Below are 55,041 nucleotides of genomic sequence, written 5' to 3'. Positions count from 1 at the left end.
CCGGCCGGGCTGTCGCGGTCAAGGCGGGTGGCGTACTCGTCGGCATGGGCGCGGATGCCCAGGGTGCGGAACAGGCGGTCGGTGGCCACCAGCTTCTCGCCGAGCACCTCGGCCAGCTCGCCTCGGGCCAGGCGCCGGAGGATTTCCATCTGGAACAGGCGGTCCTGGGCGTGCACATAGCCCAGGGCGCGGTACAGGTCGGCTTCGTGCTCGGCGCGGATGTGCGGTACACCACGCTCGTCGTAGCGCACGGTGACCGGCGCCTGCAGCTGGTCGAGGCGAAGCTCGCCGTCGCGCAGTGGCTGTTTGCCGTGCAGATACCAGCCCAGGCCGCCGCCAGTGACGGCGACCAGCAGGGCAACGGCAGTCAGGGTGCGTTTCATTGCCAATCCTTGTTGTTATCGTCGCGCTGCATTGTGCGCAGGCGGCCGGCGCACGACATTGACCAAATGCCGCGCGGCTGAAAGTCTATGGTCAATAGCCGCCGAGAACCGCCATGGCCGATAGCGAATTCGTTGCCCTGACCCATTCCTCCACCCTGCGTCGCCTGCTCTACGAGGCGCTGACCGCCCTGGGACTGGACCCCACCGACACCTATCGGCGCGCCTATGCCGGCGCGGCGCTGGCCGCGCCGCTGCTGGAGGCGCGAGAGGACCACGACAGCGCCCCGCGCTTCTGGCAGGCGCTGGAAGGCATCAGCGGCGACGTCGACATCGGTCTGCACCTGGGGGAGGTGATGCAGCCGCGTCCGATGGACGTGGTCGGTTACCTGCTGCTGGCGGCGCGGGATCTGCGCCAGGGTCTGCAGGCCTTCGTGCGCTTCCAGCACATACTGTCCGGTGGTTTCGCCGCCCGTCTGGAGGAGCAGGGCGAGCAGGCGCGGCTGATCATCGACCTCAACTACCGCGGGGTTGGCTCGCTGCGCCAGCAGATGGAATGCCTGGCCGTGCTGCTGGCGAAGATTCTCGCCGCAGCCGCTGGCGAGCTGCCCCTGCTGGGCGTCGATTTTCGCCACCACGCGCCGCGCCGGCTTGCCGAGCACCGGCGCCTGCTGGGTGTCGAGCCGCGTTTCGCCCAGCCGCACGATGCGCTGATCCTGCCGCGCGCGATGCTCGCTCGGCCGTCGCGCAGCGCCAGCCCCAGGCTGTTCGAGGTGCTCAGTGCAGAGGCCGAGAAGCAGTTGGCCGAGCTGGTGGAGAACCAGTTGCTGGCTCGGGTGCGCTACTGGCTGGAGCTGAATCTCGGCTCTGCGCCCTGCACCCTGGAGCACTGTGCATCGGCGTTGGGCAGTAGACGCGGCGCCCTGCAGAAGGCGCTGAGCGAGCAGGGCAGCAGTTTTCGCGCCCTGCACGACGAAGTGCGTCGCTTGCGCGCGCTGCGTCTGCTGGATCAGGGGCTGGGGGTGCGTGAGGTGGCGCGCGCCTGTGGATTCGCCGAGCTGTCGCCGTTCTACCGCGCCTTTCGCCGCTGGCAGGGCGGCACGCCGCGAGGTCTGGCGCCGCGTCACGGTTCGCATGGAGCGTGAAGGGCATGCCGCGCGGGCGCCGTATCCGCTGACAGATCCGCTGCCCGGGTTGCGGCGCTATCCCACTGCAATCGCGGCTCGCGGTTCAGCCGTCGCTCGGCTGGGCCCATTCGCAGAAGCAACCGACCGCCAGGGTATTGCTGGCATCGACCGTGCGGCCTTCGGCCAGCGCTTCGAGTATCGGCTCGATGAAGCTGTTGCTCGAATTGCACACCAGCCCTTCGCTGTAGGGGCCGAAGTAGGCCAGCCGGCCTTGCCGGTCCCAGATCGCGACGGCGGGGCTGGCGGGCAGGTCGGCACTGCCGGGCATCGACTCGATCGGCTGCAGCGCCGCCAGTTCGGGCGGCAGCCTGCCCTTGCCGCCAGGCTTCTGCACGACGTGAAAGGTAACGCCCTGCGGCGCATAGCGCTGCACCAGCTCGGCCAGGTGCTGCTGATTGCCGACATTGCACGGGCAGGCCGGGTCCCAGAAATGCACCAGGCGTATGGCGCCGGGGCCCGCGATTGCCTCCGGCAGGCGCAGCTCGGCGCCGGAGAACACCGCCGCACGCTCGTCAAAGGTGCGCATATAGCGCGTCTCGAACCAGCGATAGGCCAGCAGCATGCCGACCAGCCAGGCCAGGGCGAGCAGCGCGATGAGCAGATTCTTGCGCGAAAGACGGAGCATGGCAGGCGCCGGGCGGAAAAGGGCGTGTAGCTTGCCACGATGCGCCTGGCAGCTGAATATCGCAGCCATCGCTGCCATACCGTCACAATCTGCCCTTTGCCCTATGGAAAGCCCCATGTCAGAGCCCTTTCAGCCCGAGCAACTGCGCCCTCTGCTGCGACCCTTGGCCGCAGCGCGCCTCGATTTGCCGGCGCTGCAGGCCTATCGCAGTTTCTACGGGCTCGATCTGAGCGCGCGCCATGTCGGGCTGGACAACCGCCTCGGCAGCTTCAACGCCGCCGGCTATCAGATTGCCGTACAGCTCTGGGCGCCGGCCGAACCGTGCGGCACTCTGCTGCTGCTGCACGGCTACTACGACCATATGGGGCTGTACCGCCACGTGGTCGACTGGGCGCTGGCCATGAACTTCGCCGTGCTCGCCTGCGATCTGCCGGGCCATGGGCTTTCCAGCGGCGCGCGCGCCAGCATCGGCGACTTCGCCGAGTACCAGCAGGTGCTGGCCGGCTTGTTCGAACAGGCTGCCGAGCTGGGGTTGCCGCAACCCTGGCACCTCTGCGGGCAGAGCACCGGTGGGGCGATTCTGCTGGACTACCTGCTGACCGGCGCCCAGCGTCCCGAGCTGGGCCAGAGCATCCTTCTGGCGCCACTGGTGCGGCCGCGTGCCTGGGCCTGGTCGAAGCTCAGCTACCGCCTGCTCAGTCCCTTCGTGCGCGAGATTCCCCGGCGTTTCAGCGAGAACTCCAGCGACGCCACCTTCATCGATTTCGTCCACAACCTCGACCCGCTACAGCCGCGCAGCCTGCCCACCGCCTGGGTCGGCGCGCTGGCCCAGTGGGTGCCGCGCATCGAGGCGGCGGCGCGCAGCGAGCACAGCCCGCTGATCATTCAGGGAGAGGCGGACATGACGGTGGACTGGCGTTACAACCTCGAGGTGCTGCAGGACAAGTTCCGCCAGCCGGAGATTCTGCGGCTGACGGAGGCCCGGCATCATCTGGCCAACGAGAACGAGGCGCTGCGCCAGCGCTACTTCGACTTTCTGCGCGAGCGACTGGCGTAGGAAGCCTTTGCTCCAGGCTGCGCTGGGCGGCCTAGGACATCCGAGTCGTTCAAATTCCCTGCGGCGCCGGCTCCAGGTCGGCGGTGCTGACGCCTACGGCCAGGCCGGCGCGCAGGGCCTGCAGGGCGGCCTGGTAATAGGCCTTGCCGTCTTCGGACTGGGCAAACTCGACGAACTGCTCCAGTTCCGGGTCGCTCAGGTCGCGGTAGACGTGCAGCAGGGTGTTGTCCAGATCCTGCTCGATCTGCGCCATCAGGCGGGCACGCTGGCCATTGAGCAGGCTCTGCGCCTGGCCGCCGCCGAGCAGGCCGGGGATCATCTGGCTGAGGCTGTCGGCCGCCACGCCGGCCAGCGCCAGGCTGACTTCGGCGCCGGCTTCCTTGGCCGGCAGGGCCTGGGCCAGATGACGAATCAGCAGGCGGCGGGTGGCATCGGCATCGGTGCGCGGCAGGCCGTTGGCATACTTGGCCAGCTGATCGCTGCGGGTGGCCAGCTGCTCGGCGGCGACGACCTTGCGGCCTAGCTCGGACTGGAAGAAGGCCAGCGCCGGCTGCGGGTCGGTCAGCTCCATGCGCAGGCTGTGCTGCGCGCGCTGGTCGATGGCGGCAGCGGCGAAGCGGCGATTGCTGTTGTCCACCAGGGCCTGATACACCGCCGGCGGCAGGGTGCTGCGGTAGCGTTGCTGGGCGGCATCGAGCGCCTGATTGAAGTGCTCGCGCTGTTGCGGCCAGCCGGCGGCCTGGTATAGGCGCAGGTGATCGTCCGCCAGGGCCGGCAGACCCAGGCCAATCAGCAACAGGGCAAACAAAACGCGCATCGGGAACTCCTTGGCAAACTATCCTGGCCGCCCGCAGGGCGCTGCGGCCGGCTATTTTCGGTGGCGGGTCAAGGCTTGTCGAGCCGTGTCGAGCGACGGCACGGGCGCTGATACAATCGCCGCCATGAACGAACTCAGCCTGCAAGACAGCTTTTCCAGCCTTATCGACGACCTCGCCAGCCAGGGCTGGTCGCAGCGGGCGCTATTCGCCCCAGAAATTCTGACCCGCGAACTGGCCGCGGAGTGCCATAAGCGTGCACGCAGTGGCGAGCTCAGCGCAGCCGGCGTCGGCCGCGGCGGCGCCTTGCAGGTTCAGGAAGGCATTCGCGGCGATCATATCCAGTGGCTGGAGCCCGGGCAGAGCGCGGCATGCGACCGCTATCTGGCGCTGCTGGACGAGTTGCGTCAGGCGCTCAACCGTGCGCTGTTCCTCGGCCTGGAGGACTTCGAGGGCCACTTCGCCTGCTACGCGCCGGGTGCCTTCTACCAGCGCCATGTCGATCGCTTCCGCGATGACGACCGGCGTACGGTCTCGGCGGTGTTCTATCTGAACGACAACTGGCTGCCCGAGCAGGGCGGTGCGTTGCGGTTGTATCTGGCCGATGGCCGTGAGCATGACGTGCTGCCCGAGGCCGGCACCCTGGCGCTGTTCATGTCCGGCGACATGCCGCACGAGGTGCTGCCGGCCACGCGCGAACGGCTGTCGCTGACCGGCTGGTTCAGGCGCCGCGGCAGCGGGCCGCTCTGAGTGCGGCGGGCCTGCGCGGTGGCCCGCCGAAGCCTTCAGTGGCCCCAGACCTTGATGGTGCCGTTGATGTCGCGGATATCGCGCAGGGCGACGTTGCCGATGCTGGTATCGCCGATGTACAGATCGCTGGCCACGCGCGCACGGATCACCAGTTTGCCCAGCGGGCCGAGTTGCTGGTTGATCGCGGTCAGATTGGGCAGTTTCAGCTGCAACTGGCTCTGGCCGTTGCTGCCCTTGACCACGTCCACTTCCAGGGTCGGCACCTCCAGACCCAGAATCGGCACGCTGGCGCCCAGCTGGGCCGGGCCGAGAGCGTAACCGTCGCAATCGGTGGGTTTGAGGCAGCCGTTATCGATCTTCACGTTGCGTAGCGACAGGCTGCCGCCGTCGTCCTGCCAGCGCATCTCGTCGATGCGCGCCATCAGATCGAGACGAATGGTGATGCCGGCCTGGCCGCTGATCTGGCTCAGGCTTTCATCCTCCAGCGCCTGCAAGGCGGCCTGGGCCGAGGGGGCGAGCAGCGCCGCAGCACACAGCAGCGGCAGAAATGGCGTACGAAATGGCTTGGGCATGAACGGGAACCTCCCTGGTTGGCATGAAAGTCGCGCAGCGACGCCTTCCTTATCAGCTTCTCCCGTCGGGAGAGGGCGCGAGGCGCCGGATGAGGGAGGGCATGAGCGTTGGCCGCGCAAGTCTGGTGTGGCCATGCCCGGTGCGCCATGGGCCAGGTCCGCTTCCCGCCGAAGGATAGGCCGCGGCGCTCGCATCAGCGCGGCTCCAGGCCGCTTTGCCGGTGGCCGGCACGAGGGCTGACGGCGCTGTTACCGACGGTTACTCTGATGCCGGCAAGGGAGAGAAACGATGCACAAGATACTGGTCAGCCGCTGCCTGCTCGGGCATCGGGTGCGCTATGACGGCGGCGCTCACGGCCCCTTCGATCAGCTGCAACGGTGGCTGGACGAGGGGCGGGTGGTGGCGCTGTGTCCGGAGGTAGCCGGCGGCCTGCCTACGCCGCGTCTGCCAGCGGAGATTCGCGGCGGTCAGGGCGGCGCGGTGCTGGACGGCCTGTTGCCGGTGCTGACGATCGAGGGCGAGGACGTTACGGCTGCGTTCGTCGACGGCGCCGAGCAGGCGCTGGCGCTGGTGCGCCAGCATGGCATCCGCCTGGCCCTGCTCAAGGCGCGCAGCCCGTCGTGCGGCAATCTGGAAAACTACGATGGCAGCTTCAGCGGCGTGCGCGTGGCGGGTGAGGGCGTCACCGCTGCGCTGCTCAAGCGAGCCGGGGTCAAGGTGTTCAACGAGGGGCAGCTGGACGAGGCCGCCGCCGAGTTGGCGCGGCTGGAGCAGGCGTGATGTGGCACGGAGGCGATCCGTGGCACGAAACTATCGCCATCTGTCGAAGGTGCGCGCGGCGCACATGAAAAAAAGGGGAGGCCGAAGCCTTCCCTTTTCGTGTGCGGCGGCGTGCTTAGAACAGGACGCGGCTGCGGATGGTGCCATTGACGCGCTGCAGCTTCTCCAGCGCCAGGTCCGAATACTCGGCGTCGACGTCGATCACCACGTAGCCGACCTTGTCGTTGGTCTGCAGGAACTGGCCGGAGATGTTGATGCCGTTGTCGGCGAACACCTTGTTGATCTCGCTCATCACGCCGGGAACGTTGGCATGGATGTGCAGCAGACGGTGCTTGCCCGGATGCGCCGGCAGGGCCACTTCGGGGAAGTTGACCGAGGACACCGAGGTGCCGTTGTCGCTGTACTTGACCAGCTTCTCGGCCACTTCCAGGCCGATGTTGGCCTGCGCTTCGGCGGTGGAACCACCGATGTGCGGGGTGAGGATCACGCGATCCAGGCCGCGCAGAGGACTTTCGAACTCCTCGTCGTTGGACTTGGGCTCGACCGGGAACACGTCGATGGCGGCGCCGATCAGGTGCTCGTCCTTGATCGCGTTGGCCAGGTGATCCAGCTCGACCACGGTACCGCGCGCGGCGTTGATCAGGATGCCGCCCTTCTTCATGGCGCGGATTTCCTTCTCGCCGATCATCCACTGGGTGGACGGCAGCTCCGGCACGTGCAGCGAGACGATGTCGCACAGGCCCAGCAGTTCGTACAGATCGCCGATCTGCTGCGCGTTGCCCAGCGGCAGCTTGGTCACGGTGTCGTAGAAGTACACCTGCATGCCCAGGGCCTCGGCCAGTACCGAGAGCTGGGTGCCGATGGAGCCGTAACCGATGATGCCCAGCTTCTTGCCGCGGATCTCGAAGGAGTTGGCCGCCGACTTGATCCAGCCGCCGCGATGGCAGGAGGCGTTCTTCTCCGGAATACCGCGCAGCAGCAGGATGGCCTCGGCCAGCACCAGTTCGGCCACCGAACGGGTGTTGGAGTAGGGCGCGTTGAAGACGGCGATGCCGCGCTCGCGGGCGGCGTCCAGGTCGACCTGGTTGGTACCGATGCAGAAGCAGCCGACGGCGACCAGCTTCTTCGCGCAGTCGAAGACTTCGGCGGTCAGCTGGGTGCGCGAGCGAATACCGATGAAGTGGGCATCGGCGATCTTTTCTTTCAGCTCTTCACCCGACAGCGCGCCCTTGAGGTACTCGATGTTGCTGTAGCCGGCGGCCTTCAGAGTGTCCACGGCATTCTGGTGGACGCCTTCGAGAAGAAGGAACTTGATCTTGCTCTTGTCGAGAGAGGTCTTGCTCATCGGAGTACCTGTTGTCCCAGGGATGTTGGCAGGGAAGGGCTGAGAAATTCAGCCAGCGCCCGTAGATCACCGCATGGCTCGATTCACGGGGTGCGTATGCTAGCATGTTCGCCTTTTTCAATGCTCGGTTGCGACCTGAATGGTTCTCAGGGCGACCATGAATCCTTTGAGAGTTCTGTAGATGACCACCCCTGCCCAGATCGAAGAGCTGAAGACCCTGGTTGAACCCGGCAAGGTGCTGACCGATGCCGATTCACTGGAGGCCTACGGCAAGGACTGGACCAAGCATTTCGCCCCGGCGCCTTCGGCCATCGTCTTCCCCAAGAGCATCGAGCAGGTGCAGGCCATCGTGCGCTGGGCCAACACGCATCGCATCGCCCTGGTGCCGTCCGGCGGCCGCACCGGCTTGTCGGCTGCCGCAGTGGCGGCCAACGGTGAGGTGGTGGTGGCGTTCGACTACATGAACCAGATTCTCTCGTTCAACGAGTACGACCGCACCGCGGTGTGCCAGCCGGGCGTGGTGACCAAGCAGCTGCATCTGTTCGCCGAGGACAAGGGCCTGTACTACCCGGTGGACTTCGCCTCTTCGGGTTCCAGCCAGATTGGCGGCAATATCGGCACCAATGCCGGCGGGATCAAAGTGATTCGCTACGGCATGACCCGCAACTGGGTGGCCGGCCTGAAGGTGGTCACCGGCACCGGCGAGCTGCTGGAGCTGAACCGCGACCTGATCAAGAACGCCACCGGCTACGACCTGCGTCAGCTGTTTATCGGCGCCGAAGGTACGCTCGGGTTTGTCGTGGAAGCCACCATGCGTCTGGATCGCGCGCCGAAGAACCTCACCGCGATGGTCCTCGGCACGCCCGATTTCGACTCGATCATGCCGGTGCTGCATGCCTTCCAGGGCAAGCTCGACCTGACCGCCTTCGAGTTCTTCTCCGACAAGGCCCTGGCCAAGGTGCTCGGCCGTGGCGACGTGCCGGCCCCCTTCGAGAGCGAGTGCCCGTTCTACGCCCTGCTGGAATTCGAAGCGACCACCGAGGAGGTGGCCAACCAGGCGCTGGAAACCTTCGAGCACTGCGTCGAGCAGGGTTGGGTGGTCGACGGCGTGATGAGCCAGAGCGAGCAGCAGCTGCAGAATCTGTGGAAGCTGCGCGAGTACATCTCCGAGACCATCAGCCACTGGACGCCGTACAAGAACGACATCTCGGTCACTGTCAGCCAGGTGCCGGCCTTCCTCAAGGACATCGACGCCATCGTCGAGGCCAACTACCCGGACTTCGAGGTGGTGTGGTTCGGCCATATCGGCGACGGCAACCTGCACCTGAACATCTTGAAGCCCGAGAACCTGAGCAAGGACGAGTTCTTCGCCAAGTGCGCGGTGGTCAACAAATGGGTGTTCGAGACCGTGCAGAAGTACAACGGCTCGATCAGCGCCGAGCACGGCGTGGGCATGACCAAGCGCGACTACCTGCACTACAGCCGCAGCGAGGCGGAGATCGCCTGCATGAAGGCGGTCAAGGCGGTGTTCGACCCCAACGGCATCATGAACCCCGGCAAGATCTTCGCATAACCGTAGACGCCCGCTGACAGCGGGCGTTTTCGTATCCGACCTCGCGTCGGTTAAGGTACCTGACCGGCCACAAGCCGGGATGACCATAATACGAACAACACAGGAGTCGGTGATGAGCTATCAGCACCAGTACGTCGACGGAACCACCGTCCACTTTCCCCTTGGCAAGGTCGTTTGCATCGGCCGCAACTATGCCGAGCATGCCGCCGAGCTGAACAACCCGGTGCCCAGCGAACCCTTGCTGTTCATCAAGCCGGGCTCCTGTGTGGTGCCGCTGGACGGCGGTTTCAGCATCCCCGAGGATCGCGGCTCGGTGCATTACGAGGCGGAAATCGCCGTGCTGATCGGCAAGCCGCTGTCATCGAGGCCGGATGCCGAGGAAGTGCGTGACGCCATCAGTGGCTTCGCCCCGGCCCTGGACCTGACCCTGCGCGACGTGCAGGCCAAGCTCAAGGAAAAGGGCTACCCCTGGGAAATCGCCAAGAGCTTCGACGGCGCCTGCGTGCTGGCGCGCTTCGTGCCCGGCGATGCCATCGAGGACCTGGCCGATATCGGCATCCGCCTGAGCATCAATGGCGAAACCCGCCAGGACGGCAACAGCCGCGACATGCTCAACCCCATCGTCGCGATGATCCAGCACATGGCCGGGCACTTCGCCCTGCAGCCGGGCGACGTGATCCTCACTGGCACGCCGGTGGGCGTCGGCGCGCTGAACCGCGGCGACGAGCTGGTGCTGGAGTTGGTCGGTCACAGTAGTTTCACCAGCCGAGTGCTATAACCCCTGACCGCCGCCCGACGGGCGGCGGAACTCTTTTCGACAACGGATGTCGGATTGCCATCAAGCAGCCGAGTCGTCGCCGATGTCCCTTCCCCGTTTCCGCCTGTTACGCCCCCGCTACTGGTTGTCCGGCATCGCCGTGCTGGCGCTGGGCGTCGTGGTGCAGACCCAGCATCTGGACGACCGCGCCCTGCTCTGGTGGCAGGAGGGCAATACCCCTCTGGTCAATCGCCTGGCCAGCGTTTGGCTGCCCGGCTACCGTGCGGTGATTCAGGCCAGGGCTCTGCCGGGTCTGGAGAAGGATGAAACCTCCGGCCTGACCTACAACCCCGTCACCGGCACCCTGTTCGCCGTCACCGGCAAGAACCCGCTGCTGGTGGAGCTGTCGCGTCAGGGAGAGATACTGCGGCGCATCGAGCTGATCGGTTTCGCCGACCCCGAAGGCGTCGAGGTGCTCGGCGACGGACGCCTGGCCATCATCGACGAGCGCCGCCGGCAACTCACCACCATCACCCTGCGCGATCATGACCTGAGCCTGGATGCCGCGGATTTTCCCGGCTTCGACCTTGGCTTTGCCGATGCCGGCAACAAGGGCTTCGAAGCCATCGCCTGGGATGCACGCAGCCGCAGCCTGATGCTGGGCAAGGAACGAGGCCCGATGGGGCTGTTCAGCCTGCCGTTCCCCGGCGAGGACGGCGCTGCCGGGGTGATGCAGCCGTTCAGTTACGGCGACCTGGGCATGCGCGATATCTCTTCGCTGAGCATCGATGCGCGTACCGGTCACGCGCTGGTGCTGTCCGACGAGTCGCGCATGCTGCTGGAGATCGACCGTGCCGGCCAGCCGGTCAGCTTTCTCAGCCTCAGCGCCGGCCGCAACGGCCTCGCCAAGAGCATCAAGCAGGCCGAGGGCGTCACCATGGACGAGGAAGGCAACATCTATATCGTGGCCGAGCCCAACCTGTTCTACGTATTCAGCAAGGAGCCGGCAGACGCCGGTTGATGGGCAATTAAGCTTGGCTTAAGCGGCGATTCAGTCTGGCTTCAGCTTGCCGCCCTAATCTGACCCCGTCATTTACGAACAACGAGGTCAACGCCATGAAACGTACCGCTTTCGCTCTGATGGTTCTGCCACTGCTCAGCACCGCTGCCTTCGCCACCGGCTATACCGGCCCGGGTGCCACGCCGCAGGTCACCACCGTGGCCGCCGCACTGGAGGCCGCCGACGATACTCATGTTGTGCTGGAAGGGCAGATCGTCAAGCGCCTGCAGGATGAACTGTATGAATTCAAGGATGGCACCGGCACCATCCAGGTCGAGATCGACGACGAAGACTGGCCGGGCCAGAGCGTTTCCGAGAACGCCAAGGTGCGCCTGACCGGTGAGGTCGACAAGGACTTCAACAGTCGCGAGATCGACGTCGATCGGGTCGAACTGATCAACTGATCGAAGTGTCCGTATGCCCGCCGCGCCTCGAGCGTGGCGGGCTTTTCCGTGTCAGTTAGAGAATCTTTGCCATGCGTCGCCTGCTTACCATCAACCCCTGGCTGTATCTGTTGTGCTTCGTGCTGCTGGTCGGTGCCGTTCTCGGCCAGCAATACCGGCTGTTCGAGCGGGTCTGGTTTTCCGTGCAGGAGTGGCAGCATGGCGAGCAGTGGCGCGAGCATTCGCTGTGGCTGGGCGACTATCGGGTGGCGATCGAAGCCAAGCCGATCAGCGGCATCAGCGATGTCTCGGCGCTGACCTTCGATCCGGACCGGCGCACCCTGTTCAGCGTCACCAACAAGCCGGCCAAGGTCATCGAGCTGAGCCTGGAGGGCGATCTCAAGCGCACCATCGACCTGCAGGGTTTCGGCGACCCCGAGGCCATCGAATACGTGGCGCCTGGCACCTATGTGATTGCCGATGAGCGCGAGCAGCGCCTGGTCAAGGTGCGCATCGACGACGCCACCCGCGTGCTCGACGCGGCCGACTTCCAGCAGCTCTCCCTGGGTATCGGGCGCAACGGCAACAAGGGCTTCGAGGGACTGGCCTACGACGCCGCCAACCAGCGCCTGCTGGTGGCCAAGGAGCGCGACCCGGTGCGTATCTTCGAGGTGCTGGGTTTCCCCCATATCGATGACAGCCGTCCGCTTGCGCTGCAGGTCAACACCGACCCCAAGCGCGATGCGCGGCTGTTCGTGCGCGATCTGTCGAGCCTGGACTTCGATGCCGCCACCGGCCATCTGCTGGCGCTGTCCGACGAGTCGCGGCTGGTGATCGAGCTGAACGCCGAGGGCAAGCCGATCAGCACCCTGTCGCTGCTGCGCGGCCAGCATGGCCTCAAGCGCGGCGTACCGCAGGCCGAGGGCGTGGCGACGGACGATGAAGGCACCCTCTACCTGATCAGCGAGCCGAACCTGTTCTATGTGTTTCGCAAGGCGCAGTAGACGCGCCTGCTAGTGCGAGTGGCTCTTGCCGACATGGGTATGGCCATCGTCCGGTAACGGCTGCACGCCGCCGCTGGCATTGAGCTGGCGCAGAATCGCGCAGGCCTGCGCCTCCTGCGTGCCGTTGCAGCGGTCGCGCAGTTCCAGCAGCTGGTCGCGCAGCGCCTGCAGGCTGTTGATCCGCGCCTGCACATGCTCGATGTGCTCGTCCACCAGGCTGTTGATGTCGGCGCAGCTTTCCCTGGGCAGATCGCGCAGGGCCAGCAGGCGCTGAATCTCCTCCAGGGTCATGTCCAGGGTGCGGCAGTTGCGGATGAACACCAGCCGTTCCAGATGCTCCGGGCCGTACAGGCGATAGTTGCCCTCGCTGCGCGCGGGCGCCGGTAGCAGGCCCTCGCGCTCGTAGTAACGGACGGTCTCCACCTGGCAGCCGGCCTTTTTCGCCAGTTCACCGATTTTCATGCGATGTCCTCCCCAGTGCTTGACCCTATAGTGACTACAGGGTGTGTACTCGGCAACAGTGATCTGAAGGAGGATTCCCATGAGCCGTTGCTGCGACCATTCGCACGAACCCGTTGCCGGGGGCGGGCAGCCTGTCGGGCATGAGCACCACGCTGCTCCCCAGCTGCAGTCTGACGAAGCGCTGGGCGGTACGTTCACCACGCGCATCCGCATCGAACAGATGGACTGTCCGACCGAGGAGCGCCTACTCCGCGATGCCCTGGGCAAGGTGCCGGGTGTCGCCGCCCTGCATTTCAATCTGCTGCAGCGCGTGCTTACCGTCGGCCATGACGAAGGCGCGCTGACGCGCGTGCTGCCGGCGATCCGTGCGCTGGGGTTCACCCCGCAGGTGCAAGGGCAGGCTGGGGCGCCAGCGCCCGCCGCGCCGCCTGCGCACAAGCCCTGGTGGCCGCTGGCGCTGGCCGGCGTGCTGGCCACGGCCTCGGAGCTGGTGCATTTCATGGCGCTCGGTCCCGACTGGCTGGTGGCGCTGCTGGCCGTGATGGCCATCGCCATCTGCGGGCCGAGCACCTACAGAAAAGGCTGGGTCGCTCTGAAGAATCGCAACCTCAACATCAATGCGCTGATGAGCATCGCCGTGACCGGCGCGGTGCTGATCGGCCAGTGGCCGGAAGCGGCGATGGTGATGGTGCTGTTCACCCTGGCCGAGCTGATCGAGGCGCGTTCGCTGCAGCGGGCGCGCAACGCCATTGCCAGCCTGATGGACCTGGCGCCGCCGCGCGCCACGCGGCGCCAGGCCGATGGCAGCTGGCAGGAGGTGGACGTGCAGGCGGTGGCGGTCGGCGATGTGCTGCGGGTGCGGCCGGGCGAGCGCATCGGCCTGGATGGCGAGGTGATCGCCGGTGCCTCGACGGTCAACCAGGCGCCGATCACCGGCGAGAGCCTGCCGCTGGACAAGGGCGTCGGCGATACGCTGTTCGCCGGCACCATCAACCAGGCGGGGTCGCTGGAGTACCGGGTGACGGCGGCGGCGCGCGACACCACGCTGGCGCGCATCATCCATGCGGTGGAAGAGGCGCAGGGCTCGCGCGCACCGACCCAGCGCTTCGTCGACCGCTTCTCACGCATCTATACCCCCACGGTGTTCGCCTTCGCCCTGGCGGTCGCCGTGCTGCCGCCGCTGCTGGCGGGCGGCGCCTGGCTCGACTGGATCTACCGCGCGCTGGTGTTGCTGGTGGTGGCCTGCCCCTGCGCGCTGGTGATTTCCACGCCGGTGACCATCGTCAGCGGCCTGGCCGCGGCGGCGCGCAAGGGCATCCTGATCAAGGGCGGTGTGTACCTGGAAAGCGGTCGACACCTGGCGCTGCTGGCGCTGGACAAGACCGGCACCCTGACCCATGGCAAACCGGTGCAGACCGACTGCCTGAGCCTGGGCAACGGCGATGAGCAGCAGCTCGCGCTGTGGGCTGCCAGCCTGGCGGCGCGTTCCGATCACCCGGTTTCCCAGGCGCTGGCCCGTGCCCTGGAGGGCCAGGCGCTGGCCAACGTGGAGGCGTTCGAGGCGTTGCCGGGGCGTGGCACCCGCGGCCGTATCGACGGGCGCCTGCTGCACCTGGGCAATCACCGCCTGGTCGAGGACCTCGGGCTGTGCTCGCCGGCACTGGAGCAGCGCCTGGAGGCGTTGGAGCGGCAGGGCAAGAGCGTGGTGCTGCTGTGCGACGAGCAGCGTGCGCTGATGCTCTTCGCCGTGGCCGACACGCTACGCCAGAGCAGCCGCGAGGCGGTGCAGCAGTTGCACGCGCTGGGCGTGCGCACCTGCATGCTCAGCGGCGACAACGCCCACACCGTGGCGGCCATCGCCGAACAGGTCGGCATCGACGAGGCGCGCGGCGACCTGCTGCCGGCGGACAAGCTGGCCTGGGTCGAGACGCGTCAGGCACAGGGGCGGGTGGTCGGCATGGTCGGCGATGGCATCAACGACGCACCGGCGCTGGCCAAGGCGCAGATCGGCTTCGCCATGGGCGCTGCCGGCACCGACACGGCCATCGAGACGGCGGATGTCGCACTGATGGATGACGACCTGCGCAAGATTCCCGCCTTCGTCCGCCTGTCCCGCCAGACCCACGCCATTCTCGTGCAGAACATCGTGCTGGCGCTGGGCATCAAGGCGATCTTCCTGGCCCTGACCCTGGCCGGCGAGGCGACCATGTGGATGGCCGTGTTCGCCGACATGGGCGTCAGCCTGCTGGTGGTGTTCAACGGCCTGCGCCTGCTGCGCAAGTGAAGGAGCCGATCATGCGAATGGAACTGCAGGAAGCCATCGACCAGGCATTTGCCCAGGCGCTGCTCGAGTTGCAGGCTCGGCGCGCCAGCGACGCGCTGGTCTGGCTGGAGCGGGCGCATATCCTCAGCCAGCGGCGGCCTCTGCTGCATGCCCGTTCGCATTGGCTGATGCTGCGCGCGGGCTGGCAGTTGGGTGATAGGCGCGAGGTGCTGGGGCAGATGCCGCGCATGGTCGCGGCGCTGCTGTTCTCACGCGTCTGGGTGCCCAGCGGCAATACCGGGCGGGCGCGGGTCAGCGCCTTGCGGCCGATGCCGATCAGCGAGGAGCTGCGCCGCCTGCTGGAGTAGGGTGTCGCGGGGCCGCACAGCTTGCGCTATCTCTGGTGCGCACAGCGCACCCTACGAAGCGGTTCAACTACGTAGCCCGGAGGCAATCCGGGAATGGCGGTGCGGCTATCCCCGGATTGCATCCGGGCTACGATTGACGCGAGCGTTGGCGTTTCAGCGCTTGAGCGTTTTCACGCCTTCGGCGGTGCCGAGCAGCAGCAGGTCGGCCGGGCGGGCGGCGAACAGGCCGTTGGTGACCACGCCGACGATGGCGTTGATGTCCGCCTCCAGTTTCACCGGGTCGGTGATCGACAGGTTGTGCACGTCGAGGATGACGTTGCCGTTGTCGGTCAGCACGCCCTCGCGGTACACCGGGTCGCCGCCCAGCTTCACCAGCTCGCGCGCCACGTGGCTGCGGGCCATGGGGATCACTTCCACCGGCAGCGGGAAGGCGCCGAGCACCGGCACCAGCTTGCTGGCGTCGGCGATGCAGATGAAGGTCTTGGCCACGGCGGCGACGATCTTCTCGCGGGTCAGCGCGGCGCCGCCGCCCTTGATCAGGTGCAGGCGCTCGTCGCTCTCATCGGCGCCATCGACATAGAACTCCAGCTCGCTGACGCTGTTGAGGTCGTAGACCGGGATGCCGTGGCCCTTGAGGCGTGCGGCGGTGGCTTCGGAGCTGGCCACGGCGCCGTCGAAGTCCATCTTGTGCCTGGCCAGCGCGTCGATGAAGAAGTTGGCGGTGGAGCCAGTGCCGACGCCGACGATGCTCTTGCTGTCGAGGCGCGGGAGAATGTGGTCGACGGCGGCCTGGGCCACCGCCTGCTTGAGCTGATCCTGGGTCATGGAGTTCTGCCGGACGGGAAAAGCGCAATTATAGCCATCCACCCCCGCTTCCCGCAGCGCCTGTCATCCGCCCCATAGCGCGGCTGCGGCCAGCAGCAGGCCGGCGCCATCCAGCGCCGCTGCCGGCGGCTCGCCGGCCCAGGCTGGCGCGGGCGTGAGCAGGCTGGCCTGCGTCGGGGCGGGCAGGCCGAGACGCTGGCGAATGGTGGCCTCGTTCAGTTCGGAGCCATCGTCGAAGCGAATCCTTTCGACCACGAAGGCCTTGTCCAGCAGGTAGTTGACGATGACGATGCGTTGCTCGGTGTCCAGCTCGATGGACAGCGAGCCGCCCTGCACGCCATACAGGCGCACCTGGTCGGCGGTCACCGGGCCGCGGATCTGCAGGGTGTCGATGTTGCCGGGGGTAGTGTCGTAGTCGTAGATGCGGTGGTTGCTGAAATCCCAGCTGTAGTCGACCTGGTAGTAGTCGTTGCCGGGCCCGCCGTAGAGCTGGTTCCACTGATTGTCGCCGAAGAACATCGGCTTGACCGTGCCGCCGTTGAGCACGTCGCTGTGCCGGCTGCCGATCATCATGTCGTTGCCGCCGCGGCCGAGCATGTAGGTCGGCTGGTCACCCGCCACCAGCCTGTCGGCCCATTCCTTGCCGGTCAGGCGGATGCGCTCGCCGGTGTAGCTGGGCGGATCGTCCGCGGTGCGGCCGGGCGGGGCCAGCGGGTCGATGTGGAAGCTGCGCAGAATATCCTTGTCGGTGACCTGCACGGCGCCGAAGCGAAAGCGTTCGATGCGAAACGCGGGGTCGAGGAAGAAGTTGCGTATGGTCACCACTGCCGGCGTGCTGTACAGACCGATCAGCAGGTCGTCCTGATAGCGCTCGAACGGGCCGAACTCTTCGAGGCTCTCGTTGATGATCAGGGTGTCGATGTTGCCGGGCGTGGGGTCGAAGTCGAGGATCACGTCCCGACCGTCTGCGTTGATGTCGTAGGTGTAGTAGTCGTCGCCGAGCCCGCCATACAGGCGGTTCACGCCACTGCCGCCGAGCAGCGAGTCGCTGCCGGGGCCGTCGATCAGCACGTCGTTGCCATTGCCACCGACCAGGCGGCTCGGTTCGGGGTGGGCGACCAGCAGGTCGTCGGCTGGGGTGCCTTGCACGAGCAGGCGGGAAATACCAATGGGCATGGGGAAATCCTCTGGTTGACGGTGCACTGCTCGGGTCATGAAAGCAGACTGGCGAAGCGGCCGGAGATTCCGCTCCGCTGGTCGGGTGCCCGGGTGGTCGCGCATGGGGTAGACTCGGCAGCTCCCCTCCAAGCCCTAACGCCTGCGAAATCGCCATGCTCGAACAGTACGTGAAGAAGATCCTCACCTCGCGCGTCTACGACGTCGCGGTGGAAACCCCGCTGCAACCCGCCCGCCAGCTCAGTGAGCGGCTGGGCAGCCAGATTCTGCTCAAGCGCGAGGATCTGCAGCCGGTGTACTCGTTCAAGATTCGCGGCGCCTACAACAAGCTGGCGCAGCTCTCGGCCGAAGAACTGGCGCGCGGCGTGGTCACCGCCTCGGCCGGCAACCACGCCCAGGGTCTGGCTCTGGCGGCCAAGCACCTGGGGGTGAAGGCGACCATCGTCATGCCGCGCACCACGCCGGAGCTGAAGGTGCAGGGCGTGCGTTCGCGTGGCGGCAAGGTGGTGCTGCACGGCGATGCCTTCCCCGAGGCGCTGGCGCATTCGCTGAAACTGGTGGAGGAGAAGGGCTACACCTACATTCACCCCTACGACGATCCGCTGGTGATCGCCGGGCAGGGCACCGTGGCCATGGAGGTGCTGCGCCAGCACCAGGGTCATATCGACGCCATCTTCGTGCCGGTCGGCGGTGGCGGCCTGATCGCCGGCATCGCCGCCTACGTCAAATACCTGCGCCCGGAAATCAAGGTGATCGGCGTTGAGCCGGACGACTCCAACTGCCTGCAGGCCGCCATGGCTGCGGGTGAACGCGTGGTGCTGCCGAGCGTCGGGCTGTTCGCCGACGGCGTGGCGGTGGCGCAGATCGGCCAGCACACCTTCGATATCTGCAAGCAGCATGTCGACGAGGTGATCACCGTCAGCACTGATGAAATCTGCGCGGCGATCAAGGACATCTACGACGACACCCGCTCGATCACCGAGCCGGCCGGCGCGCTGGCGGTGGCCGGGATCAAGAAGTACGTCGAGCGCCAGGGCGGCAATGGCGAAGTGCTGGTGGGCATCGATTCGGGCGCCAACGTCAACTTCGACCGTCTGCGCCACGTTGCCGAGCGCGCCGAGCTGGGCGAGAAGCGCGAGGCAATCATCGCCGTGACCATCCCCGAGCAGCCGGGCAGCTTCAAGGCCTTCTGCGAAGCGGTGGGCAAACGCCAGATCACCGAGTTCAACTACCGCTACCACACCGACCGCGAGGCGCACATCTTCGTCGGCGTGCAGACCCATCCGGAGAACGACCCACGCCAGGCGCTGGTCGAGGGCCTGCGCGCGCAGGGCTTCCCGGTGCTGGACCTGACCGACAACGAGCTGGCCAAGCTGCATATCCGCCATATGGTCGGCGGCCATGCGGCGCAGGTCAGCGACGAGATGGTGCTGCGCTTCGAGTTTCCCGAGCGCCCCGGCGCGCTGTTCAACTTCCTGCAGAAGCTCGGCGGGCGCTGGAACATCTCCATGTTCCACTACCGCAACCACGGCGCCGCCGACGGCCGTGTGGTCGCCGGCCTGCAGGTGCCCGCCGACGAGCGCCACCTGGTACCCGCGGCGCTGGACGCCATCGGTTACCCCTACTGGGACGAGAGCGACAACCCGGCTTATCGCCTGTTTCTCGGCTGAGCACCGCTTTCGACCGGTAGGGTGGATGACCCGCCAGAGCGCTGGCGGTTTATCCACCCTACGTAATCGCCTGATAACCAAGGAAGCCCCTGATGGAACACTACCTGCTGGTTCGCATTCTCCACGGCGCCCCGGGCGTTCTGCTGCTGCTCGGCCTGATCGCCCACGGCGTCATGCTGTTCAAGGCGCAGCGCAAGGCTGATGCGGCGGTGCTGGCGCGCAAGCTGCGCGTGACCCTGCTGTTCAGCTTCCCGGCGTTCGCCGTGCTGGCGCTGAGCCTGCCGGTGACCGGCTACTGGCTGGTGGATACCGCCGGCTGGCCGCTGGGGCAGACCTGGCTGCTGCTGGGCAGCATTCTCTATGCGCTGATGATGCTGCTCGGTTTGCTTCTGGCCGCCCGCCTGGCGGCCTGGCGCGCGCTGGGCGATGCGCCGGCACCGACGTCGCTCAAGCGTCTGTGCCTGATCTATGCGGGGCTGATTCTGCTGCTCTTGATCGCCATCATGGCGTTGATGGGAGCCAAGCCGGTATGAAGCAGCCGCAGAGCGGCTTCTGATGACCCTCTCCCATTTATGGGAGAGGGTGCCCGAAGGGCGGGAGAGGGCGTGTGGTTCGATGAATCTCGACTGCCCAGCCCTGTAGAGTGTCCCGGGGCCGCCCAGGCCGTGCGCCCGGCTACTAAGGCCGGAACCTGAGTGGTGCGCGCGGCGCACCCTGCGGCGTTTGTGCGGCGTGCGCTCAGCGCAGCGAAATCACCGGCCAGCCGCGTTCGAGGGCGGTGGCGCGCAGTACCTCATCCGGGTCGACCGCTACCGGGTTGGCCACGGCCTCGAGCAGCGGCAGGTCATTGCGCGAGTCGCTATAGAAGTAGGCGCCGTCCAGGTTGTACCCCGTCTCGGCCAGCCATTCGTTCAGGCGCGTCACCTTGCCGCCCTGGTAGCACGGCGTGCCGGTGATCTGCCCGGTATAGCGACCGTCCTGCATGCCGCACTCGGTGGCGATCAGCGTCTCCACGCCCAGGCGTTCGGCAATCGGAGCGGTGACGAAACGGTTGGTGGCGGTGATGATCACCAGCTTGTCACCGGCCTCACGGTGTTCGGCCAGCAGCGCCTCGCCCTTGGCCAGGATGATCGGCTCGATCACCTCGGCCATGAACTCGCGGTGCCACTGCGCCAGTTGCGCCATTTCACTGCGACCCAGAATGGCCTGGCTGAAGTTCTGGTAGGCCACCACGTCCAGCTTGCCGGCACAGTAGTCGGCATAAAAGGCGTCGTTGCGCGCCAGGTACTCGGCCGCGTCGACCAGGCCGCGCTGGCAGACGAATTCGCCCCAGCTGTGATCGCTGTCGCCAGCCAGCAGGGTGTTGTCGAGATCGAAAAGGGCCAAGCGCACGGTTCTGTACCTGTTCTGCAAATGTTCGGGGCGCGCCAGAATAGCGGCTTTGGCCGGGCTTTCCCACTGCCTCCAAACCCGCGTTGCTGCTGGACTCGGCTTTGTGGAACAATGCCGGAACTTGCGTGTACGAGGTTGCCTGCCGTGATCGATTCTGATGGTTTCCGCCCGAATGTCGGCATCATCCTGACCAATGATGTCGGGCAGGTGCTCTGGGCCCGGCGCATCAACCAGGATGCCTGGCAGTTTCCCCAGGGCGGCATCAACGATCGTGAGTCGCCGGAAGAGGCGCTGTACCGCGAACTGAACGAAGAAGTGGGGCTGGAAGAGCAGGATGTGAAGATCCTCGCCTGCACCCGCGGCTGGTTGCGTTATCGTCTGCCGCAGCGCCTGGTGCGCACCCACAGCCAGCCGCTGTGCATCGGGCAGAAGCAGAAGTGGTTTCTGCTGCGCCTGACCGGTGCCGAGGACCGGGTGCGCATGGACCTGACCGGCAAGCCCGAGTTCGATGGCTGGCGCTGGGTCAGCTACTGGTACCCGCTGGGCCAGGTGGTCACATTCAAGCGCGAGGTGTACCGCCGCGCACTCAAGGAACTCGCCCCGCGCCTGATAGTGCGCGACTGATACGGACCGCAATCGAGCATGCTCAACACGCTGCGCAAGATCGTCCAGGAAGTTAACGCCGCCAAGGATCTCAAGGCGGCGCTGTCGATCATCGTGCAGCGGGTCAAGGAGGCCATGGGCAGCCAGGTGTGCTCGGTCTACCTGCTCGACGCGGAAACCAACCGTTTCGTGCTGATGGCCACCGAAGGCCTCAACAAGCGCTCCATCGGCAAGGTCAGCATGGCCCCCAGCGAAGGCCTGGTCGGCCTGGTCGGTACCCGCGAGGAACCGCTGAACCTGGAAAACGCCGCCGATCACCCGCGCTATCGCTACTTCGCCGAGACCGGCGAGGAGCGCTACGCCTCCTTCCTCGGCGCACCGATCATCCACCATCGCCGCGTGATGGGCGTACTGGTGGTGCAGCAGAAGGAGCGCCGCCAGTTCGACGAGGGCGAGGAAGCCTTCCTGGTCACCATGAGCGCGCAGCTCGCCGGCGTTATCGCCCATGCCGAGGCGACTGGTTCGATTCGGGGCCTCGGTCGCCAGGGCAAGGGTGTGCAGGAGGCCAAGTTCGTCGGCGTGCCGGGCGCGCCTGGGGCGGCGGTGGGTACTGCGGTGGTGGTGCTGCCCCCGGCTGATCTGAACGTGGTGCCGGACCGCAGCGTCGACGATATCGCCGCCGAGCTGGAGCTGTTCGACAAGGCCCTGGGCTGGGTGCGCGAGGACATGCAGGAGCTGTCCGAGAAACTCGCCACGCAGTTGCGCAAGGAAGAGCGCGCGCTGTTCGACGTGTACCTGATGATGCTCGACGATGCCGCCCTGGGTAACGAGGTGCGCAAGGTCATCAAGAGCGGCCAGTGGGCGCAGGGCGCCCTGCGTCAGGTGGTGCTCGACCACGTCAAACGCTTCGAGCTGATGGACGATGCCTACCTGCGCGAGCGCGCCAGCGACGTGCGCGACCTCGGCCGACGCCTGCTCGCCTACCTGCAGGAAGAACGCAAGACCTCGCTGGTCTACCCGGACAACACCATCCTGGTCAGCGAGGAACTGTCGCCGGCGATGCTCGGCGAAGTCCCCGAAGGCAAGCTGGCCGGTCTGATCTCGGTCACCGGCTCGGGCAACTCCCACGTGGCGATCTTCGCCCGCGCCATGGGCATCCCCACGGTCATGGGCGTGGTCGATCTGCCGTATTCGAAGATCGACGGCATCAAGCTGATCGTCGACGGCTACCACGGCGAAGTCTTCACCAACCCCAGCGAGCTGCTGAGCAAGCAGTACGCCGACGTGGTCGAGGAGGAGCGTCAGCTCACCGAAGGGCTCGATGCCCTGCGCGCGTTGCCCTGCGAGACGCTCGACGGCCACCGCATGCCGCTGTGGGTCAATACCGGCCTGCTCGCCGACGTGGCCCGTGCCCAGCAGCGCGGTGCCGAGGGCGTCGGCCTGTACCGCACCGAAGTGCCGTTCATGATCAACGAGCGCTTCCCCAGCGAGAAGGAGCAGCTCGCCACTTACCGCGAACAGCTGCAGGCCTTTCACCCGCTGCCGGTGACCATGCGCACCCTGGATATCGGCGGTGACAAGGCGCTGTCCTATTTCCCGATCAAGGAAGAGAACCCCTTCCTCGGCTGGCGCGGCATTCGCGTCACCCTCGACCACCCGGAAATCTTCCTGGTGCAGACCCGCGCCATGCTCAAGGCCAGCGAGGGACTGAACAACCTGCGTATCCTGCTGCCGATGATTTCCGGCACCCAGGAGCTGGAAGAGGCGCTGCACCTGATTCACCGCGCCTGGGGCGAGGTGCGTGACGAAGGCACCGACGTGCCGCTGCCGCCTATCGGCGTGATGATCGAGATCCCGGCGGCGGTGTACCAGACCCGGGAGCTGGCGCGCCAGGTGGACTTCCTCTCGGTCGGCTCCAACGACCTCACCCAGTACCTGCTGGCGGTCGACCGCAACAACCCGCGGGTCGCCGACCTCTACGACTTCCTCCACCCGGCGGTGCTGCAGGCGCTGCAGAAGGTGGTCAACGACGCGCATCTCGAAGGCAAGCCGGTGAGCATCTGCGGCGAGATGGCCGGCGATCCGGCCGCGGCCGTGCTGCTGCTGGCCATGGGCTTCGATTCGCTGTCGATGAACGCCACCAACCTGCCCAAGGTGAAATGGCTGCTGCGTCAGGTCACCCAGAGCAAGGCCAAGGAGTTGCTCGGTCAGGTGATGACCATGGACAATCCGCACCTGATCTACAGCACCCTGCACCTGGCGCTGCGCAATCTGGGCCTGGGTCGGGTGATCAACCCAGCGTCGAATATCCAGGCCTGAACCGCGGCTGCGGGCCGCGGCGATGACCCTGACGTAGGGTGCGCCGTGCGCACCAACCGCCTCTCTGCTGACATTGGCTCGCGCGGCCGCCTCGTCCACCAATGGTGGATGGAAGCGTTATCCACCCTACGCCCCGCTTACCTGCGGATGGCGACCTCGCCCAGCGGCACGCCCTGCGGGCCGAAGCTGTGTTCGACCAGCTCCCAGCTGGCGTCGGCGTTGAGGATCAGCGCCGTGCTGGCGCGGGTGCCGTAGTTGGCGCTGGCGATAAATACCGTCGACAGCAGGCGCTCGACCGCCGGGCCGACGCCGGTGTCCGGCAGCAGATGCTCGGGTGGCCGCTCGGTATCGGCCAACAATGCCAGCAGGCGCTCGCTGTCCGGTGCGTCCAGGCAATTCTCCAGCGCGGCCTTGGCCCGCTGCAGCTTGGGCCAGGGGCTGTCGAGTCTGGCGTTGGACAGGCCGTAGAGACCTTCCGCCAGGGCGTGCGGCTGGTCTTCCTGGCTGTTGTAGTACCAGAGCTGTCGCCTATCACCGAGCAGCAGGTTGAAGCCGGCGTAATCCGCGGCTTTGTCCGCCACTCGCTGCAGGTAGGCCTGGGGCTCCAGCGCGCTGCGCAGGAAGTCGATCGGCAGCTCGCCGCGCGAGCGCCGCCCGGGCGGCTGGCTGGGGTCGCGGATATTGGTCAGCGCGGCGAAGCGCCCGTCCGCGGTTACCCCCAACCAGGTGCCGCCTGCCTGCAGGTCGCGTCCGGCGAACAGACCGGGGGCATCTTCCCATTCGCGCAGGGGCCAGGTTGGGCGGCTATAGAACTCGTCACGATTGGCGGCCAGCAGCAGCGGCTGCGGATGACCGGGGCGCCAGGCAAGAACGATCAGGCACATGGGGCGATCCTGGTGTGAGTGTCGCCTAGCAGGCTAGCACGAGCGGTAACCTGGCGTTCTAGCTATCAGATGCACATTCATTCTCAGTATCGCCATCGCTTCGCAAGCCGCAGGGGGCGCGATCACCTGTCCCCGACGCCCGGAGCCTGCCGTTGCCCAGGCAATTCCGTTACCATGCCGCTTTGTTTTTGGGGGTGTCGATGGAACTGCTGCTCTACCTGGTGCTGGGTGCGGCCGCCGGTGTGCTGGCTGGCCTGTTCGGCGTGGGTGGCGGGTTGATCATCGTGCCGGTACTGGTGCTGAGCTTCACCTCGCAGGGCATGCCGAGCGAGATCCTCACCCACCTGGCGGTAGGTACCTCGCTGGCGACCATCGTCTTTACCTCGATCAATTCGCTGCTCGAGCATCATCGCAAGGGCGCGGTGCGCTGGCCGCTGTTTCGCTGGCTGAGCCTGGGGATTCTGCTCGGTGCGGCGCTGGGGGCACTGACCGCGGCGCTGATTCAGGGGCCGCTGCTGCAGAAGATCATCGGCACCTTCGCCATCGTCATCGCCGTGCAGCTGGCGCTGGACCTGAAACCCAGGGCCAGTCGCGATGTCCCAGGCAAGCCCGCGCTGGCGGTGGCTGGCGGGGTAATCGGCTGGGCTTCGGCGATCTTCGGCATCGGCGGCGGTTCGTTGACCGTGCCCTTTCTGGTCTGGCGCAGCGTACCGATGCAGCAGGCGGTGGCGACGTCGGCAGCCTGTGGTCTGCCGATCGCCATCGCCGGCGCGCTGAGTTTCATGTTCACCGGCTGGGGGAATCCGAATCTGCCGCAGTGGAGCGTCGGGTTCATCTATCTCCCGGCATTGCTGGGGATTGCGCTGACCAGCATGTTCTTTGCCCGTTTCGGCGCGCGTCTGGCCCATCGCCTGTCGCCGCGTCTGCTCAAGCGTCTGTTCGCCCTGCTGCTGCTGAGCGTGGGCCTGAGTTTTCTGATCTAAGGAGTTTCTGATGCTGCCTTATCCGCAGATCGACCCGGTGGCCATTGCCCTCGGCCCGCTGAAAATCCATTGGTACGGCCTGATGTACCTGGTGGGTATTGGAGGTGCCTGGTGGCTGGCGTCGCGCCGCCTGGCGCGCTTCGATGCCAGCTGGAGCAAGGAAAAGCTGTCCGATCTGGTGTTCTGGGTGGCCATGGGCGTGATTCTCGGCGGGCGCCTGGGTTACGTGTTCTTCTATGACTTTGCCGCCTATATCGCCGAACCGGCGAAGATCCTGCGGGTCTGGGAAGGCGGCATGTCGTTCCACGGCGGGCTGATCGGGGTGATGCTGGCGACCTGGTGGTTCGGCAAGCGCAATGGCAAGAGCTTCTTCGAGCTGATGGACTTTATCGCCCCGCTGGTACCCATCGGCCTGGGCGCCGGACGCATCGGCAACTTCATCAACGCCGAGCTGTGGGGCAAGGCCACCGATGTGCCCTGGGCGATGGTCTTCCCCACCGACCCTGAGCAACTGGCGCGCCATCCGTCGCAGCTGTACCAGTTCGCCCTGGAGGGCGTGGTGCTGTTCACCATCCTCTGGTTCTATTCGCGCAAACCGCGGCCGACCATGGCCGTGTCCGGCATGTTCGCCGCCTGCTACGGCGTGTTCCGCTTCATCGTCGAGTTCGTTCGCGTGCCGGATGCCCAGCTGGGCTACCTGGCCTGGGGCTGGCTGACCATGGGGCAGATCCTCTGCCTGCCGATGATCCTCGGCGGCATCGGCCTGATCGCCTACGCCTACAAGCGCCAGCCCGTACAAGGAGCCGCCTGATGAAACAGTACCTCGACCTGATGCGCCATGTGCGCAAGCACGGCACCTTCAAGGAAGACCGCACCGGTACCGGCACCTACAGCGTGTTCGGCTACCAGATGCGCTTCGACCTGGCCGATGGCTTCCCCATCGTCACCACCAAGAAGTGTCACCTGCGCTCGATCATCCACGAGCTGCTGTGGTTCCTGCAGGGCGACACCAACATCAAGTACCTCAAGGACAACGGCGTCAGCATCTGGGACGAGTGGGCCGACGAGAACGGCGACCTCGGCCCGGTCTACGGCTACCAGTGGCGCAGTTGGCCGGCGCCCAATGGCGAGTCCATCGACCAGATCGCCAAACTGATCGAGATGATCAGGAAGAACCCGGATTCGCGCCGTCTGATCGTCTCGGCCTGGAACCCGGCGCTGGTCGAGCAGATGGCCCTGCCGCCGTGCCACGCGCTGTTCCAGTTCTATGTGGCCGACGGCAAGCTGAGCTGCCAGCTGTATCAGCGCTCGGCGGACATCTTCCTCGGCGTGCCCTTCAATATCGCCAGCTACGCGCTGCTGACGCTGATGGTGGCGCAGGTGTGCGATCTGCAGCCGGGCGAGTTCATCTGGACCGGCGGCGACTGCCACCTGTACGCCAACCATATCGAGCAGGCCGACCTGCAGCTGACCCGCCAGCCGCTGCCGCTGCCGACCATGAAGCTCAACCCCGAGGTAAAGGACCTGCTGGCCTTCAGGTTCGAGGACTTCGAACTGGTCGGCTACGAGGCGCACCCACATATCAAGGCGCCGGTGGCGGTGTAGGGCCTGCTCGGGGGCGGCTCGCCCCTCATTTCCGTTCACCCAGGCCAAGGGGCCGCGCTCGTAGGGTGCGCCGCGCGCACCTGATGGCTCGGACTCGTCCGGGTCAGGGCAACTCTGACGCCAGGCGCTGCACCTGTTCATGGCGGTCAGCCTCTTCCAGGCGTGCGCCGGGGTTGAGCGACGACCATTCGGGATGGGCGCGTGCCACGTTCAGTGGGGCGGGCAGCTTGCCCTGGCGCCATAGGGTTTCCTGCGGGGCGCCGAGGGCGATGGCGTCCATGGCGGCGTGGCCGCGTTTATCCAGTGCCGCCAGCAGTTGCTGCTGACGCAGGGCAAGCAGGCGCAGCACGGCGTCGTCGACGGTCAGCTCGCGCTGGCCCTTCAGTTTTCCTTTCAGTCTTTCCCCGTAATTGCGCAGGGTCTGCGCGCTGCCACCGATCACCGCGCCCAATGCGGCAGCCGCGCCGAGGGTGATGCCGCCGACCAGCAGGTCGACGCCTACGCCGGTGGCAGCACCTGCGGCCATGCCGCCGCCGACCTTGATGCCCAGTTGCTTGAGGGTTTCCGGGTTGAACAGATCGTCGCCCCAGCGGCCATCGAGCAGCGGCAGGTCGGCCGCCTTGGCATCGCTGCTGCGGAAGGCGTACAGGCGCAGCAGGGCTTCGACGCAGCGCTGTTCACGCTGGCGAATGGCTGCACGCAGCTCGTTCACGGCGGCCTGCTCCAGCAACGGCTGAGCGGCGACGCTGCGGCGGCAGGCGGCGCAGTCGATCAGCAGCTCGGCGATCAGGCGCTGACCGGCCTGGCGCCGCGTGCGGCGCTGCGCCTCGTGATCCTCGATCAGGCGCTGCAACTGCGGGCGCGAGCGCTCCAGCAGCAGGGCGAGGCTTTCGTAGAGACGCCGTTCGCCATCCTCCGGCGGTGCCACGCTGTCGAACGCCACCAGGGCGTGCAGGCCGAGACGCGCCAGGGCTTCGCGCCACTCGCCTTCGCGGTGGCTGGCGCTGGCGACGAAGTTGAGCACCGGCAGCAGCGGGCGGCCGCACATGGTCAGTACCGCCAGTTCGTCGCGGTACTTGGCCAGCACTGGCTCGCGCACGTCGATCACGTACAGGCCGGCGTCGGAGGCCAGCAACTGGCGCAGCACCTTGGCTTCCTGCTCATAGCGCTGGCGCGCCTCGCTGCCTTCGAGGAAACGGGCCAGACGCGCCGGGCCGTCCAGCCGCTCGCCGGGACGGTCGAGGCGCTCCAGGTAGTCGAGCAGGGCGATGGCGTCTTCCAGGCCGGGGGTGTCGTACAGCTCCAGCAGCGCCTGGCCGTCCACCGACAGCCGCGCACCCTCGACATGGCGCGTGGTGCTGGCGCGCGGCGAGACTTCGCCGAATTCCACATCGCGGGTCAGGGTGCGCAGCAGCGAGGTTTTGCCGACGTTGGTATGGCCGACCAGGGCGAGTTTCAGCGGCTGGTTCATGGTGTAGACCCTGGCACGGTTTCCCCGGATTGCATCCGGGCTACGCGCTCCCCTCTCCCGCCCGCGCGAGAGGGGGTGGGGGAGAGAAGGTGGTGATCAGTCATGTCCGCTCTCCAGCCAGTTCAGCGGCGCGGTGTCGCCATGGGGCAGTCCCAGCGTGCCGAGGGCCTGGTGCCAGTCCGCCAGGCGGGCGCTGTCCAGGCATTCGCCGGGGGCAGGCGGCAGCAGCCAGATGCGTGTGGCAGAAGACGAGCGTGCCAGTTCGCCGAGCAGCGCCAGCGTGCCGCGATCCGGCGAGCGGCGTGGGTCGCAGGCGATGGCCAGGCGCTGGGGCGGGAAGCGGGTCAGCTGTTCGAGCAACTGGCGGCGCTGCTCGCGGCTGTCGATCACCCCGGCATCGGCCACGCCCTTCGGTAGCGGCAGCGGTGGCCAGGGACGGCGCTCGTCCAGCTCCAGGCCGAGCAGGAGGGCGCCACTGCCAGGTTGGGCATTGGCGCCGCCTTGCGGCTGGTGCAGAGCGGCTGGCGCCAGGTCGCAGACGCCGAGGCGTTCGCTGTCCGGTTGCAGGCGCTGTCGCAGCAGGCTGTAGCCCGGCAGGTCGAGATCCAGGCGCAGCCTGCGCGTGCCTGACTGCCAGCGCCACAGGCACAGCAGCGCCAGCAGCAGGCGTGGCAGCAGGCCGTAGACCAGCACCACGCCGACCAGCCAGCCGGCCCAGCTCTGCCGGGCGGCTTCGCTGGCGATGGCGGCATCGCCGCTGGCGCGAATGACCTCGATATCCGGCAGGCTGAAACCGAGCAGCGCGGGCAGGGCGCCGATGCTCTGGGTCAGGGCGATGAAGGTGTCGCCGGCGAGGATGGTGGTCTCCCAGACGAAGCCGTAGCGGCGGGTGGCGAGCAGCAGCAACAGGGTGGTCAGCGCGGCGAGCATGGCCAGGGTCCACAGGCCGTTGACCAGCAGGCCCAGGCCCCAGCGAGTCAGGCGCTGGCGTTGCAGCATCAGCAGCAGGGCCGGGGCCAATTGCGCGGCGCTGGCATCGCGCGCCAGCTTCTCGCTGAGCCATAGCCACAGACGACCGAGTGCGCCGGGGTGGTCGCGTGTCAGCAGCAGGCCGAGCAGCCAGCCAAGCAACATCAGCAGGTTTAGCCCGAGCAGGCTGCCCAGGGCCCAGAACACATTGACCGGCTGACGCCCGTCGCCCAGTGCCGCCAGGGCCAGGCCGGCGCCGCTGAGCAGGGCCAGCAGGGCGAGCAGCAGGCCGGCCAGGCGCGCGCCCTGCAGCCAGTGCAGCAGCGCCTGCCACTGACCATCACGGCGGGCCAGAAACAGGGCGCGATGCTGGATGCGCTCGGCCAGGTCGCCGTCCTCGGCGCGGGCCAGGCGATTGGCCTCGGCGTCTTCGAGCGGGCCGGCGTGTTCCTCGCGCAGGCGAATGGTCTCGCTGAGCCAGAGGCGTTGCAGGGGCGTAGGGGAGGAGGCGTCAGTCACGCGGCGTCTCGTCGTGCGGATCAGGGGTTGAGGATAACCCCTGATCCGTCACGGCGCGACTCAGCGCTGCTGGCGCAGGCGCACGGCGATGTCCGGCTGGTCGATGAACAGACCGTCGATGCCGGTGGCGAGGAAGGCGCGCAGCTCTGCCTCGATATCGCCGCGCTCGGCCGGTTCGCTGCCGTTGCGCAGGCTGGTGGGCAGGAAGGCGTTCTCGGCGCGGAAGGTGTAGGGGTGGACCTTGAGCTTGGCCGCATGGGCGTCACGCACCAGGCTGGTGGGCGTGGTCAGATTGCCGGCGGCGTCGCGCGGGATGACCATGCCTTTCTCCGGGCCGATGCCGCTGGCGTAGCGGGCGATGGCCTTCAGGCCCTTGGGCGTGATCATCTGCGCGTAGCTCAGACCGGTGCCGAGCACCTGCTGGTCATAGGGCTGGCCCTCGGTCCACAGCAGTTGCACCAGGCGCACCTGGGTCAGACGGCTGAGGGTCTTGAGGTTCTCCACCTCGAAGGACTGGATGTACACCGGCGCCTTGGCGCTGTTGTAACCGTTGCGCTTAAGCACCTTGACCAGTGGCTGCTCCATGGCCAGGCCGATCTGCTGGAAGTGGGTCGGGTGCTTGGTTTCCGGGTACAGGCCGATGACCCGCTGCTGGCTGAGTTGCAGGCTCTTCACCAGGTCGATGATCTCCTGCAGGGTTGGGATCTCGAACTGGCCGTCGAAACGGGTATTGGCCGGGCGCACCTGCGGGATGCGTTCGATGGCGCGCAGGGTCTTGAGTTCGGCCAGGCTGAAGTCCTCGCTGAACCAGCCCTCCAGGCTGACGCCGTCCACCGTCTGGGTGCGCTTGCGGTTGGCGAACTCCGGACGCTGTGCCACGTCGGTGGTCAGCCCCAGCTCGTTGTCATGACGGGCCACCAGCTGGCCGTCGCGGGTCATCACCAGGTCCGGCTCGACGTAATCCGCGCCCTGCAGGATGGCCAGGGCGTAGGCCGCCAGGGTGTGTTCGGGGACGTAACCGCTGGCGCCGCGGTGGGCGATGACCAGCGGTTTGGCGTCGCCATGGGGCTTGCCCTTGTGCGCCAGGGGCTGTTGCTGCGCCCAGTCGATGGCGGCCTGCACGCTGTCGGGCTTGGCTGGCGCGGCGAGGCCGAGGGTCGGTAGCAACAGGCCGGCGCAGAGCAGCCAGCTGCGAAGCGGTTTGGTCAACATGGTGGTACCTCCTTGCACGGGGATGGAAACCCAAGCCTGCACCGGCAAGGGTGACGATTCTGCTACAGAGGTCCAAGCCTAGACGGTTCTGTGCGCCATTCGGCAAAGCCAAAGGTGGGCTGCGGGTGCGCGGGGCGCTCTGCTATGCTCGCGGCCATGAAAACGACACTGCCCCTCTGCCTGATCGCCGCCCTCGCCGACAACCGCGTGATCGGCCGCGACAACCAACTGCCCTGGCATCTGCCGGCGGATCTCAAGCACTTCAAGGCCCTGACGCTGGGCAAGCCGATCATCATGGGGCGCAAGACCTGGGATTCGCTCGGTCGCCCGCTGCCGGGCCGGCTCAATCTGGTGGTCAGCCGCCAGCCGGGCCTGACCCTGGAGGGCGCCGAGGTATTCGCCACCCTGGAAGCGGCCATCGAGCGCGCCGATGTTTGGGCGCGTGAAGAGGATGCCGAGGAACTGATGCTGATCGGCGGCGCGCAGCTCTATGAGCTGGGCCTGGAACAGGCCGATCGCCTGTATCTGACCCGGGTCGGCCTCGAGCCTGAGGGTGATGCGTTCTTTCCGCAAATCGACGAGTCGGCCTGGCGCATGACCTCCAGCGTCGAGCATCCGGCCTCCGCCGAGACGCCCTTCTACGCCTTCGAAGTGTGGGAACGGCGCGGCGCATAAGCATAACGACCGTTCCGGCTGTCTCTGCCGCCTGATCCCACCAGCGCGCAAGACAGCCATTGCCTTGCCTCTGCCGTAATTTGAATGTTGCTGCAGGAATTTTCGATGACTGATCAATCACCCGTCGACGAGCGCCCGAGCGCCGTCGCTGCACTCTTCGTGCGCCACCCGCTGTGGGAGGATGCGCTGGCCTTGCTGTTCGGCACCGCCCTGGTGGCCTTGGGCATCGCCTTTTATACGCATGCCGGCCTGCTCACCGGCGGCACCGTCGGCATCGCCTTTCTGGCCAACTATCAGGCCGGCTGGTCGTTCGGGCTGGTGTTCTGCCTGGTCAACCTGCCGTTCTACCTGCTCGGTATCTGGCGCATGGGCTGGGGCTTCACCCTGCGTACCGGTTGCGCGGTGCTGCTGGTTTCGCTGCTGGCCGAGGCGACGCCGCACTGGGTCGCCTTCGCTCACCTCAGCGCGCTTTATGCCGCATTGTTCGGTGGCGCTGCGATGGGCCTGGGGTTGCTCATGTTGTTCCGCCATCGCGCCAGCCTGGGCGGGGTGAACATTCTCGCCCTGTACATGCAGGAACGCTTCGGCTTTCGTGCGGGTGCGGTGCAGATGGCCATCGACGCGAGTATCGTGCTGGCGGCCATCTTCGTGGTGTCGCCAGACAAGGTGCTGCTCTCGGTGCTGGGGGCGGTGATGCTCAATCTGGTGCTGGCGATCAATCACCGGGCCGATCGTTACGTCGGCGTCAGTTGATCCCTGCGACGACGTGGGGCAGCCTCGCGGGAGGCAGCCCCTCGCTAGGTTCGAGCGTCAGATCACTTCGGTGAACTGGATGATCTCCACCCAGTAGCCGTCCGGGTCCTTGATAAAGGCGATGTCGCGCATGCGCCCGTCGGTCAGGCGCTTCTGGAAGGGCACACCGAGGTCTTCGAAACGCTGGCAGGCCGCCTTGATGTCCGGCACCGACACGCACAGGTGGCCGAAGCCGCGCGGGTCGCTGTTGCCGCTGTGGTAGGCAAATTCCGGGTCTTTCTCGGTGCCGTAGTTATAGGTCAGCTCCAGCACACCGGGGATGGACTTGCGCCACTGATGGCGGGCGGCCGGATCGGCCGGGATCTGCGATTTGTCGGCGATCAAGGCGAGGAAGTACAGGCTGAACTCGGCGTCGGGGAAATCCTTCTTCTCCAGCAGGGTGAAGCCCAGCACGCGGGTGTAGAAGTCCAGGGATTTCTGCAGATCCTTCACGCGGATCATGGTGTGGTTGTAGACGAAGTCGGCGGTGGCGACGTCGGGCTTGGCGGTCACGCCGGGAATGGCGTTGAGCTCGTCGAGGGTCATGGGGTTCTCCATCAGGCGGGAATGGGGTCGGCGCTGAAAGGCCGTATCTGCCTAGATGGCTTCGCCCATGGCGTTTTTCAAGGTCGAATGTCACAGCAGGGTGGATGGGACTCGTTCATCTGCCTTGCTGGCGTGGTGTTTTGACTGGTGGGCTGAAGCCCAGCCTACAGCCCTGCCCGATCGAGTAGGGTGGGCCGGGCGGCGATCCGCTTCAGCCCACCAATTCCAGCTCCCGCATCAGACCTGCAGTGTGATCAGCTCGGCTCGTACCCGGCCATCCTCGATATGCAGGATGCCCACGCCGATGGGCAGCTTGAAGCGTCGCGGGCCGGCGCTACCGGGGTTGAGGTAGAGCACGCCATCGCGCTCTTCCTGCAGCGGCTTGTGCGAATGCCCGGCGATTACCACGTCGATGCCTTCGGCCTTGGGATCGATGGCCAATTGCTTGAGATCGTGCAGTACATAAAGGCTGACCGCATCGAAGCGCAGGACCAATTGCTCAGGAATGGCGTCGGCCCAGGCCTGGTCATCATTGTTGCCGCGCACCACCGACAGCGGCGCGATGCGCTGCAGTTCGGCGAGAATATGCGGCCCACCGATATCGCCAGCGTGGATCAGATGATCGACGCTATGCAGCGCTGCCAGCGCTTCGGGGCGCAGCAGGTTGTGGGTGTCGGCGATCAGGCCGATGCGCATGGGTGACTCCTGTGTGAGCGAGCGGCCAGCTTGCGGCCGATTGCGCTCCGATGCAAAGGCCGTGGGCAAGAAAAAGCCCGGCACGGTGGCCGGGCTTTCGTGTGCAGCAGCGATCAGCCGTCCAGCATCGCCTTGTCGCGTACCGCGCCCTTGTCGGCGCTGGTGGCGAGCAGGGCGTAGGCCTTGAGCGCGGTCGAGACCTTGCGCGCGCGCGGCTGCACCGGCTTCCAGCCCTTCTTGTCCTGCTCGGCGCGGCGCACGGCCAGCTCTTCATCCGACACCAGCAGGTTGATGCTGCGGTTGGGGATGTCGATCAGCACCTTGTCGCCGTCCTTGACCAGGCCGATGGCGCCGCCGGCGGCGGCTTCCGGCGAGGCGTGGCCGATGGACAGGCCCGAAGTGCCGCCGGAGAAGCGGCCGTCGGTGAGCAGGGCGCAGACCTTGCCCAGGCCCTTGGACTTCAGGTAGCTGGTCGGGTAGAGCATTTCCTGCATGCCCGGGCCGCCTTTCGGGCCTTCGTAGCGGATGATGACGATGTCGCCGGCCTTCACTTCGTCGGCGAGGATGCCTTTGACCGCGCTGTCCTGGCTTTCGAAGATCTTCGCCGTGCCTTCGAAGACGTGGATGGATTCATCCACGCCAGCGGTCTTCACCACGCAGCCGTCCAGGGCGATGTTGCCGTACAGCACCGCCAGGCCACCCTCCTGCGAATAGGCGTGCTCGACCGAGCGGATGCAGCCGTTCTCGCGGTCATCGTCCAGGGTGTCCCAGCGGGTGCTCTGGCTGAAGGCGACCTGGGTCGGGATACCGGCCGGGCCGGCCTTGAAGAAGGTGTGCACCTTCTCGTCGCGGGTCTGGGTGATGTCCCACTGGGCGATGGCGTCGGCCATGCTCGGGCTGTGCACGGTCGGCACGTCGGTGTGCAGCAGGCCGCCACGGGCCAGCTCGCCGAGGATGGAGAAGATGCCGCCGGCGCGGTGCACGTCTTCCATGTGGTACTTCTGGATGTTCGGCGCCACCTTGCACAGCTGCGGCACCTTGCGCGACAGGCGATCGATGTCGCGCAGGTCGAAGGCCAGCTCGGCCTCTTGGGCGGCGGCCAGCAGGTGCAGGATGGTGTTGGTGGAACCACCCATGGCGATGTCCAGGGTCATGGCGTTCTCGAACGCCTTGAAGCTGGCGACGTTGCGCGGCAGCACCGACTCGTCGCCCTCGCCGTAGTAGCGCTGGCACAGCTCGACGACCAGGCGCCCGGCGCGCAGGAACAGCTGCTCGCGATCGGCGTGGGTGGCCAGGGTCGAGCCGTTGCCCGGCAGCGACAGGCCCAGGGCCTCGGTCAGGCAGTTCATCGAATTGGCGGTGAACATGCCGGAGCAGCTGCCGCAGGTCGGGCAGGCGCTGCGCTCGTATTCGGCGACTTTCTCGTCGGAGCAGGAATCGTCGGCCGCCACCACCATGGCGTCGACCAGGTCCAGGCCGTGGTTGGCCAGCTTGGTCTTGCCGGCTTCCATCGGCCCGCCGGAGACGAACACCACCGGGATGTTCAGGCGCAGGGCGGCCATCAGCATGCCGGGGGTGATCTTGTCGCAGTTGGAGATGCAGACGATGGCGTCGGCGCAGTGGGCGTTGACCATGTATTCGACGGAGTCGGCGATGATCTCGCGGCTCGGCAGCGAATAGAGCATGCCGTCGTGGCCCATGGCGATGCCGTCGTCCACGGCGATGGTGTTGAATTCCTTGGCCACGCCGCCGTGCTTCTCGATCTCGCGGGCGACCAGCTGGCCGAGGTCCTTCAGGTGCACGTGGCCAGGCACGAACTGGGTGAAGGAGTTGGCGATGGCGATGATCGGCTTCTTGAAGTCTTCGTCCTTCATCCCGGTGGCGCGCCACAGGGCACGGGCGCCGGCCATGTTGCGGCCGTGGGTGGAGGTTTTCGAGCGGTAATCGGGCATGACACGGTTCCTGCGGCTGATCAGGTGATGTTCGTATGGTGAGCGTCGACTGAACCGGATGCAAACGGAAGGTGGCCGTGCGTTCGGCGGGGCCGCAGGACGCCGCGGGTGGGCGCGCGTCTGGCCCGTGCTCAGGGCCCGCCAGGGGATGGTGGCGAGGAATGCTCCGATTCTACGCCCGCCACCGGCGCAGCGCCAAGGCGCGACTGATTGCCGGTGCAGGTGGCCGTCGTTCCTTGGTGCGATGCCGTTCATCCGGTTGCGCCGTTCGGGCGACTGCTGGCCTGACCTTAAGGTCATCTAGGCTGCGCGATGGTGCGCTCTGCTCCATCGGCGCCCGCACTCGCCAGCGCAAGGATGTGTGCTGCGCCGCTCTGCCGATGTGGTGGTTCGCAGGGCGATGGCGACTCGTACAACAACAATGGAACGAGGAACCTTCCGATGCTCGACTTGAAACTCGGTGGCCTGGCGGCCGCCTGCCTGCTGGTCTGCTCCACCGCCTTGGCCGCTCCCCTGCCGGATACGCCGGGAGCGCCATTTCCGGCCGTAGCCAATTTCGACCGCAGTGGTCCGTACGCCACCAGTAACCAGAGCGAGGGGCCAAGCTGTCGCATCTACCGGCCCAGCAACCTGGGGCAGGGCGGCGTGCGCCATCCGGTGATTCTCTGGGGCAATGGCACCGGTACCGGGCCGTCGACCTATGCCGGGCTGCTGTCGCACTGGGCCAGCCACGGCTTCGTGGTGGCGGCGGCGGAAACCTCCAACGCCGGCACGGGCCGGGAAATGCTGGCCTGCCTGGACTATCTGGTGCGGGAGAACGACAACCCCTACGGCACCTACGCCGGCAAGCTCAATACCGGGCGAGTCGGTACCTCCGGGCATTCCCAGGGCGGCGGCGGTTCGATCATGGCCGGGCAGGACACCCGGGTGCGCACCACGGCGCCGATCCAGCCCTACACCATCGGCCTGGGGCACGACAGCGCCTCGCAGCGTCGCCAGCAGGGGCCGATGTTTCTGATGTCCGGTGGTGGCGACACCATCGCCATTCCCTACCTCAACGCCCAGCCGGTCTACTTGCGCGCCAACGTGCCGGTGTTCTGGGGTGAGCGGCGTTACGTCAGCCACTTCGAGCCGGTCGGCGACGGCGGTGCCTACCGCGGCCCCAGCACCGCCTGGTTCCGCTTCCAGCTGATGGACGACCAGAGTGCACGCGGCACCTTCTACGGCACCTTGTGCAGCCTGTGCAGCAGCCTGCTGTGGTCGGTGGAGCGCCGCGGGTTCTAGCGGCGCGGGATGCTCCGCCCTGCGGGGCGGGGCATCAGGTCGGAATTTCGATGCCGCGCAGGCGTTCGGCGCGGCGGCGCAGCAGTTCGATGGTTACCAAGAGCGCGATGGACACCAGAATCAGCAGGGTGGCGATGGCCAGGATGCTCGGGTTGATCTGCTCGCGCAGGCCCGAGAACATCTGCCGCGGAATGGTGCGCTGCTGCGGGCCGGCCATGAACAGGATCACCACCACCTCGTCGAACGAGGTGATGAAGGCGAACAGCGCGCCGCTGATCACCCCGGGGCGGATCAGCGGCATGATGATGTCGAAGAACACCCGCAGCGGTGTGGCGCCCAGGTTCAGGGCGGCGCGCGCCAGGCTGTAGTCGAAGCCGGTGAGCGTGGCGGTGACGGTGATGATCACGAAGGGCGTGCCGAGCGCGGCGTGGGCGAGGATCACCCCCAGGTAGCTGCCGGCCAGGCCGAGGTTGGAGTAGAAGAAGAACATGCCGGCGGCGGTGATGATCAGGGGCACGATCATCGGCGACAGCAGCAGGGCGGTGATGAAGCGGCGATACGGCATGTCGTCGCGCGCCAGGCCCACCGCGGCGCAGGTGCCGAGCACCGTGGCCAGGACGGTGGCGAAGATGCCGATGACGAAGCTGTTCTTGATCGCCAGGATCCATTTCGGGTCGTTGAGAATCTCCCGATACCAGCGCAGCGAGTAGGCCTCCGGGTCCAGCGTGAGCATGCCTTCGGTGAAGCTGAAGAACGGCTCGGCATTGAACGACAGCGGCACGATCACCAGGATCGGCAGGATCAGAAACAGCAGCACCAGCCAGGAACTGACCTTGAGCAGCCAGTTGCCGAGGTGGTGCCAGAAACCGTAGTAGGCGGGGATCTTCATCGTCTCGTCATCCCAACTTGATATTGCTGGCGCCAACGAAGCGGTCGTAGACCCAGTACAGCAGCAGGATCAGCCCCAGCAGCAGCGAGCCCAGTGCGGCGGCCAGCTCCCAGTTGTTCGAGCGCTGCATGTGGAAGGCGATGATGTTGCTGATCATCTGCCCGTCCGTGCCGCCCACCAGCGCCGGGGTGATGTAGTAGCCCACCGAGATGATGAACACCAGGAGCGCTCCGGCGCTGAGGCCGGGCAGGGTCATGGGGAAGTAGATGCGGGCGAAGGCCGGGATCGGCTTGTCGCCCAGGCTCAGGGCGGCGCGCAGGTAGCTGGGGTCGATGCCGCGCATCACGCTGTACAGCGGCAGGATCATGAACGGCAGCAGGATGTGGGTCATCGCCACCACGGTGGCGAACGAGGTGTAGAGCATCTCGAAGGGCTGGCTGATCAGGCCGATGCCCATGAGCGTGGAATTGATCACGCCGTTGGTCTGCAGCAGCGCGATCCATGAGGTGGTGCGCACCAGCAGTGAGGTCCAGAACGGCAGCAGTACCAGCACCAGCAGCAGGTTGGCGCGATTCGACGGCAGGCCGGCCAGGTAATAGGCCAGCGGGTAGCCGAGCAGGGCGCAGAGCAGGGTGATGACCAGCGCCATGTTCAGGGTCTTGGAGTACAGCTGCAGATAGATCTGCGTGTCCTGGCGCACCTGGATGCCTTCATCGGGATGCAGCTCCAGGTCCAGGGCGGTCAGGTAGTAGTCGTAGGTGTAGACCTTGCCGGCACGTTCGATGGCGTACCACAGCTCGGGGCGGCTCCAGTTGCGGTGGCTCTCGAGCAGGGTCTCGACGCCCTGGCTCGACAATGCTTCGGCATCCATCCGGCCGATGCGCCGTGCGGTGGATTTGACCACGCTGGACATGCCGGTGAAGGCGCGGTTGAACTCCTCGGACAGCTTGCCGGACAGGCGCTGCTTGTCGAGGGCGTGCAGTTCGCTGACGAACACGCTCAGCGTGCGTTCGTCCGGCAACTGCTTGTGATCGTCCCAGCGCTCCAGTTCGGCCAGGGTCAGGGGGATCAGCTCGGCCACCGTCGGGTGATACACGCTGCGCCACAGCATGCTGCCGATGGGGGCGACGAAGGTGACGAGGATGAACAGCAGCAGCGGCGCCACGAACAGGAAGGCGGTGAGGCGCTTCTTGCGGCGGGCACTGGCGGCTTGGCCGGCTTCGCTGGTGGTGAGCGATGACAAGGTGTTACTCCGAAAAGCAGGGCGTACAGCGAGCCCCTAAATAGCTCCCTCTCCCACAAGTGGGAGAGGGGAGCCGATGGCCTTTACTTCAACAGCCACTCGTTGAACTTCTCGCCCAGCGATTCGCCGTAGTCGGCCCAGAACTCCGAGCCGGCCTGGATGCCTTTGTCCAGGTGGGCGGTGGGCAGGTGCGGGGTCGCGCTCTGGTCGGCCAGCGGCATGGACGACTTGCGGGTCGGGCCGTAGGCCACGTCCGGCATGCCGGCCAGCGGCTTGGAGCCGGTGGCGTACTTGATGAACTCCATGGCCAGGTCCTTCTTCTTCGAGCCCTTGACGATGGCCCAGGCGTCGAGGTCGTAGACGTGGCCGTCCCAGACGATCTCGAAGGGTTTCTTCTCCTGCACGATGGCGTCGTAGAAGCGGCCGTTGGCCGACTGCACCAGCACGGCGCCGCCGTCATTGAGCAGCTGCGGCGCCTGCGACCAGGAGTCGAACCAGACGATGTCCTTCTTGATGCTGGCCAGCTTGTCGAAGGCGCGCTGCTGGCCTTCGGGGGTGGCGAGCACCTCGTAGACTTCGGCGGGCGCCACGCCATCGGCCAGCAGCGCCCACTCCATGTTCACCTGCGGGCGCTTGCGCATGGCGCGCTTGCCGGGAATCTTGCTGGTGTCGAAGAAGTCCTGAATGCTGGCAGCCTTGGTGCCGCCGATGGTGTTCTGGTTGTAGGCGAACACCACCGACCAGACGATATTGCCCACCGCGCACTCGCTGGCCAGGGCTTCGGGGATGAAGTCCTGCGCGGCCGGGGTGCCGTCGATGCCGGGCGGCAGGGCGCTGTGGTCGAGGCTTTCCAGCAGGCCTTCGGAGCAGGCGCGCTCGAGGTCGATCACCTCGAAGTCGACCACGTCCCACTGGATGTTGCCCGACTCGACCTGTGCCTTGATCTCGGCGACGCCGCCGGAGTAGTCCTCGAACAGCACCTTGACCCCGGTTTCCTTCTGATAGGGGTCGATGACATGCTTCTTCTGCGCCGCGCCATAGGCGCCGCCCCAGGACACCACGGTGAGGCTGTCCTGGGCCGTTGCAGTGCTCGCGGTGAGTCCCAGTGCCGCCACCAGGGCGAAGGTGGAAACGCTGGTAGTCAGTGATCTAGCCATTGCTGTGCTCCATTTGCTTCTACTAGTTGTGGGGTGGGACTTCCGATCGATCCAGGGCCTGGCTGTCTTCCGGCAGCCAGGCGAGGGCGACTTCGTCATGCGCGCTGAGGTGCGGGGCCGAGCTGTCGTTGAGGTTCTTCACCACCAGCTCGCTGCCGCTGGCGGTCTCGAAGTGGTAGCGGATGTATTCGCCGACGTAGTGGCGGGTGACGAAGCGCGCCTTGACCTGGTTGCCGCTGCCGCCGAGGCGGTCGGTGAAGTTGAGCTTCTCCGGGCGTACCGACACCGTGGTCGGCTGGCCGACCTCGGTGCAGTTGGCCTTCAGCGTCCGGACCAGGCCGCCATCGTCCAGACGCACCTGCACGCTGTCGTCGGCGACGCTTTCGATCACCCCGGCCAGCTTGTTGCTCTCGCCGATGAAGTCGGCGACGAACAGGTTGGCCGGGCGCTCGTAGAGCACGTGCGGCGCGGCGCACTGCTGCACCACGCCGTTGTTGAACACGGCGATGCGGTCGCTCATGGTCAGCGCTTCGGTCTGGTCGTGGGTCACGTAGATCACGGTGAAGCCGAGCTGCTCGTGCAGGCGCTTGATCTCGAACTGCATCTGCTCGCGCAGCTTCTTGTCCAGCGCGCCGAGCGGCTCGTCCATCAGCACGATGTCCGGGGCGAAGATCAGTGCGCGGGCCAGGGCCACGCGCTGGCGCTGACCGCCGGAGAGCTGGCCGGGGTAGCGGCCGCCGAAGGCCTGCAGCTCAACCAGGGCGAGGTAGTCCTCGACCTTGGCGCGGATTTCGTCCTTGGGCAGCTTGCGGATCTTCAGCGGGTAGGCCAGGTTCTCGCGGATGGTCATGTGCGGGAACAGCGCGTACTGCTGGAAGACCATGCCGATGTTGCGGTCGTAGGGGGCGATGCTGGTGACGTTGCGGCCGTTGATCAGGATCTCGCCGCTGGTCACGTCCTCGAAACCGGCGAGCATCATCAGGCAGGTGGTCTTGCCCGAGCCCGAGGGGCCGAGCAGGGTGATGAATTCGCCCTTGGCCACGTTGAGGTTGAAATCCTTGACCACCAGCGTCTTGTGGTCGTAGGTCTTCTTCACGTTGGTGAATCGCAGGAACGCGTCGTTCCCAGCCTGCGCAGCCATAGTCCTCCCCATCACCCGCAATCTGGAGCCAGCTCGTGGCCGGCTCCAACATCCTGAATCGATGCGGCCCTATCGTGTAGGCCGTTCGTTATGTAAATAGCCAAAAGCAATAAGCAAGCCAGACGACCCGGGTGGGTCGCTGGCGCTCTGTTTCGCTGGATGAAGCCTAGTTCAGCCTGGGCAGGTGTGCAGAGTGGGTGTGGAAGGAAGTAACAGGCGGGAAGACGGAAGGCACCTGACGACACGCACTGGGCTGGTGCGTGTCGCCCGAGCCTGGGGCGGGCGCGGTTGCCGATCACATGGCCGTTGCGCCGCGACCCGCCACCAGACCGTAGCCCGGATACAATCCGGGGCAGTGTCTCGGGCAGACCGTTCCCGGATTTCATCCGGGCTACCTGCTGCCTCTGTCTCGGTGGGTTATGCGCCGCTATCCCACCTCAGGTCGCATTGCTCAGCTGTTCGGCAGCAGGCGTACGGTCAGGCTCTTGATATAGCGCGTCTCGGCGATGGCCGGGTGTACCGGGTGATCCGGGCCCTGGGCGCCGCGCTCGAGCAGCTGGATGTTGCGATCCAGATGGCGTGCGCTGGTCAGCAGGATGTTCTGCAGGTTGTCCTCCTCCAGGTGCATGGAGCAGCTGGCGCTGACCAGGATGCCGTCCTTGTTGAGCAGGCGCATGGCGGTTTCGTTGAGGCGGCGGTAGGCGGCCTCGCCGTTCTTGATGTCCTTCTTGCGCTTGATGAAGGCGGGTGGATCGGCGATCACCACGTCGAAGCGCTCTTCGGCGGATTTCAGCTCACGCAAGGCGGCGAACACGTCGCCTTCCACGCAGGTGACCCTTTCGGCGAAGCCATTGAGCGTGGCGTTGCGCTCCACGCCGTCGAGGGCGAAGCCGGAGGCGTCCACGCAGAACACTTCGCTGGCGCCGAACGCCGCCGCCTGCACGCCCCAGCCGCCGATGTAGCTGAACAGGTCGAGCACGCGCTTGCCCTTGACGTAGGGCGCCAGGCGCGCGCGGTTCATGCGGTGATCGTAGAACCAGCCGGTTTTCTGCCCTTCGATCACCGGCGCTTCGAACTTCACGCCGTTCTCTTCCAGGGCGACCCACTCCGGCACCTGGCCGTAGGCGGTTTCCACGTAGCGCTCGAGGCCTTCGGCGTCGCGCGCGCTGGAGTCGTTCTTGAACAGGATGCCGCTGGGCTTGAGCACCTGGATCAGCGCGGCGAGCACGTCGTCCTTGTGCGCCTCCATGGTGGCCGAGGCCAGCTGCACCACTAGGATGTCGAAGAAACGGTCGACCACCAGACCCGGCAGCAGGTCGGAGTCGCCATACACCAGGCGGTAGCAGGGCTTGTCGAACAGGCGCTCGCGCAGGCTCAGGGCGACGTTGAGGCGATGCACCAGCAGCGACTTGTCCAGCACGTGCTTGACGTCACGCGACAGCAGGCGGGCGCAGATCAGGTTGTTCGGGCTCATGGCAACGATGCCCAGCGGCTTGCCGCCGGCCGCTTCGAGTAGGGCCTGGTCGCCAGCGGCAAAACCGTGCAGCGGCGTAGCGGCCACATCGATCTCGTTGCTGTAGACCCACAGATGGCCGGCGCGCAGGCGTCGGTCGGCGTTGGCTTTCAGGCGCAGGCTGGGCAGGGAAGACATGGGTTCGGGCTCCGCGGGAAAAAGAGCGGGATTATAGCCGGTTGCGCGGCCGCCAGGCGGTTACAAAAGTCGGCTGCGGGGGATGGTGGCCATTGGCTAAACTGTGGGCCTTTTCTCACTTCCCGCAGTCGTCCCATGGCCTACGAACTTTCCGCCGAGCAGATCCAGCAAGCCCTGCAAGGCATCAGCGTGCCGCCGCAGCCGCAGATCATGGTCGATCTGCAGATGGAGCAGGTCATGCCCAGCCCGGATCTGAAGGCCATCGCCCGGCTGATCAGCCAGGACCCCGGCCTTTCCGGCGCGCTGCTGAAGATCGTCAACTCGGCGCATTTCGGCCTGGCCAACCGCATCGCCTCGATCCAGCAGGCGGTGAATCTGCTGGGCTGCCATACGGTGATCAACCTGATCAATGCGCAGTCGATCAAGGGCGAGCTGACCGACGAGGCCATTCTGGTGCTCAACCGCTTCTGGGACAGCGCCCAGGACGTGGCCATGACCTGCCTGACCCTGGCCAAGCGCATCGGCTACCACTCCCCGGACGAGGCCTACAGCCTGGGACTGTTCCACAATTGCGGCATTCCGCTGATGCTCAAGCGCTTCGCCAATTACATGGAGGTGCTGGAGGAGGCCTATGCCAGCACCGGCGACGTGCTCAGGGTGGTCGATACGGAAAACCGTCTGCTCAATACCAACCACGCGGTGGTGGGGTATTTCACCGCGCGCTCCTGGCGTCTGCCCGAGCACCTGTGCGAGGTGATCGCCAACCACCACAACGCCTGGGCGATCTTCAGCGACGAGTCCGGCCGCGATGCGCAGCTCAAGACCCTGCTGGCGATACTCAAGATGGCCGAGCACATCTGCGAAACCCACCGCGTACTCGGCGGGCAGGCGGTGGACCTGGAGTGGCAGTGCATCGAGCAGCCGATCCTCGAGTACGTCGGCCTGTCGGGCTACGACTTCGAAAACCTGCGCGAGAGCATTCGCGATCTGGCGGTGCTGTAGATACCAGGGTTTCGCGGGGCCGCCCGGGCCGTGCGCCCCCTACCGTCGCGCACCCCGCTCCTGCTAAGGTGGCGCACCGCTGTTTTTGCCTGTCGTACCCCTCATGCCCGAACTACCTGAAGTCGAAACCACCCGCCGCGGTATCGCCCCCTATCTCGAAGGGCAGCGCGTCAGCCGCGTGATCGTGCGCGAGCGCCGCCTGCGCTGGCCGATTCCCGAGGACCTGGACGTGCGTCTGTCCGGCCAACGCATCGAGTGCGTCGAACGCCGCGCCAAGTACCTGCTGATCAAGGCCGAGGCCGGTAGCCTGATCGGCCATCTGGGCATGTCCGGCAGCTTGCGCCTGGTCGAGTGCGGCCTGGTCGCGGCCAAGCACGAGCATGTGGATATCGAACTGGAGTCCGGCCTGGCCCTGCGCTACACCGATCCGCGGCGCTTCGGCGCGCTGCTGTGGTGCGAGGACCCGCTGCGTCACGAACTGCTCGCCCGGCTCGGCCCTGAACCCCTGGGCGGCCTGTTCGATGGCGAGCGGCTGTTCCAGCTCTCGCGCGGCCGCAGCATGGCGGTCAAGCCCTTCATCATGGACAACGCGGTGGTGGTGGGGGTGGGCAATATCTATGCGACCGAGGCGTTGTTCGCGGCCGGCATCGATCCGCGCCGCGAAGCCGGGTCGATCTCGCGGGCGCGCTACCTGCGCCTGGCCGAGGAGATCAAGCGCATCCTCGCCCATGCCATCGAGCGTGGCGGCACCACGCTGCGCGACTTCGTCGGCGGCGATGGCCAGCCCGGCTACTTCCAGCAGGAGCTGTTCGCCTACGGCCGCGGCGGCGAGTTCTGCAAGGTCTGCGGCACTACGCTGCGTGAGGTCAAGCTGGGGCAGCGGGCGAGTGTGTACTGTCCCAAGTGTCAACGTTGAAAAACGGCTGACGGGCGACCCTCAGGGCGGGTTGCCCGCACTCCGGCATAAAAACAAGAAAATACCGAGGTTTGATCGATGTCCGGTAACTACCTGCCTCGCAATCCGGCCGCCGAATGGCTGGGGCGCAGCGTGCTGACACTCATGGGCTGGCGAATCGAGGGCGAGCTGCCGAAGCTCGACAAGTTCGTCGCCATCGGCGCCCACCATACCTCCAACTGGGACTTCGTGATCTTCATCGCGCTGAAGTTCGTGCTGCGCCTGAACGCACGCTGGTTCGGCAAGCACAGCATCTTTCGCTGGCCCTTCGCTGGCCTGATGCGCAGCTGGGGCGGCATCCCGATCCGTCGCGATCGCCAGCTCAATACCGTCGAACAGGCCGTGCAGGCCTTTCGCGAGCACGACCAGTTCATCCTGGTGCTGTCGCCGGAAGGCACACGCAAGAAGGTCGAGCGCTGGAAAATGGGCTTCTACCATATCGCTCTGGGCGCCGGCGTACCCATCGTGCTGGGCGCGCTGGATTACCAGAACCGGCGTGTAGTGATCGGTCCGACCTTCCAGCCGACCGGTGACGAGAAAGCCGATCTGGCCGCCATGCTGACGTTCTTCCGCCCCTACGTGCCGAAAAAGCCGGAATACGCCTTTCATGGCGATTGACGTCCGTCACGCTGACAATTACCAATGCGCTGTTATAGTTACTGGCACTTTCCCGAAAAACCTGAAGGATCGATCCATGAAACCGTTCCGCACCACCGCTGCTGTCCTGGCGCTGACCTCTGGCCTGCTGGCGCTGCCGGCTCAGGCGGAAGTGGTTCAGCAGAACGCCAGCGGCGACCCGCTCTACACCGTCGAGGCGCCCAAGGGCTACGCCATGTTCGGCGACCTGGTCATCGCCCGCCCGCTGCTGATCGGCGCTACCGCCCTCGGTGCCGCGGCCTTCATCGTCAGCCTGCCGTTCACCGCGCTGGGCGGCAATGTCGGCGAGGCAGCCCAGTCGCTGGTGGTCGAGCCGGGGCGCGAAGCCTTCGTGCGCTGCCTGGGCTGCACCAGCAGCGGCTACAAGCAAGACTGATTCGCTGTAATCGGTTCGTCGCGGCCTCTCGCCTCCCCACGGAGGCGAGAGGCCGTTTGCGTTTGAACACCGAAAAAAGGAAGAAGCGGTGGTGATGAAGTCCCTGCGCTGGGTGATGTTGCTGCTGGTGGCAATGGGGCTGATCGCCTCGTTCTGGTTCAGCCAGGGCTGGCTGCAGCTGTGCGCCGGCCTGGCGATCTTCCTGTTCGGCATGCAATGCCTGGAAGAAGGCCTGCGCCAACTGGCCGGCAGCAAGCTGGAGCAGATACTCGGGCGCAGCACCTCGACCCCCTTCAAGAGCCTGCTGTTCGGTGTCGGCGGCACCCTGCTGCTGCAGTCCAGCACCCTGGTGTCGCTGCTGACCATCGCCTTCATCAGCACCGGGCTGATCCAGCTGGCCGGCGGCATCGCCATTCTGTTCGGCGCCAATCTCGGTGCCACCAGTGGCATCTGGCTGCTGGCGCTGGCCGGGCAGAACCTCAGCCTCAGTCCGCTGGCGTTGCCGCTGCTGGTGTTCGGTGTGCTGGCCGGTTTTTTCGGCCCCAGGAGCAAGGCAGCCGGGCGCATCGTGCTGGGCATCGCCTTCATCTTTCTCGGCATCGACCAGATCAAGGACGGCTTCGCCAGTTTCGGCGACGGCCTGGACATGACCGGCTATCAGGAGGGCGGCTGGCGCGGGGCGCTGCTGTTCACCGCCATCGGCATGGCGATCACCGTGGTGTTGCAGTCCAGCCATGCCACGCTGATGCTGACCCTTGCCGCCCTGGCCGGCGGTCAGCTGGAATTGGGCCAGAGCCTGGCCATCGCCATCGGCTCCAACGTCGGCAGCAGCGTGACCACCGCCTTCGTCGGCTCCCTCGGTGGCAACCGCAACGGCCAGCGCCTGGCCCTGGCGCACGTGCTGTTCAACATCACCAGCGGCATTCTCGCCTTCTGTCTGCTGGGGCCGCTGACCTGGCTGGTGCAGGCGCTGGCCGAGCCGCTGGGCCTGGGCGAGAACAGCCTGATCCAGCTGGCGATGTTCCACACCCTGTTCAACGCCATGGGCGTGGCGCTGTTCTGGCCGTTGCAGACGCGATTGGCGCAATTGCTGATCCGCTGGCTGCCGGAGCGCAGCGAGCCACAGGTACTGATCACCGAGCTGGCGAGCGAGAAAGTCGCCGAGCCGGAGCGGACGCGGGCGCGCTACCTCAACGAACGGGCGCTGGATTCGGTGGAGGCCGCGTCCGGCGCGGTGGTGCAGGAGCTGGGGCACCTCGGCCGCCTGAGCCTGGAGGTGATCTGTCATGCCCTGTATCTGCCGGTGGACCAACTGGCACGCGCCAAGGGCGACGACCAGTTGCTGCAGGCCAGGCCCGCACGTGGCAGCTTTGAGGCCGAGCATCTCTATCAGTTTCATATCAAGGGGGTGTACGGCGACCTGCTGAGCTTCATGGGGCGCATGGAACTGCCCATGGACGAAGCGCACCAGCAGTTCTGGGTCAGTTGCCAGCTGGCGGCGCTGCAACTGGTGGACGCGGTCAAGGACGCCAAGCACCTGCAGAAGAACCTCGGCCACTACCTCGACGCGCCGCCTTCGGCCGTGCGCGATGCCTATGTGGAGCTGCGCCGCCATCTGCTCGCCACCTTGCATGAGGTGCGCGAACTGGCGCGTTCAGATCTGCCCGAGGAGGCCTGGCTGGCGCGTCTGCGCTGGCTCGACGAGCAGGCGGCGAACTTCGATGCGAAGTTCCGCCAGCGCCTGTTCGCCGAAGTGCGCGACGGCCGTCTGGATGGTCTGCAGACCAGCTCGCTGATGAACGATCTGGGCTACGTCAGCCGCATCTTCCAGAGCCTGCGCAACGTGCTGATGCTGGGCAGCGAGCAGGCGCTGTTCCGCGAGCTGCGCAAGTTCGGTGAGGAGCAGGAGAGCCTGATCCGGCTCTCCTGACACAAGGCGTAGCCCGGATTGCATCCGGGCTACTGCAGTGTTCGGTAGGGCGGGTACAACCCGCCGATCAAGGTGTCACTGTGCCGATCCCGCGCGGATCGCTCGCCGCCTGCACCTCGCCGCTGGCCTTGTCCCACAGCAGCACCTGCTGATTGCCGTACTGCCGGTCCAGGCGCTTGAGTTCATGGCCGCGTTTCTCCAGCTCGGCGATCTGCGCGTCGCTGAAGGTGTCCGGCTCGTGCTCGATCACATCCGGCAGGAACTGATGGTGATAGCGCGCCACGGCCGGCCAGCTTGCGATGGGCTGCTCGTCCAGGTACTCCAGCATCGACAGCAGCACCATGCTGGGGATGCGGCTGCCACCCGGTGTGCCGAAGGCGGCGAACTCATCCACGCTTTCGATAAAGCTCGGGCTCATCGATGACAGCGGGCGCTTGCCGCCTGCGATGGTGTTGGCCTGGCTGCCGGCCAGGCCGTAGGCATTGGCGCCCTGCACGTCGGCAGCGAAATCGTCCATCTCGTCGTTGAGCAGCACGCCGGTGCCGGGCACGGTAAAGGCGGCGCCGAAGGGCAGATTGATCGACAGGGTGGCGGCCACCGCGTTGCCTTCGGTGTCGAGCACGGCGAAGTGCGTGGTGTGGTCGCCCTCGTGCCAGGTGCCGGCAGGCGGCAGGCTGGCGCTGGGGGTGGCGCGCTCGGGGTCGATGCTGCCGGCCAGTACCGCCAGATGCCCCGGCGAAAGCAGTTGCTCGACCGGGTTCTTGACGAAGTCCGGGTCGCCGAGCAGGCCGCGGTCACGGTAGGCACGACGCAGCGCTTCGACCACGTAGTGCACGCGCTGCACCGGCTCGGCCTCGCGCCAGGGCAGTTGCTGCAGGATCGCCAGGCTCTGCGCCAGCGCGATGCCGCCGGCCGAAGGTGGTGGGGCGCTGATCAGCTCACGGCCGTCTTCGAGGGCGAAACGCAGCGGTGCGCGCCGTTGCACGCGATATTCCGCCAGATCGTCCTCGTTCCAGATGCCGCCTGCCTTGCGCACGCCGGCGATCAGGCGCTTGCCCAGCTCGCCGCCATAGAACCCGGCGCGGCCGTGGTCGGCCAGCGCCTGCAAGGTGGTCGCCAGCTCCGGCTGGCGCAGCCGGTAACCTTCTGCCGGCACCTCGCCCTGGTCGAGGAACAGGCGGGCGCTTTCGGCGTCGTCGCGCAGCGCCGCCAGGCGCCAGGTTGCCCGCTCACGGTAGACGCGATCGACCGCGAAGCCCTCGTTGGCCAGGCGAATCGCTGGTGCTAGGCTGCTTTTCAGCGGCAGGCGGCCGTGCTTCTCGGCCAGTTCGACCAATGCTGCCGGCAGCCCCGGTATGGCCGCGGCCAGCGCGCCATTGAGCGAGAGCTCGCGCTGCGCCTTGCCGTCACGTACGTAGAGATCCGGCTTGGCTTCCAGCGGCGCACGCTCGCGGGCGTCGAGGAAATCGTAGACAGGCGTGTCACCGCCACTGCGCAGGAGGAAGAAACCACCGCCACCCAGGCCCGAGCCGTAGGGCTCGACCACGGCCAGGGCCGCGCTGGCGGCGACGGCGGCGTCGAAGGCATTGCCGCCGGCGTCGAGCATCTGCTGCGCGGCGGCAGTGGCGGCGGGGTGAGCGGTGGCAATGGCGGGTTGTTGCGGGGCGGCATGGGCCAGCAGGCTGGCGCCGAGCAGCAGGGTCGATAGCAGGAGTTTGCGCAACATGCGATCTACCAGAGGCGGCTGAAGGAAGCTTGCAGCTTAACAGCCTCGCTCGGGCGAGGGGGCGCAACGGGCGCGGAGAAAGCAGGAGGCCGCCGGCCTCCTCGGAAGCGTCAGGCCTTGCCGGTGATGATGCGGTACTTCTGCATCAGTTCATCCTTGCTCTCGACGTTGTTCTCGTCGAGCGGGATGCAGTCCACCGGGCAGACCTGCTGGCATTGCGGCTCGTCGTAATGGCCGACGCACTCGGTGCACAGGTTGGGGTCGATCACATAGATCTCCTCACCCTGGGAAATGGCGCCGTTGGGGCACTCGGGTTCGCAGACGTCGCAGTTGATGCAATCGTCGGTGATGATCAGGGACATGGAGCAACTCCTGTCGAGGCGTTGGCTTCGACATCTTACGGGCTTTGATGCTGCAAATTGTGCCGGATTACCGGCAGGCGCGCCATGCGGCCTTGCCTTGAACTTGAGTGCACTGCTGCCATCAGGTGCGCACGGCGCACCCTACGACGTTCCGGACTCAGTTCTTTTGAAAGCGCGCGTTGAGTGCGTCGGCGACGGCCGGATGGACGAACTTGGAGATATCGCCGCCCAGGGCCGCGATCTCGCGCACCAGGGTCGAGGAGATGAAGGAGTACTTTTCCGACGGGGTGAGGAACAGACTTTCCACATCCGGCGCCAGTTGGCGGTTCATGTTGGCCAGCTGGAACTCGTACTCGAAGTCGGACACCGCACGCAGGCCGCGCAGGAACACGTTGGCGCCCTGTTCCTTGACGAAGTGCGCCAGCAGCGAGGAGAAACCCACCACTTCGACATTCGGCAGGTGCTTGGTCACCTCACGGGCCAGCTCGACGCGTTGTTCCAGCGGGAACAGCGGGTTCTTCTTGGGGCTGGCGGCAACGGCGATGATGACGTGATCGAAAAGTCGCGCGGCGCGTTCGACCAGATCGCCATGGCCTTTGGTGATGGGGTCGAAGGTACCCGGGTACAACACTCGATTCATCGCTTCGTCCTGTTCGAGGCGGCAAGAGTCGCGGATGGTAGCGCAGCGTTTCCCTTGCGGCCAAGCGCGACGAAAGCTCAGTTGCCGCGCAGATGCAGGAGCAGCGCGGGCAGCAGGCAGGCGAGGGCGATCCAGTCGGCGATCACCACACGGCGCAGAGCCTCGTTGTAGACAGGCGCGCTCCATGCCAGCAGGAGAAAGGCGAGCACGCTGATCAGCCCGCCGATCAGCGCCGCGCTGCGCAGCGCCGGGATGAAGGCAGCGGCCACCAGCAGCGCGCCGAGCAGACCGAAGAGCACGGCGCGGTGGCGCATGAGGATCTGCAGGTTGGGCTCGTCCAGGGCGATGCCGTACAGCGCATTGAGGCGTTCACCCCCTAGCACGCCGACCAGCGGCAGCAGATGGATGACACCGGCCACCAGCAGCAGAACGGCGATCAGCTTGCTCATCTCAGGCCCTCAGGCGTTCGCCCAGCAGGGTGGCGAGCTTGGCGGTCAGGCCATAGATCGACAGCTGCGGGTTGGCGCCGATGCTGGTGGGAAACAGCGAACCGTCATGGATCGACAGGTTGGCCAGGTGATGGTGGCGGCCGAGGCTGTCGACCACCGCCTGCTGCGCATCCTCGCCCATGGCGCAGCCGCCCATCACGTGGGCGCTGCCCAGGCGGGTGCGATACAGCGCCAGGTCGAGGTTCTCGATCATGTCCCGGGCCTCCTTCCAGCTGCCGACGTAACGCGCATCGGCATGGGTCGGCATCACCGCCTTGGCACCGGCGGCGAACTGGATTTCCGCCATGGACAGGTAGGCGCGGCGCACGCCGTCCCAGGTGTAGTCGGTCATCTGGTAGTCGAGCACCGGGCTGCCGTCGCCGCGCAGCTCCACGCGGCCTTCGGCGCTGTCTTCGTGGAAACCGTCGCGCAGCAGGGCGAGCATCACGTTGGTGTGCGGCAGTTGCGCCATGCGCATGGCATTCGCGCGACCGAAGTCGCCGAGCAGGGTGGCGGTCAGGGCCGGTTGCAGCGGCGGCACTTCCAGTTTGTAGGAGAGGCGCCCGCCGGTGCCGTCGTCCCACTGGAAATGGTCGGAATAGACCGACTGCGGCGCACCGTAGAAGGGGTTGATGACCTGCTCGAACTGCGCCGCGGAGAAGTTCACCAGGTGCAGGTAGGTGCGCCGGCCGACGCGCTGGTGCGGGTCGGGCGCATTGGAGCGCAGCAGGATGCCGGGCGTATTGATGCCGCCGCCGGCCAGCACGTAGTGCCGCGCCTTGATCCGGATGCGCTTGCCGTTGGGGGCCACGCAGCGCTCGTCCATGCCCAGGCAGTCGATGCCGACCACCTTGTCGCCTTCGATCAGCAGCTTGTCGGCGCGCGCCAGGTAGAGCAGCTCGCCGCCGGCGTCGAGGGTGGCGGGGATGGTGGTGACCAGCATCGACTGCTTGGCGTTGGTCGGGCAGCCCATGCCGCAGTAGCCGAGGTTCCAGCAGCCGCGCACGTTGCGCGGGATCGGCGCCCAGTGATAGCCGAGCTTGTCGCAACCGCTGCGCAGCACCTCGTTGTTGGCATTCGGTGGCACCGCCCAGGGCGCGACGCCCAGGCGCTGCTCCATCTTCTCGAACCAGGGCGCCATGGACTCGACGTCATGGCCCTTCACCCCATGCACCTCGGCCCAGTGCGCCAGGGTCTGCGGCGGCGTGCGGAAGCTGCTGGTCCAGTTGACCAGCGTGGTGCCGCCAACGGCGCGGCCCTGCAGGATGGTGATGGCGCCGTCCTTGCTCATGCGGCCGATGCCCTCCTGATAGAGGGTCGGGTAGGCATCGGCCTCGCGCATCTTGAAGTCGTCGCTGGTCTTGAGCGGACCTTCCTCGATCAGCAGCACCTTGTAACCGGCGGCGCTGAGGATTTCCGCCGTGGTGCCGCCACCGGCGCCGCTGCCGACGATGGCGACATCGACTTCCAGGGTCAGGTCGTTTTCCAGACGCGAACCGTCGTATGTTTTCCAGCCCCTGGCCAGGCCTTGCTTGAACAGATCGGGTACGGGCATTTCAGGCTCTCTTCTTGTCATTCACAGCGAGCGAGACGGGGCGGGTAGGGTGCGCTGCGCGCACCGAGGCACAACCCCGCTTTGTGGTGCGCATGGCGCACCCTACGGGAGCCGCGACACGTCTTCAGACGGTGGGCGGCCCCGGATAGCCGCAATGCGCCCAGGCCTCCGAGCGGCTGTACCAGGCCATCATTACCAGTTGCAGCAGCGAGGCGTGGCCCATGCGCAGCAGGCTCAGGCTGCTGTTCTGCCAGCGCGCGAGGAAGTTGCGCACGTCATCGGCGCTGGCGTTGTCCCAGCTGCCCCAGACCCCGGTCAGCGGGCCGCGGGTGATGGGCAGGGCGAGCACGTCGAACAGCTGCACGGTGAGTTTGAGCATCTCCGGCGACAGGTGCGCCAGGCTGGTGTCGAGGCTCTTCAGCGTCCCATCGATGGCCTGCGGCATCTGCTCGGCGCTGACGGCGCCGTCGAGCATCACCGGGATCAGTGCGCGCAGAAAGGGCAGGTCGCTGCTGCGCAGGATCAGGTAGCCATTGGCTGGCGTGCTGGCCGAGCAGCCGCTGAGGGTGGCGGTCAGCCCGGCGGTGCCGAGCAGCGCCGTGCCCAGCAGGCCGACCTTGAGCAGATTGCGCCGCGACAGCTGCGGCGCGTCGAGAGTGGTGTCGTTCATTGTTGTTGTCACCAGGCGTAAAACGGGCGCTGCCCGCGTTGTTCAGCGTACGAACAGCTTGTAAACCAGCTTCTGGATCGCCTTGCCATAGGGCGGGTAGATCAGCCGCGCGGCGTTGAAGCGCTGCTTGATGAACACGCCCTTGGCCTTGCTGAAGGTCAGGAAACCTTCGTGACCGTGGTAATGGCCCATGCCGGAGGGGCCGATGCCGCCGAACGGCATGTCGTCCTGGGCCACGTGCAGCAGGGTGTCGTTCAGGCACACGCCGCCGGAATGGGTCTCGTGCAGCACGCGCTGCTGCTCGCGCTTGTCGTAGCCGAAGTAGTACAGCGCCAGCGGACGTGGCCGCGCGTTGACGTAGGCGAAGGCGTCATCCAGGCGCTCATAGGGCACCACCGGCAGCAGCGGACCGAAGATCTCGTCCTGCATCAGCTTCATGTCGTCGTTGACGTCCAGCACCAGGCTCTGCGGCAGGCGCCGGCCCTGGGCCTCGGGGTAGATCGGGACGATGCGTGCGCCCTTGGCCTGGGCGTCCTGCAGGTAGCCGTTGAGGCGGGCCAGCTGGCGCTCGTTGATGATCGCGGTGTAGTCGGGGTTGTCCTTGAGCTGCGGGTAGAAGCGCTGCACCACCTGGCGATAGGTGGCGACGAAGCCCTCCACCCGGTCTCTGGGCACCAGCACATAGTCAGGCGCCACGCAGGTCTGCCCGGCGTTGAGGGTCTTGCCGAAGGCGATGCGCTCGGCGGCGTGCTCCAGCGGCACGTCGGCGGAAACGATAGCCGGCGACTTGCCGCCCAACTCCAGGGTCACCGGAGTCAGGTTCTCGGCGGCGGCGCGCATCACGTGCCGGCCGATGCTGGTGGCGCCGGTGAACAGCAGGTGGTCGAACGGCAGCTTGGAGAAGGCCATGCCGACTTCCGCCTCGCCCAGAGCGACGCTGACCAGATCCTCGGGGAAGACGCGCGCCAGCAGGTCCTTGACCAGCTGCGAGGTGGCTGGGGTGGACTCGCTCATCTTGATCATCACCCGGTTGCCGGCGGCCAGCGCGCCGGTCAGCGGGCCGATGGCGAGAAACAGCGGGTAGTTCCACGGCACGATGATGCCGACCACGCCCAGCGGCTGGTAGACGACCTTGGCCGCGGCGGGCATGAACTGCAGGCCGACGCTGCGCCGCGAGGGCTTCATCCACTTCTTGATGCGCCTGGACGCGTAATGGATGCCATGCAGGCTGGGCATCAGCTCGGCGAGCAGGGTCTCGTCTGCCGAGCGATTGCTGAAGTCCCGGGAAATCGCTGCGATCAGCGCATCCTGCTGCTCGGTCAGCAGCTCGCTGAGGGATTTCAGCCACTGGATGCGCTGCTCGGCCGAGGGCATCGGGTTGGCGGCGAAGGCCGCGCGCTGCAGGGCGAAGGTGGCGTCCAGCTGGTTGATCTGCTGTTGGTTCTGCTGCAGGTAGGCGATGTCGGCGACCATGGGTTTCTCCTCGACGTTCCAGCGGGCTGCATGGGCTAAGCTGGATTTTTAGAGCAATTACTCTAATGTGTCAAATAGGATGCCGCGACGCCGTCCTCGCTGCACCCTAACCAAAGGCCTGCCAGGGCATGGCGGATGCATCGGGGGGTAACACTTCGGCTGTTTCGCCTG

Annotated in this window: 54 protein-coding genes (1 of these 54 running past the window's edge); 26 read left to right on the top strand and 28 right to left on the bottom strand. The window is 66.3% G+C overall.

The window, feature by feature from the left end:
* Positions 1–383: the start of a penicillin acylase family protein gene (locus L1F06_RS22950; protein WP_129482466.1), read on the bottom strand. 1,996 nt of this gene lie to the left of the window's left edge; 383 of the gene's 2,379 nt are visible here — the first part of the coding sequence; its start codon is at positions 381–383; the stop codon falls past the left edge of the window.
* Positions 384–496: 113 nt separating this feature from the next.
* On the opposite strand from L1F06_RS22950, the gene L1F06_RS22945 reads away from it, so the two are divergent.
* Positions 497–1,525 carry an AraC family transcriptional regulator gene (locus L1F06_RS22945; RefSeq protein ID WP_129482467.1) on the top strand — a complete coding sequence of 343 codons (1,029 nt, stop codon included), beginning with the start codon at positions 497–499 and terminating at the stop codon, positions 1,523–1,525.
* 85 nt (positions 1,526–1,610) lie between these two features.
* On the opposite strand, the gene L1F06_RS22940 is transcribed toward L1F06_RS22945, so the two are convergent.
* Positions 1,611–2,192 (bottom strand): DUF6436 domain-containing protein, encoded by a 582-nt coding sequence (locus L1F06_RS22940; RefSeq protein WP_129482468.1) that lies wholly within the window; start codon positions 2,190–2,192, stop codon positions 1,611–1,613.
* Positions 2,193–2,307: 115 nt separating this feature from the next.
* On the opposite strand from L1F06_RS22940, the gene bipL reads away from it, so the two are divergent.
* Entirely contained in the window at positions 2,308–3,249 is a 942-nt protein-coding gene (bipL, locus tag L1F06_RS22935) for a phospholipase BipL (RefSeq protein ID WP_012020028.1), read from the top strand.
* 49 nt (positions 3,250–3,298) lie between these two features.
* Here bipL and L1F06_RS22930 read toward each other — a convergent pair whose 3' ends face one another.
* On the bottom strand, positions 3,299–4,066 hold the full coding sequence (locus L1F06_RS22930) for a DUF2059 domain-containing protein (RefSeq protein ID WP_096825330.1): 768 nt from the start codon (positions 4,064–4,066) through the stop codon (positions 3,299–3,301).
* A gap of 124 nt (positions 4,067–4,190) precedes the next feature.
* On the opposite strand from L1F06_RS22930, the gene L1F06_RS22925 reads away from it, so the two are divergent.
* The gene (locus L1F06_RS22925; protein ID WP_004373946.1) at positions 4,191–4,814 is read left to right on the top strand and encodes a 2OG-Fe(II) oxygenase; all 624 of its coding nucleotides are present in this window, start codon (positions 4,191–4,193) and stop codon (positions 4,812–4,814) included.
* A gap of 35 nt (positions 4,815–4,849) precedes the next feature.
* Here the strand turns inward: L1F06_RS22925 and L1F06_RS22920 are convergent, their stop codons facing one another.
* Complete coding sequence (locus tag L1F06_RS22920; protein WP_129482469.1) at positions 4,850–5,386, bottom strand: DUF6160 family protein; 537 nt, start codon at positions 5,384–5,386, stop codon at positions 4,850–4,852.
* A 289-nt stretch (positions 5,387–5,675) separates the two neighbouring features.
* Here L1F06_RS22920 and L1F06_RS22915 point away from each other — a divergent pair, with 289 nt between their 5' ends.
* A complete protein-coding gene (locus L1F06_RS22915; protein WP_129482470.1) occupies positions 5,676–6,167 on the top strand; it encodes a 2-thiouracil desulfurase family protein in 492 nt (163 codons plus the stop codon).
* A gap of 115 nt (positions 6,168–6,282) precedes the next feature.
* Here L1F06_RS22915 and serA read toward each other — a convergent pair whose 3' ends face one another.
* Positions 6,283–7,512, bottom strand: a complete 1,230-nt coding sequence (gene serA / locus L1F06_RS22910; protein WP_004373943.1) for a phosphoglycerate dehydrogenase — start codon at positions 7,510–7,512, stop codon at positions 6,283–6,285.
* A 181-nt stretch (positions 7,513–7,693) separates the two neighbouring features.
* Between serA and L1F06_RS22905 the strand changes: the two genes are divergently transcribed.
* From L1F06_RS22905 to L1F06_RS22885, 5 genes are all read left to right on the top strand, one after another.
* Positions 7,694–9,085: an FAD-binding oxidoreductase gene (locus tag L1F06_RS22905; RefSeq protein WP_129482471.1), complete on the top strand. Its 1,392-nt coding sequence runs from the start codon at positions 7,694–7,696 to the stop codon at positions 9,083–9,085.
* A gap of 112 nt (positions 9,086–9,197) precedes the next feature.
* A complete protein-coding gene (locus L1F06_RS22900) occupies positions 9,198–9,863 on the top strand; it encodes a fumarylacetoacetate hydrolase family protein (protein WP_004373940.1) in 666 nt (221 codons plus the stop codon).
* Between the two features lie 82 nt (positions 9,864–9,945).
* Complete coding sequence (locus L1F06_RS22895; protein ID WP_129482472.1) at positions 9,946–10,863, top strand: SdiA-regulated domain-containing protein; 918 nt, start codon at positions 9,946–9,948, stop codon at positions 10,861–10,863.
* A gap of 95 nt (positions 10,864–10,958) precedes the next feature.
* Positions 10,959–11,306, top strand: a complete 348-nt coding sequence (locus L1F06_RS22890; RefSeq protein WP_004373938.1) for a NirD/YgiW/YdeI family stress tolerance protein — start codon at positions 10,959–10,961, stop codon at positions 11,304–11,306.
* Positions 11,307–11,377: 71 nt separating this feature from the next.
* Positions 11,378–12,289 carry an SdiA-regulated domain-containing protein gene (locus tag L1F06_RS22885; RefSeq protein ID WP_129482473.1) on the top strand — a complete coding sequence of 304 codons (912 nt, stop codon included), beginning with the start codon at positions 11,378–11,380 and terminating at the stop codon, positions 12,287–12,289.
* 9 nt (positions 12,290–12,298) lie between these two features.
* Here L1F06_RS22885 and cadR read toward each other — a convergent pair whose 3' ends face one another.
* A complete protein-coding gene (gene cadR, locus L1F06_RS22880; RefSeq protein WP_012020019.1) occupies positions 12,299–12,751 on the bottom strand; it encodes a Cd(II)/Pb(II)-responsive transcriptional regulator in 453 nt (150 codons plus the stop codon).
* 79 nt (positions 12,752–12,830) lie between these two features.
* Here cadR and L1F06_RS22875 point away from each other — a divergent pair, with 79 nt between their 5' ends.
* Positions 12,831–15,035, top strand: coding sequence for a heavy metal translocating P-type ATPase (locus L1F06_RS22875; RefSeq protein WP_129482474.1), 2,205 nt, complete (start codon positions 12,831–12,833; stop codon positions 15,033–15,035).
* Positions 15,036–15,046: 11 nt separating this feature from the next.
* A complete protein-coding gene (locus L1F06_RS22870; RefSeq protein WP_129482475.1) occupies positions 15,047–15,382 on the top strand; it encodes a DUF3703 domain-containing protein in 336 nt (111 codons plus the stop codon).
* Between the two features lie 153 nt (positions 15,383–15,535).
* Here L1F06_RS22870 and rpiA read toward each other — a convergent pair whose 3' ends face one another.
* Both rpiA and L1F06_RS24965 read right to left on the bottom strand, forming a co-directional pair.
* Entirely contained in the window at positions 15,536–16,207 is a 672-nt protein-coding gene (rpiA, locus tag L1F06_RS22865; protein ID WP_004373929.1) for a ribose-5-phosphate isomerase RpiA, read from the bottom strand.
* Positions 16,208–16,270: 63 nt separating this feature from the next.
* On the bottom strand, positions 16,271–17,383 hold the full coding sequence (locus L1F06_RS24965; protein WP_129482476.1) for a calcium-binding protein: 1,113 nt from the start codon (positions 17,381–17,383) through the stop codon (positions 16,271–16,273).
* A 155-nt stretch (positions 17,384–17,538) separates the two neighbouring features.
* Between L1F06_RS24965 and ilvA the strand changes: the two genes are divergently transcribed.
* Entirely contained in the window at positions 17,539–19,053 is a 1,515-nt protein-coding gene (gene ilvA, locus L1F06_RS22850) for a threonine ammonia-lyase, biosynthetic (protein ID WP_129482477.1), read from the top strand.
* 92 nt (positions 19,054–19,145) lie between these two features.
* Positions 19,146–19,586 (top strand): DUF2269 family protein, encoded by a 441-nt coding sequence (locus L1F06_RS22845; RefSeq protein WP_129482478.1) that lies wholly within the window; start codon positions 19,146–19,148, stop codon positions 19,584–19,586.
* 205 nt (positions 19,587–19,791) lie between these two features.
* Here the strand turns inward: L1F06_RS22845 and L1F06_RS22840 are convergent, their stop codons facing one another.
* Positions 19,792–20,445, bottom strand: a complete 654-nt coding sequence (locus tag L1F06_RS22840) for a histidinol-phosphatase (RefSeq protein WP_012020013.1) — start codon at positions 20,443–20,445, stop codon at positions 19,792–19,794.
* Positions 20,446–20,589: 144 nt separating this feature from the next.
* Here L1F06_RS22840 and L1F06_RS22835 point away from each other — a divergent pair, with 144 nt between their 5' ends.
* Positions 20,590–21,069 (top strand): RNA pyrophosphohydrolase, encoded by a 480-nt coding sequence (locus tag L1F06_RS22835; RefSeq protein ID WP_004373919.1) that lies wholly within the window; start codon positions 20,590–20,592, stop codon positions 21,067–21,069.
* Positions 21,070–21,087: 18 nt separating this feature from the next.
* Positions 21,088–23,367, top strand: a complete 2,280-nt coding sequence (gene ptsP, locus L1F06_RS22830) for a phosphoenolpyruvate--protein phosphotransferase (protein WP_004373918.1) — start codon at positions 21,088–21,090, stop codon at positions 23,365–23,367.
* A 137-nt stretch (positions 23,368–23,504) separates the two neighbouring features.
* Here the strand turns inward: ptsP and L1F06_RS22825 are convergent, their stop codons facing one another.
* Positions 23,505–24,251: an NRDE family protein gene (locus tag L1F06_RS22825; protein ID WP_129482479.1), complete on the bottom strand. Its 747-nt coding sequence runs from the start codon at positions 24,249–24,251 to the stop codon at positions 23,505–23,507.
* A 200-nt stretch (positions 24,252–24,451) separates the two neighbouring features.
* On the opposite strand from L1F06_RS22825, the gene L1F06_RS22820 reads away from it, so the two are divergent.
* Genes L1F06_RS22820 through L1F06_RS22810 form a run of 3 tightly spaced genes read left to right on the top strand, consistent with a single transcriptional unit; the run spans position 24,452 to position 26,839 of the window.
* Positions 24,452–25,234, top strand: a complete 783-nt coding sequence (locus L1F06_RS22820; protein ID WP_004373916.1) for a sulfite exporter TauE/SafE family protein — start codon at positions 24,452–24,454, stop codon at positions 25,232–25,234.
* 10 nt (positions 25,235–25,244) lie between these two features.
* Entirely contained in the window at positions 25,245–26,045 is an 801-nt protein-coding gene (lgt, locus tag L1F06_RS22815; protein ID WP_129482480.1) for a prolipoprotein diacylglyceryl transferase, read from the top strand.
* Entirely contained in the window at positions 26,045–26,839 is a 795-nt protein-coding gene (locus L1F06_RS22810) for a thymidylate synthase (RefSeq protein WP_129482481.1), read from the top strand. The genes lgt and L1F06_RS22810 overlap by 1 nt, the downstream gene beginning before the upstream one ends.
* A 103-nt stretch (positions 26,840–26,942) precedes the next feature.
* Here the strand turns inward: L1F06_RS22810 and L1F06_RS22805 are convergent, their stop codons facing one another.
* The 3 genes from L1F06_RS22805 to L1F06_RS22795 all read right to left on the bottom strand — a co-directional run bounded on the left by L1F06_RS22805 (position 26,943) and on the right by L1F06_RS22795 (position 31,010).
* Positions 26,943–28,310, bottom strand: coding sequence for a GTPase/DUF3482 domain-containing protein (locus L1F06_RS22805; protein ID WP_129482482.1), 1,368 nt, complete (start codon positions 28,308–28,310; stop codon positions 26,943–26,945).
* A gap of 96 nt (positions 28,311–28,406) precedes the next feature.
* Entirely contained in the window at positions 28,407–29,798 is a 1,392-nt protein-coding gene (locus L1F06_RS22800; protein ID WP_129482483.1) for a DUF2868 domain-containing protein, read from the bottom strand.
* 60 nt (positions 29,799–29,858) lie between these two features.
* Positions 29,859–31,010, bottom strand: coding sequence for a glycerophosphodiester phosphodiesterase (locus tag L1F06_RS22795; protein ID WP_012020010.1), 1,152 nt, complete (start codon positions 31,008–31,010; stop codon positions 29,859–29,861).
* 144 nt (positions 31,011–31,154) lie between these two features.
* Between L1F06_RS22795 and L1F06_RS22790 the strand changes: the two genes are divergently transcribed.
* Together L1F06_RS22790 and L1F06_RS22785 are read left to right on the top strand one after the other, a co-directional pair.
* Positions 31,155–31,685, top strand: coding sequence for a dihydrofolate reductase (locus L1F06_RS22790; RefSeq protein WP_129482484.1), 531 nt, complete (start codon positions 31,155–31,157; stop codon positions 31,683–31,685).
* Between the two features lie 105 nt (positions 31,686–31,790).
* On the top strand, positions 31,791–32,438 hold the full coding sequence (locus tag L1F06_RS22785) for a YitT family protein (RefSeq protein ID WP_004373905.1): 648 nt from the start codon (positions 31,791–31,793) through the stop codon (positions 32,436–32,438).
* Between the two features lie 57 nt (positions 32,439–32,495).
* Here L1F06_RS22785 and gloA read toward each other — a convergent pair whose 3' ends face one another.
* The 3 genes from gloA to ilvD form a co-directional block, all read right to left on the bottom strand.
* Entirely contained in the window at positions 32,496–33,023 is a 528-nt protein-coding gene (gene gloA, locus L1F06_RS22780; RefSeq protein WP_096825362.1) for a lactoylglutathione lyase, read from the bottom strand.
* Between the two features lie 237 nt (positions 33,024–33,260).
* On the bottom strand, positions 33,261–33,719 hold the full coding sequence (locus L1F06_RS22775; protein ID WP_129482485.1) for a metallophosphoesterase family protein: 459 nt from the start codon (positions 33,717–33,719) through the stop codon (positions 33,261–33,263).
* Between the two features lie 113 nt (positions 33,720–33,832).
* Positions 33,833–35,671 (bottom strand): dihydroxy-acid dehydratase, encoded by a 1,839-nt coding sequence (gene ilvD, locus L1F06_RS22770; protein WP_004373898.1) that lies wholly within the window; start codon positions 35,669–35,671, stop codon positions 33,833–33,835.
* A gap of 441 nt (positions 35,672–36,112) precedes the next feature.
* Between ilvD and L1F06_RS22765 the strand changes: the two genes are divergently transcribed.
* Positions 36,113–36,955, top strand: a complete 843-nt coding sequence (locus tag L1F06_RS22765; RefSeq protein ID WP_004373894.1) for a poly(ethylene terephthalate) hydrolase family protein — start codon at positions 36,113–36,115, stop codon at positions 36,953–36,955.
* 34 nt (positions 36,956–36,989) lie between these two features.
* Here the strand turns inward: L1F06_RS22765 and L1F06_RS22760 are convergent, their stop codons facing one another.
* The 5 genes from L1F06_RS22760 to L1F06_RS22740 all read right to left on the bottom strand — a co-directional run bounded on the left by L1F06_RS22760 (position 36,990) and on the right by L1F06_RS22740 (position 43,036).
* The gene (locus L1F06_RS22760; RefSeq protein ID WP_004373893.1) at positions 36,990–37,844 is read right to left on the bottom strand and encodes an ABC transporter permease; all 855 of its coding nucleotides are present in this window, start codon (positions 37,842–37,844) and stop codon (positions 36,990–36,992) included.
* 7 nt (positions 37,845–37,851) lie between these two features.
* A complete protein-coding gene (locus tag L1F06_RS22755; protein WP_129482486.1) occupies positions 37,852–39,087 on the bottom strand; it encodes an ABC transporter permease in 1,236 nt (411 codons plus the stop codon).
* An 83-nt stretch (positions 39,088–39,170) separates the two neighbouring features.
* Entirely contained in the window at positions 39,171–40,244 is a 1,074-nt protein-coding gene (locus tag L1F06_RS22750; protein WP_004373891.1) for an ABC transporter substrate-binding protein, read from the bottom strand.
* A 22-nt stretch (positions 40,245–40,266) separates the two neighbouring features.
* A complete protein-coding gene (locus L1F06_RS22745) occupies positions 40,267–41,385 on the bottom strand; it encodes an ABC transporter ATP-binding protein (protein ID WP_012020003.1) in 1,119 nt (372 codons plus the stop codon).
* Between the two features lie 451 nt (positions 41,386–41,836).
* The gene (locus L1F06_RS22740) at positions 41,837–43,036 is read right to left on the bottom strand and encodes a class I SAM-dependent rRNA methyltransferase (protein WP_129482487.1); all 1,200 of its coding nucleotides are present in this window, start codon (positions 43,034–43,036) and stop codon (positions 41,837–41,839) included.
* Positions 43,037–43,171: 135 nt separating this feature from the next.
* Here L1F06_RS22740 and L1F06_RS22735 point away from each other — a divergent pair, with 135 nt between their 5' ends.
* From L1F06_RS22735 to L1F06_RS22715, 5 genes are all read left to right on the top strand, one after another.
* A complete protein-coding gene (locus L1F06_RS22735; protein ID WP_012020001.1) occupies positions 43,172–44,038 on the top strand; it encodes an HDOD domain-containing protein in 867 nt (288 codons plus the stop codon).
* 103 nt (positions 44,039–44,141) lie between these two features.
* On the top strand, positions 44,142–44,954 hold the full coding sequence (gene mutM / locus L1F06_RS22730) for a bifunctional DNA-formamidopyrimidine glycosylase/DNA-(apurinic or apyrimidinic site) lyase (protein WP_129482488.1): 813 nt from the start codon (positions 44,142–44,144) through the stop codon (positions 44,952–44,954).
* A gap of 78 nt (positions 44,955–45,032) precedes the next feature.
* The gene (locus L1F06_RS22725) at positions 45,033–45,611 is read left to right on the top strand and encodes a lysophospholipid acyltransferase family protein (protein ID WP_012019999.1); all 579 of its coding nucleotides are present in this window, start codon (positions 45,033–45,035) and stop codon (positions 45,609–45,611) included.
* A gap of 76 nt (positions 45,612–45,687) precedes the next feature.
* The gene (locus L1F06_RS22720; protein WP_004373879.1) at positions 45,688–46,026 is read left to right on the top strand and encodes a hypothetical protein; all 339 of its coding nucleotides are present in this window, start codon (positions 45,688–45,690) and stop codon (positions 46,024–46,026) included.
* Positions 46,027–46,120: 94 nt separating this feature from the next.
* Positions 46,121–47,956: a Na/Pi cotransporter family protein gene (locus tag L1F06_RS22715; protein WP_004373877.1), complete on the top strand. Its 1,836-nt coding sequence runs from the start codon at positions 46,121–46,123 to the stop codon at positions 47,954–47,956.
* A 67-nt stretch (positions 47,957–48,023) separates the two neighbouring features.
* Here the strand turns inward: L1F06_RS22715 and ggt are convergent, their stop codons facing one another.
* The 7 genes from ggt to L1F06_RS22680 form a co-directional block, all read right to left on the bottom strand.
* Entirely contained in the window at positions 48,024–49,682 is a 1,659-nt protein-coding gene (gene ggt, locus L1F06_RS22710; protein ID WP_129482489.1) for a gamma-glutamyltransferase, read from the bottom strand.
* A gap of 110 nt (positions 49,683–49,792) precedes the next feature.
* Positions 49,793–50,044, bottom strand: coding sequence for a YfhL family 4Fe-4S dicluster ferredoxin (locus L1F06_RS22705; RefSeq protein WP_004373873.1), 252 nt, complete (start codon positions 50,042–50,044; stop codon positions 49,793–49,795).
* A 157-nt stretch (positions 50,045–50,201) separates the two neighbouring features.
* Positions 50,202–50,684, bottom strand: coding sequence for a pantetheine-phosphate adenylyltransferase (coaD, locus tag L1F06_RS22700; protein ID WP_004373870.1), 483 nt, complete (start codon positions 50,682–50,684; stop codon positions 50,202–50,204).
* 77 nt (positions 50,685–50,761) lie between these two features.
* The gene (locus tag L1F06_RS22695) at positions 50,762–51,133 is read right to left on the bottom strand and encodes a hypothetical protein (protein WP_004373868.1); all 372 of its coding nucleotides are present in this window, start codon (positions 51,131–51,133) and stop codon (positions 50,762–50,764) included.
* Position 51,134: 1 nt separating this feature from the next.
* Positions 51,135–52,727 carry a GMC family oxidoreductase gene (locus L1F06_RS22690; RefSeq protein ID WP_129482490.1) on the bottom strand — a complete coding sequence of 531 codons (1,593 nt, stop codon included), beginning with the start codon at positions 52,725–52,727 and terminating at the stop codon, positions 51,135–51,137.
* 124 nt (positions 52,728–52,851) lie between these two features.
* Positions 52,852–53,397 carry a twin-arginine translocation pathway signal protein gene (locus tag L1F06_RS22685; RefSeq protein WP_129482491.1) on the bottom strand — a complete coding sequence of 182 codons (546 nt, stop codon included), beginning with the start codon at positions 53,395–53,397 and terminating at the stop codon, positions 52,852–52,854.
* A 42-nt stretch (positions 53,398–53,439) separates the two neighbouring features.
* A complete protein-coding gene (locus tag L1F06_RS22680; protein ID WP_129482492.1) occupies positions 53,440–54,870 on the bottom strand; it encodes a coniferyl aldehyde dehydrogenase in 1,431 nt (476 codons plus the stop codon).
* Between the last annotated feature and the right edge of the window lie 171 nt (positions 54,871–55,041).

Origin of the sequence: Pseudomonas hydrolytica (genome assembly GCF_021495345.1) — a bacterium.
GTDB classification, from domain to species: Bacteria; Pseudomonadota; Gammaproteobacteria; order Pseudomonadales; family Pseudomonadaceae; genus Aquipseudomonas; species Aquipseudomonas hydrolytica.
The sequence above is the reverse complement of the archived record's forward strand: the minus strand, read 5'-3'. Positions and strand labels throughout refer to the sequence as shown.

What these genes read in the sequence shown, in the direction of transcription:
- L1F06_RS22945 (WP_129482467.1), top strand. Translation starts at nt 497, where the DNA reads ATGGCCGATAGCGAATTCGTTGCCCTGACCCATTCCTCCACCCTGCGT.
- L1F06_RS22725 (WP_012019999.1), top strand. Translation starts at nt 45,033, where the DNA reads ATGTCCGGTAACTACCTGCCTCGCAATCCGGCCGCCGAATGGCTGGGG.
- L1F06_RS22900 (WP_004373940.1), top strand. Translation starts at nt 9,198, where the DNA reads ATGAGCTATCAGCACCAGTACGTCGACGGAACCACCGTCCACTTTCCC.
- bipL (WP_012020028.1), top strand. Translation starts at nt 2,308, where the DNA reads ATGTCAGAGCCCTTTCAGCCCGAGCAACTGCGCCCTCTGCTGCGACCC.
- L1F06_RS22690 (WP_129482490.1), bottom strand. Translation starts at nt 52,727, where the DNA reads ATGCCCGTACCCGATCTGTTCAAGCAAGGCCTGGCCAGGGGCTGGAAA.
- coaD (WP_004373870.1), bottom strand. Translation starts at nt 50,684, where the DNA reads ATGAATCGAGTGTTGTACCCGGGTACCTTCGACCCCATCACCAAAGGC.
- rpiA (WP_004373929.1), bottom strand. Translation starts at nt 16,207, where the DNA reads ATGACCCAGGATCAGCTCAAGCAGGCGGTGGCCCAGGCCGCCGTCGAC.
- L1F06_RS22775 (WP_129482485.1), bottom strand. Translation starts at nt 33,719, where the DNA reads ATGCGCATCGGCCTGATCGCCGACACCCACAACCTGCTGCGCCCCGAA.
- L1F06_RS22875 (WP_129482474.1), top strand. Translation starts at nt 12,831, where the DNA reads ATGAGCCGTTGCTGCGACCATTCGCACGAACCCGTTGCCGGGGGCGGG.
- L1F06_RS22740 (WP_129482487.1), bottom strand. Translation starts at nt 43,036, where the DNA reads ATGTCTTCCCTGCCCAGCCTGCGCCTGAAAGCCAACGCCGACCGACGC.
- L1F06_RS22810 (WP_129482481.1), top strand. Translation starts at nt 26,045, where the DNA reads ATGAAACAGTACCTCGACCTGATGCGCCATGTGCGCAAGCACGGCACC.
- L1F06_RS22885 (WP_129482473.1), top strand. Translation starts at nt 11,378, where the DNA reads ATGCGTCGCCTGCTTACCATCAACCCCTGGCTGTATCTGTTGTGCTTC.
- L1F06_RS24965 (WP_129482476.1), bottom strand. Translation starts at nt 17,383, where the DNA reads ATGCCCATTGGTATTTCCCGCCTGCTCGTGCAAGGCACCCCAGCCGAC.
- L1F06_RS22715 (WP_004373877.1), top strand. Translation starts at nt 46,121, where the DNA reads ATGAAGTCCCTGCGCTGGGTGATGTTGCTGCTGGTGGCAATGGGGCTG.
- ptsP (WP_004373918.1), top strand. Translation starts at nt 21,088, where the DNA reads ATGCTCAACACGCTGCGCAAGATCGTCCAGGAAGTTAACGCCGCCAAG.
- L1F06_RS22695 (WP_004373868.1), bottom strand. Translation starts at nt 51,133, where the DNA reads ATGAGCAAGCTGATCGCCGTTCTGCTGCTGGTGGCCGGTGTCATCCAT.
- L1F06_RS22905 (WP_129482471.1), top strand. Translation starts at nt 7,694, where the DNA reads ATGACCACCCCTGCCCAGATCGAAGAGCTGAAGACCCTGGTTGAACCC.
- L1F06_RS22845 (WP_129482478.1), top strand. Translation starts at nt 19,146, where the DNA reads ATGGAACACTACCTGCTGGTTCGCATTCTCCACGGCGCCCCGGGCGTT.
- lgt (WP_129482480.1), top strand. Translation starts at nt 25,245, where the DNA reads ATGCTGCCTTATCCGCAGATCGACCCGGTGGCCATTGCCCTCGGCCCG.
- ilvA (WP_129482477.1), top strand. Translation starts at nt 17,539, where the DNA reads ATGCTCGAACAGTACGTGAAGAAGATCCTCACCTCGCGCGTCTACGAC.
- L1F06_RS22745 (WP_012020003.1), bottom strand. Translation starts at nt 41,385, where the DNA reads ATGGCTGCGCAGGCTGGGAACGACGCGTTCCTGCGATTCACCAACGTG.
- L1F06_RS22790 (WP_129482484.1), top strand. Translation starts at nt 31,155, where the DNA reads ATGCTCGCGGCCATGAAAACGACACTGCCCCTCTGCCTGATCGCCGCC.
- L1F06_RS22735 (WP_012020001.1), top strand. Translation starts at nt 43,172, where the DNA reads ATGGCCTACGAACTTTCCGCCGAGCAGATCCAGCAAGCCCTGCAAGGC.
- L1F06_RS22795 (WP_012020010.1), bottom strand. Translation starts at nt 31,010, where the DNA reads ATGTTGACCAAACCGCTTCGCAGCTGGCTGCTCTGCGCCGGCCTGTTG.
- L1F06_RS22930 (WP_096825330.1), bottom strand. Translation starts at nt 4,066, where the DNA reads ATGCGCGTTTTGTTTGCCCTGTTGCTGATTGGCCTGGGTCTGCCGGCC.
- L1F06_RS22705 (WP_004373873.1), bottom strand. Translation starts at nt 50,044, where the DNA reads ATGTCCCTGATCATCACCGACGATTGCATCAACTGCGACGTCTGCGAA.
- L1F06_RS22720 (WP_004373879.1), top strand. Translation starts at nt 45,688, where the DNA reads ATGAAACCGTTCCGCACCACCGCTGCTGTCCTGGCGCTGACCTCTGGC.
- L1F06_RS22940 (WP_129482468.1), bottom strand. Translation starts at nt 2,192, where the DNA reads ATGCTCCGTCTTTCGCGCAAGAATCTGCTCATCGCGCTGCTCGCCCTG.
- ggt (WP_129482489.1), bottom strand. Translation starts at nt 49,682, where the DNA reads ATGTTGCGCAAACTCCTGCTATCGACCCTGCTGCTCGGCGCCAGCCTG.
- L1F06_RS22765 (WP_004373894.1), top strand. Translation starts at nt 36,113, where the DNA reads ATGCTCGACTTGAAACTCGGTGGCCTGGCGGCCGCCTGCCTGCTGGTC.
- L1F06_RS22925 (WP_004373946.1), top strand. Translation starts at nt 4,191, where the DNA reads ATGAACGAACTCAGCCTGCAAGACAGCTTTTCCAGCCTTATCGACGAC.
- gloA (WP_096825362.1), bottom strand. Translation starts at nt 33,023, where the DNA reads ATGACCCTCGACGAGCTCAACGCCATTCCCGGCGTGACCGCCAAGCCC.
- serA (WP_004373943.1), bottom strand. Translation starts at nt 7,512, where the DNA reads ATGAGCAAGACCTCTCTCGACAAGAGCAAGATCAAGTTCCTTCTTCTC.
- L1F06_RS22680 (WP_129482492.1), bottom strand. Translation starts at nt 54,870, where the DNA reads ATGGTCGCCGACATCGCCTACCTGCAGCAGAACCAACAGCAGATCAAC.
- L1F06_RS22915 (WP_129482470.1), top strand. Translation starts at nt 5,676, where the DNA reads ATGCACAAGATACTGGTCAGCCGCTGCCTGCTCGGGCATCGGGTGCGC.
- mutM (WP_129482488.1), top strand. Translation starts at nt 44,142, where the DNA reads ATGCCCGAACTACCTGAAGTCGAAACCACCCGCCGCGGTATCGCCCCC.
- L1F06_RS22785 (WP_004373905.1), top strand. Translation starts at nt 31,791, where the DNA reads ATGACTGATCAATCACCCGTCGACGAGCGCCCGAGCGCCGTCGCTGCA.
- L1F06_RS22750 (WP_004373891.1), bottom strand. Translation starts at nt 40,244, where the DNA reads ATGGCTAGATCACTGACTACCAGCGTTTCCACCTTCGCCCTGGTGGCG.
- L1F06_RS22825 (WP_129482479.1), bottom strand. Translation starts at nt 24,251, where the DNA reads ATGTGCCTGATCGTTCTTGCCTGGCGCCCCGGTCATCCGCAGCCGCTG.
- L1F06_RS22870 (WP_129482475.1), top strand. Translation starts at nt 15,047, where the DNA reads ATGCGAATGGAACTGCAGGAAGCCATCGACCAGGCATTTGCCCAGGCG.
- L1F06_RS22760 (WP_004373893.1), bottom strand. Translation starts at nt 37,844, where the DNA reads ATGAAGATCCCCGCCTACTACGGTTTCTGGCACCACCTCGGCAACTGG.
- L1F06_RS22820 (WP_004373916.1), top strand. Translation starts at nt 24,452, where the DNA reads ATGGAACTGCTGCTCTACCTGGTGCTGGGTGCGGCCGCCGGTGTGCTG.
- cadR (WP_012020019.1), bottom strand. Translation starts at nt 12,751, where the DNA reads ATGAAAATCGGTGAACTGGCGAAAAAGGCCGGCTGCCAGGTGGAGACC.
- L1F06_RS22890 (WP_004373938.1), top strand. Translation starts at nt 10,959, where the DNA reads ATGAAACGTACCGCTTTCGCTCTGATGGTTCTGCCACTGCTCAGCACC.
- L1F06_RS22685 (WP_129482491.1), bottom strand. Translation starts at nt 53,397, where the DNA reads ATGAACGACACCACTCTCGACGCGCCGCAGCTGTCGCGGCGCAATCTG.
- L1F06_RS22805 (WP_129482482.1), bottom strand. Translation starts at nt 28,310, where the DNA reads ATGAACCAGCCGCTGAAACTCGCCCTGGTCGGCCATACCAACGTCGGC.
- L1F06_RS22895 (WP_129482472.1), top strand. Translation starts at nt 9,946, where the DNA reads ATGTCCCTTCCCCGTTTCCGCCTGTTACGCCCCCGCTACTGGTTGTCC.
- L1F06_RS22920 (WP_129482469.1), bottom strand. Translation starts at nt 5,386, where the DNA reads ATGCCCAAGCCATTTCGTACGCCATTTCTGCCGCTGCTGTGTGCTGCG.
- ilvD (WP_004373898.1), bottom strand. Translation starts at nt 35,671, where the DNA reads ATGCCCGATTACCGCTCGAAAACCTCCACCCACGGCCGCAACATGGCC.